At 59.7% G+C, this 57,432-nt stretch carries 55 protein-coding genes and 2 tRNA genes (2 of these 57 running past the window's edge); 25 read left to right on the forward strand and 32 right to left on the reverse strand.

Going from position 1 to position 57,432, the window contains the following annotated elements:
- Positions 1-269: the 3' portion of a RidA family protein gene (locus EIEH_RS09685; RefSeq protein ID WP_015870955.1), read on the forward strand. The gene continues 76 nt to the left of window position 1, outside the view; 269 of the gene's 345 nt are visible here — the last part of the coding sequence; its start codon lies beyond the left edge, outside the window; it ends in the stop codon at positions 267-269.
- Positions 270-303: 34 nt separating this feature from the next.
- Here EIEH_RS09685 and mdtI read toward each other — a convergent pair whose 3' ends face one another.
- The 6 genes from mdtI to zwf all read right to left on the reverse strand — a co-directional run bounded on the left by mdtI (position 304) and on the right by zwf (position 6,439).
- Positions 304-633, reverse strand: a complete 330-nt coding sequence (gene mdtI, locus EIEH_RS09690) for a multidrug/spermidine efflux SMR transporter subunit MdtI (RefSeq protein WP_015870954.1) — start codon at positions 631-633, stop codon at positions 304-306.
- Positions 620-1,003, reverse strand: coding sequence for a multidrug/spermidine efflux SMR transporter subunit MdtJ (gene mdtJ, locus EIEH_RS09695; RefSeq protein WP_015870953.1), 384 nt, complete (start codon positions 1,001-1,003; stop codon positions 620-622). The genes mdtI and mdtJ overlap by 14 nt, the downstream gene beginning before the upstream one ends.
- A gap of 609 nt (positions 1,004-1,612) precedes the next feature.
- Positions 1,613-2,254 carry a bifunctional 4-hydroxy-2-oxoglutarate aldolase/2-dehydro-3-deoxy-phosphogluconate aldolase gene (locus EIEH_RS09700; protein ID WP_015870951.1) on the reverse strand — a complete coding sequence of 214 codons (642 nt, stop codon included), beginning with the start codon at positions 2,252-2,254 and terminating at the stop codon, positions 1,613-1,615.
- Between the two features lie 134 nt (positions 2,255-2,388).
- Entirely contained in the window at positions 2,389-4,209 is a 1,821-nt protein-coding gene (edd, locus tag EIEH_RS09705; RefSeq protein WP_015870950.1) for a phosphogluconate dehydratase, read from the reverse strand.
- Positions 4,210-4,216: 7 nt separating this feature from the next.
- Positions 4,217-4,912 carry a 6-phosphogluconolactonase gene (gene pgl, locus EIEH_RS09710; RefSeq protein WP_015870949.1) on the reverse strand — a complete coding sequence of 232 codons (696 nt, stop codon included), beginning with the start codon at positions 4,910-4,912 and terminating at the stop codon, positions 4,217-4,219.
- A gap of 54 nt (positions 4,913-4,966) precedes the next feature.
- On the reverse strand, positions 4,967-6,439 hold the full coding sequence (gene zwf / locus EIEH_RS09715) for a glucose-6-phosphate dehydrogenase (protein ID WP_015870948.1): 1,473 nt from the start codon (positions 6,437-6,439) through the stop codon (positions 4,967-4,969).
- A gap of 354 nt (positions 6,440-6,793) precedes the next feature.
- Between zwf and EIEH_RS09720 the strand changes: the two genes are divergently transcribed.
- Together EIEH_RS09720 and pyk are read left to right on the forward strand one after the other, a co-directional pair.
- Positions 6,794-7,663: a MurR/RpiR family transcriptional regulator gene (locus EIEH_RS09720; RefSeq protein WP_015870947.1), complete on the forward strand. Its 870-nt coding sequence runs from the start codon at positions 6,794-6,796 to the stop codon at positions 7,661-7,663.
- A gap of 187 nt (positions 7,664-7,850) precedes the next feature.
- Positions 7,851-9,293: a pyruvate kinase gene (pyk, locus tag EIEH_RS09725; protein ID WP_015870946.1), complete on the forward strand. Its 1,443-nt coding sequence runs from the start codon at positions 7,851-7,853 to the stop codon at positions 9,291-9,293.
- Positions 9,294-9,585: 292 nt separating this feature from the next.
- On the opposite strand, the gene lpxM is transcribed toward pyk, so the two are convergent.
- The 3 genes from lpxM to znuA all read right to left on the reverse strand — a co-directional run bounded on the left by lpxM (position 9,586) and on the right by znuA (position 13,085).
- Positions 9,586-10,548 (reverse strand): lauroyl-Kdo(2)-lipid IV(A) myristoyltransferase, encoded by a 963-nt coding sequence (gene lpxM, locus EIEH_RS09730; RefSeq protein WP_015870945.1) that lies wholly within the window; start codon positions 10,546-10,548, stop codon positions 9,586-9,588.
- A 193-nt stretch (positions 10,549-10,741) separates the two neighbouring features.
- A complete protein-coding gene (gene mepM / locus EIEH_RS09735) occupies positions 10,742-12,061 on the reverse strand; it encodes a murein DD-endopeptidase MepM (protein ID WP_015870944.1) in 1,320 nt (439 codons plus the stop codon).
- Positions 12,062-12,080: 19 nt separating this feature from the next.
- Entirely contained in the window at positions 12,081-13,085 is a 1,005-nt protein-coding gene (znuA, locus tag EIEH_RS09740; RefSeq protein ID WP_015870943.1) for a zinc ABC transporter substrate-binding protein ZnuA, read from the reverse strand.
- 75 nt (positions 13,086-13,160) lie between these two features.
- On the opposite strand from znuA, the gene znuC reads away from it, so the two are divergent.
- On the forward strand, positions 13,161-13,937 hold the full coding sequence (gene znuC, locus EIEH_RS09745; protein ID WP_015870942.1) for a zinc ABC transporter ATP-binding protein ZnuC: 777 nt from the start codon (positions 13,161-13,163) through the stop codon (positions 13,935-13,937).
- Positions 13,930-14,715, forward strand: coding sequence for a zinc ABC transporter permease subunit ZnuB (gene znuB / locus EIEH_RS09750; RefSeq protein WP_015870941.1), 786 nt, complete (start codon positions 13,930-13,932; stop codon positions 14,713-14,715). The genes znuC and znuB overlap by 8 nt, the downstream gene beginning before the upstream one ends.
- A gap of 68 nt (positions 14,716-14,783) precedes the next feature.
- Here the strand turns inward: znuB and ruvB are convergent, their stop codons facing one another.
- From ruvB to EIEH_RS17695, 7 genes are all read right to left on the reverse strand, one after another.
- Positions 14,784-15,788, reverse strand: coding sequence for a Holliday junction branch migration DNA helicase RuvB (ruvB, locus tag EIEH_RS09755; protein ID WP_015870940.1), 1,005 nt, complete (start codon positions 15,786-15,788; stop codon positions 14,784-14,786).
- 19 nt (positions 15,789-15,807) lie between these two features.
- Positions 15,808-16,416, reverse strand: coding sequence for a Holliday junction branch migration protein RuvA (gene ruvA, locus EIEH_RS09760; RefSeq protein ID WP_035609392.1), 609 nt, complete (start codon positions 16,414-16,416; stop codon positions 15,808-15,810).
- A gap of 135 nt (positions 16,417-16,551) precedes the next feature.
- Positions 16,552-17,073 carry a crossover junction endodeoxyribonuclease RuvC gene (gene ruvC / locus EIEH_RS09765; protein ID WP_015870938.1) on the reverse strand — a complete coding sequence of 174 codons (522 nt, stop codon included), beginning with the start codon at positions 17,071-17,073 and terminating at the stop codon, positions 16,552-16,554.
- Entirely contained in the window at positions 17,070-17,816 is a 747-nt protein-coding gene (locus EIEH_RS09770) for a YebC/PmpR family DNA-binding transcriptional regulator (protein WP_015461351.1), read from the reverse strand. Before EIEH_RS09770 ends, ruvC begins: the two co-directional genes overlap by 4 nt.
- A 99-nt stretch (positions 17,817-17,915) precedes the next feature.
- Positions 17,916-18,350 (reverse strand): dihydroneopterin triphosphate diphosphatase, encoded by a 435-nt coding sequence (gene nudB, locus EIEH_RS09775; RefSeq protein ID WP_015870937.1) that lies wholly within the window; start codon positions 18,348-18,350, stop codon positions 17,916-17,918.
- On the reverse strand, positions 18,350-20,125 hold the full coding sequence (gene aspS / locus EIEH_RS09780) for an aspartate--tRNA ligase (protein ID WP_015870936.1): 1,776 nt from the start codon (positions 20,123-20,125) through the stop codon (positions 18,350-18,352). Before aspS ends, nudB begins: the two co-directional genes overlap by 1 nt.
- Positions 20,126-20,150: 25 nt before the next feature.
- A complete protein-coding gene (locus EIEH_RS17695) occupies positions 20,151-20,417 on the reverse strand; it encodes an FmdB family zinc ribbon protein (protein WP_015870935.1) in 267 nt (88 codons plus the stop codon).
- 170 nt (positions 20,418-20,587) lie between these two features.
- On the opposite strand from EIEH_RS17695, the gene EIEH_RS09785 reads away from it, so the two are divergent.
- Both EIEH_RS09785 and EIEH_RS09790 read left to right on the forward strand, forming a co-directional pair.
- Positions 20,588-21,409, forward strand: a complete 822-nt coding sequence (locus EIEH_RS09785) for a DUF72 domain-containing protein (protein ID WP_015870934.1) — start codon at positions 20,588-20,590, stop codon at positions 21,407-21,409.
- Positions 21,410-21,540: 131 nt separating this feature from the next.
- Positions 21,541-21,939, forward strand: a complete 399-nt coding sequence (locus EIEH_RS09790; protein ID WP_015870933.1) for an MAPEG family protein — start codon at positions 21,541-21,543, stop codon at positions 21,937-21,939.
- A gap of 42 nt (positions 21,940-21,981) precedes the next feature.
- On the opposite strand, the gene EIEH_RS09795 is transcribed toward EIEH_RS09790, so the two are convergent.
- On the reverse strand, positions 21,982-23,349 hold the full coding sequence (locus tag EIEH_RS09795) for an amino acid permease (protein ID WP_015870932.1): 1,368 nt from the start codon (positions 23,347-23,349) through the stop codon (positions 21,982-21,984).
- A gap of 277 nt (positions 23,350-23,626) precedes the next feature.
- On the opposite strand from EIEH_RS09795, the gene cmoA reads away from it, so the two are divergent.
- Together cmoA and cmoB are read left to right on the forward strand one after the other, a co-directional pair.
- A complete protein-coding gene (gene cmoA, locus EIEH_RS09800) occupies positions 23,627-24,397 on the forward strand; it encodes a carboxy-S-adenosyl-L-methionine synthase CmoA (RefSeq protein WP_035609380.1) in 771 nt (256 codons plus the stop codon).
- Entirely contained in the window at positions 24,394-25,365 is a 972-nt protein-coding gene (cmoB, locus tag EIEH_RS09805) for a tRNA 5-methoxyuridine(34)/uridine 5-oxyacetic acid(34) synthase CmoB (protein ID WP_015870930.1), read from the forward strand. The genes cmoA and cmoB overlap by 4 nt, the downstream gene beginning before the upstream one ends.
- Before the next feature lie 106 nt (positions 25,366-25,471).
- Here cmoB and cutC read toward each other — a convergent pair whose 3' ends face one another.
- On the reverse strand, positions 25,472-26,227 hold the full coding sequence (gene cutC / locus EIEH_RS09810) for a copper homeostasis protein CutC (RefSeq protein WP_015870929.1): 756 nt from the start codon (positions 26,225-26,227) through the stop codon (positions 25,472-25,474).
- A 217-nt stretch (positions 26,228-26,444) separates the two neighbouring features.
- Between cutC and EIEH_RS09815 the strand changes: the two genes are divergently transcribed.
- Complete coding sequence (locus tag EIEH_RS09815) at positions 26,445-27,587, forward strand: MalY/PatB family protein (RefSeq protein ID WP_015870928.1); 1,143 nt, start codon at positions 26,445-26,447, stop codon at positions 27,585-27,587.
- Positions 27,588-27,601: 14 nt separating this feature from the next.
- On the opposite strand, the gene EIEH_RS09820 is transcribed toward EIEH_RS09815, so the two are convergent.
- Positions 27,602-28,165, reverse strand: coding sequence for a VOC family protein (locus EIEH_RS09820; RefSeq protein WP_015870927.1), 564 nt, complete (start codon positions 28,163-28,165; stop codon positions 27,602-27,604).
- 278 nt (positions 28,166-28,443) lie between these two features.
- On the opposite strand from EIEH_RS09820, the gene argS reads away from it, so the two are divergent.
- Positions 28,444-30,177, forward strand: a complete 1,734-nt coding sequence (gene argS, locus EIEH_RS09825) for an arginine--tRNA ligase (protein WP_015870926.1) — start codon at positions 28,444-28,446, stop codon at positions 30,175-30,177.
- Positions 30,178-30,304: 127 nt separating this feature from the next.
- On the opposite strand, the gene murJ is transcribed toward argS, so the two are convergent.
- From murJ to rimJ, 3 genes are all read right to left on the reverse strand, one after another.
- Positions 30,305-31,843 carry a murein biosynthesis integral membrane protein MurJ gene (murJ, locus tag EIEH_RS09830; RefSeq protein WP_015870925.1) on the reverse strand — a complete coding sequence of 513 codons (1,539 nt, stop codon included), beginning with the start codon at positions 31,841-31,843 and terminating at the stop codon, positions 30,305-30,307.
- 158 nt (positions 31,844-32,001) lie between these two features.
- Positions 32,002-32,649, reverse strand: coding sequence for a YceH family protein (locus EIEH_RS09835; protein ID WP_035609395.1), 648 nt, complete (start codon positions 32,647-32,649; stop codon positions 32,002-32,004).
- 41 nt (positions 32,650-32,690) lie between these two features.
- Positions 32,691-33,275 (reverse strand): ribosomal protein S5-alanine N-acetyltransferase, encoded by a 585-nt coding sequence (rimJ, locus tag EIEH_RS09840; protein ID WP_015870923.1) that lies wholly within the window; start codon positions 33,273-33,275, stop codon positions 32,691-32,693.
- Between the two features lie 317 nt (positions 33,276-33,592).
- On the opposite strand from rimJ, the gene mdtH reads away from it, so the two are divergent.
- Complete coding sequence (gene mdtH / locus EIEH_RS09845) at positions 33,593-34,801, forward strand: multidrug efflux MFS transporter MdtH (RefSeq protein WP_015870922.1); 1,209 nt, start codon at positions 33,593-33,595, stop codon at positions 34,799-34,801.
- A 172-nt stretch (positions 34,802-34,973) separates the two neighbouring features.
- Complete coding sequence (locus EIEH_RS09850) at positions 34,974-35,537, forward strand: lipoprotein (protein WP_015870921.1); 564 nt, start codon at positions 34,974-34,976, stop codon at positions 35,535-35,537.
- A 98-nt stretch (positions 35,538-35,635) separates the two neighbouring features.
- On the opposite strand, the gene EIEH_RS09855 is transcribed toward EIEH_RS09850, so the two are convergent.
- A complete protein-coding gene (locus tag EIEH_RS09855) occupies positions 35,636-36,220 on the reverse strand; it encodes a TorD/DmsD family molecular chaperone (RefSeq protein WP_015870920.1) in 585 nt (194 codons plus the stop codon).
- Positions 36,221-36,268: 48 nt separating this feature from the next.
- Entirely contained in the window at positions 36,269-37,006 is a 738-nt protein-coding gene (locus tag EIEH_RS09860) for a phosphatase (RefSeq protein ID WP_015870919.1), read from the reverse strand.
- A 510-nt stretch (positions 37,007-37,516) separates the two neighbouring features.
- Here EIEH_RS09860 and EIEH_RS09865 point away from each other — a divergent pair.
- Positions 37,517-38,830, forward strand: a complete 1,314-nt coding sequence (locus EIEH_RS09865; protein WP_226092399.1) for a GGDEF domain-containing protein — start codon at positions 37,517-37,519, stop codon at positions 38,828-38,830.
- Here the strand turns inward: EIEH_RS09865 and ghrA are convergent.
- Positions 38,824-39,765 (reverse strand): glyoxylate/hydroxypyruvate reductase GhrA, encoded by a 942-nt coding sequence (gene ghrA / locus EIEH_RS09870; protein ID WP_015870917.1) that lies wholly within the window; start codon positions 39,763-39,765, stop codon positions 38,824-38,826. The two genes, EIEH_RS09865 and ghrA, sit on opposite strands and share 7 nt — an antisense overlap.
- Before the next feature lie 124 nt (positions 39,766-39,889).
- Complete coding sequence (locus EIEH_RS09875; RefSeq protein WP_015870916.1) at positions 39,890-41,365, reverse strand: peptide MFS transporter; 1,476 nt, start codon at positions 41,363-41,365, stop codon at positions 39,890-39,892.
- 344 nt (positions 41,366-41,709) lie between these two features.
- Between EIEH_RS09875 and EIEH_RS09880 the strand changes: the two genes are divergently transcribed.
- From EIEH_RS09880 to dauA, 5 genes are all read left to right on the forward strand, one after another.
- Positions 41,710-42,879, forward strand: coding sequence for an ABC transporter substrate-binding protein (locus EIEH_RS09880; protein ID WP_081490038.1), 1,170 nt, complete (start codon positions 41,710-41,712; stop codon positions 42,877-42,879).
- A 173-nt stretch (positions 42,880-43,052) separates the two neighbouring features.
- Positions 43,053-43,142: transfer RNA gene (locus EIEH_RS09885), tRNA-Ser, on the forward strand.
- Positions 43,143-43,560: 418 nt separating this feature from the next.
- A tRNA-Ser gene (locus EIEH_RS09890) sits at positions 43,561-43,650 on the forward strand.
- 139 nt (positions 43,651-43,789) lie between these two features.
- Complete coding sequence (locus EIEH_RS09895; protein WP_015870914.1) at positions 43,790-44,263, forward strand: heme-degrading domain-containing protein; 474 nt, start codon at positions 43,790-43,792, stop codon at positions 44,261-44,263.
- A 252-nt stretch (positions 44,264-44,515) separates the two neighbouring features.
- The gene (gene dauA / locus EIEH_RS09900; RefSeq protein WP_015870913.1) at positions 44,516-46,216 is read left to right on the forward strand and encodes a C4-dicarboxylic acid transporter DauA; all 1,701 of its coding nucleotides are present in this window, start codon (positions 44,516-44,518) and stop codon (positions 46,214-46,216) included.
- 286 nt (positions 46,217-46,502) lie between these two features.
- On the opposite strand, the gene kdsA is transcribed toward dauA, so the two are convergent.
- From kdsA to hemA, 5 genes are all read right to left on the reverse strand, one after another.
- Positions 46,503-47,357, reverse strand: coding sequence for a 3-deoxy-8-phosphooctulonate synthase (kdsA, locus tag EIEH_RS09905; RefSeq protein ID WP_015870911.1), 855 nt, complete (start codon positions 47,355-47,357; stop codon positions 46,503-46,505).
- Between the two features lie 156 nt (positions 47,358-47,513).
- Entirely contained in the window at positions 47,514-48,323 is an 810-nt protein-coding gene (locus EIEH_RS09910; RefSeq protein ID WP_015870910.1) for a transglutaminase family protein, read from the reverse strand.
- A 70-nt stretch (positions 48,324-48,393) separates the two neighbouring features.
- Positions 48,394-49,233, reverse strand: coding sequence for a peptide chain release factor N(5)-glutamine methyltransferase (prmC, locus tag EIEH_RS09915; RefSeq protein ID WP_015870909.1), 840 nt, complete (start codon positions 49,231-49,233; stop codon positions 48,394-48,396).
- On the reverse strand, positions 49,233-50,315 hold the full coding sequence (prfA, locus tag EIEH_RS09920; protein WP_015870908.1) for a peptide chain release factor 1: 1,083 nt from the start codon (positions 50,313-50,315) through the stop codon (positions 49,233-49,235). Before prfA ends, prmC begins: the two co-directional genes overlap by 1 nt.
- 40 nt (positions 50,316-50,355) lie before the next feature.
- Positions 50,356-51,618, reverse strand: coding sequence for a glutamyl-tRNA reductase (gene hemA, locus EIEH_RS09925; protein WP_015870907.1), 1,263 nt, complete (start codon positions 51,616-51,618; stop codon positions 50,356-50,358).
- Between the two features lie 212 nt (positions 51,619-51,830).
- Here hemA and lolB point away from each other — a divergent pair, with 212 nt between their 5' ends.
- From lolB to EIEH_RS09945, 4 genes are all read left to right on the forward strand, one after another.
- Entirely contained in the window at positions 51,831-52,457 is a 627-nt protein-coding gene (lolB, locus tag EIEH_RS09930) for a lipoprotein insertase outer membrane protein LolB (RefSeq protein WP_015870906.1), read from the forward strand.
- Positions 52,454-53,332: a 4-(cytidine 5'-diphospho)-2-C-methyl-D-erythritol kinase gene (ispE, locus tag EIEH_RS09935; RefSeq protein ID WP_015870905.1), complete on the forward strand. Its 879-nt coding sequence runs from the start codon at positions 52,454-52,456 to the stop codon at positions 53,330-53,332. Before lolB ends, ispE begins: the two co-directional genes overlap by 4 nt.
- A 188-nt stretch (positions 53,333-53,520) precedes the next feature.
- Positions 53,521-54,468 (forward strand): ribose-phosphate diphosphokinase, encoded by a 948-nt coding sequence (gene prs / locus EIEH_RS09940; RefSeq protein WP_005293094.1) that lies wholly within the window; start codon positions 53,521-53,523, stop codon positions 54,466-54,468.
- A 209-nt stretch (positions 54,469-54,677) separates the two neighbouring features.
- Positions 54,678-55,814, forward strand: a complete 1,137-nt coding sequence (locus tag EIEH_RS09945; RefSeq protein ID WP_015870904.1) for a DUF1214 domain-containing protein — start codon at positions 54,678-54,680, stop codon at positions 55,812-55,814.
- A 49-nt stretch (positions 55,815-55,863) separates the two neighbouring features.
- On the opposite strand, the gene ychH is transcribed toward EIEH_RS09945, so the two are convergent.
- Positions 55,864-56,142: a stress-induced protein YchH gene (ychH, locus tag EIEH_RS09950; protein ID WP_015870903.1), complete on the reverse strand. Its 279-nt coding sequence runs from the start codon at positions 56,140-56,142 to the stop codon at positions 55,864-55,866.
- Positions 56,143-56,489: 347 nt separating this feature from the next.
- Here ychH and pth point away from each other — a divergent pair, with 347 nt between their 5' ends.
- Together pth and ychF are read left to right on the forward strand one after the other, a co-directional pair.
- Positions 56,490-57,080, forward strand: a complete 591-nt coding sequence (gene pth, locus EIEH_RS09955; RefSeq protein ID WP_015870901.1) for an aminoacyl-tRNA hydrolase — start codon at positions 56,490-56,492, stop codon at positions 57,078-57,080.
- Positions 57,081-57,227: 147 nt separating this feature from the next.
- Positions 57,228-57,432, forward strand: the start of a protein-coding gene (gene ychF, locus EIEH_RS09960; protein WP_012848252.1) for a redox-regulated ATPase YchF. The gene runs 887 nt beyond the window's last position; only the first 205 of its 1,092 coding nucleotides appear in the window; it begins with the start codon at positions 57,228-57,230; its stop codon lies off the right edge, out of view.

Below are 57,432 nucleotides of genomic sequence, written 5' to 3' on the forward strand. Positions count from 1 at the left end.
GTGTGCCGGAAAACCTGGATGCCGACGCAACGGCGCAGACTGCCAACGCGCTGGCTGCCATCGACATGTTGCTCAGCCAGCTGGGCAGCGATAAGACCCGGATTCTTGATGCCACCATTTTCCTGGCAGACAGTGCGGACTTTGCAGCCATGAACGCCGCCTGGGACGCCTGGGTCGCCCCCGGTAAAGCGCCGGTGCGCTGTACCGTGCAGGCCAAGCTGATGCACCCGCAGTATCGGGTAGAGATCAAAATCGTCGCCGCCCGCTGAACAAACGGCCCGCAAGTGGGCCGTTCTCCAAAATTCAGGCCAGCTTAATCACCGCCATACCGGCCAGCAGCAGCAGCAGCCCGCACCACCCCTTGCAGTTTAGCCGCTGACCAAACAGCACCCAGCCCGCCGCGATAGTCGCCATAATGCCAAAACCACCCCACAGGGCGTAGGCGACGGACAGTTCAATCCCCTTTACCGCCTGACTCAGCGCCCCAAAGGCGGCCAGTACGGCCAGCAACGACAGTACGCCCGGCAGTGGGTGGCGAAAACCGTCAGACCATTTGAGCAGAATATTGGCCGCGATCTCCAGCGCCACAGCCAGTGCCAGCCAAACGCCGTATACCCATTCAAGCGACGACATGTTTCCTCCCCGTCGGCCCCGTCACCGGGCTGGAGGGCGAGCGCCTCTTTTTCACCGTACCGGACTTCAGCAAGATGATCCCCCCTACCAGCAGCCCTAGGCCGCTCAGCTTGAGCACAGATATTGGCTCGTCAAACCACAGCACGCTGAACAGCGTAATAAACAAGATGCCAATCCCCTCCCACAGGGCATAGGCCACCCCCAGCGCGACCCGCTTAACCGCAAAGGACAATAGGATATAAGAAAGGGTCACCATCAGCAGCATGACGACATTGCCGCTCATCGTCCCGCTGACGCTGGCCCATTTCATCGAAAGGGTGCCAATAATTTCAGCCACGATGGCACATGCCAGGAAAATCCAGTAAATCATATTCTTTCTCCAATGATTTAATTTTATTTATTGGTGCATTGTTTGATTCCACTGATCTTACCGCCGGGTTTACAAAACGTTAGATATAAGAATCCATCGCAAACAATCGGCGCCGCTCGCGTAGAGTGGAAATAGTAAGATGATACCGCCAGCACGGGCGTACTAAGCGCAACCGTGGGGAGATACCTGGAGAAAAAGGCGCTATAACTCACTGCACCAGTGATACTCACTGGCAATCGTGGAGGAAATGAATAACAGATATGCAGAGGTTTTAATCATTAAACGATTATACTTTTTCATAGTGGTTTACCCTATTCCCCCGTACCTGAATCTGGGTGTACGGTTTGTGCAGTGTCCTCCGGTAATTAATTGATATATTAGTTGTAGCACAGGCTATTTTTTATAGCAAACCACCTTTTACTACGTTCTTTAAATAAAATCACTGAAAATAAATAAGTTATCATCCATAAAAGAACAAGGCCGTCCTAAAAGGACGGCCTTGTTCTCCTGCCGGGTCAACGCATTAGGCGCACGCCCCGTGAACGGATGCCACGCCAATGGCTGCATAGCACCGCCCGCGCGATGAGTAACCATGCAGCGCGCAAAAAGTTACGCCTGAGCGCCGGCAACCGCCTCTTTCGCCAACGCGGTGATCCGCGCATAGTCCCCGCACTCCAGGGCGTCCGCCGGGATAAGCCAGGATCCACCGATGCACAGCACGCTCTTCAGCGCCAGGTAGCTGCGGTAGTTACCCGGTGAAATACCGCCGGTCGGGCAGAAGCGGATCTGGGAGAACGGCCCGGCGATGGCCTGCAGCGCTTTCACACCGCCGTTGGCCTCCGCGGGGAAGAATTTAAACTCTTTCAGACCGTAGTCCATCCCCTGCATCAGCTCAGAAACGGTGCTGATACCCGGGATCAGCGGAATACTGCCGGCCACGGCGGCCTGCAGCAAGCCATCGGTCAGCCCCGGGCTGATGGCGAACTGGGCGCCGGCCTCGGTCACCTGGCGCAGCTGCTCCGCATTGGTCACGGTACCGGCGCCGACGATGGCGTCCGGTACTTCCTGGGCAATCAGGCGGATCGCCTCCAGCGCACAGTCTGTACGCAGGGTCACTTCCAGTACCCGCACCCCACCGGCAACCAGCGCCTTGGCCAAAGGTATGGCCTGCTCCAGCGTGTTGATAACGATAACAGGTACGACCGGGCCTGTTTTCAGAATGGATTCCGCACTCACTTTCCAATTGTTCATTGTCGCTTCTCTCCAGATGCCTTACGGCGGATTAATAAGTGACCCCGAGCACCGGCATTCCCTGCCGGTCTGACGCCTGGGCCTGCGCCCGGGATCGGTCACAGCTATTGAGGCGGTATACGTCGCCTCGCCTATCAGGAACGGTAAAACGGGATGCAACTGGCGCCCTCTTCGGCACCGGACAACTGTTCACGCAACGCGTTGAACAGCTCACGGCCACAACCGTCGTGCAGCGCGGAGAGGTCCGGCTGGAATGCATCGCGCGCCGCCAGTTCCGCCTGATCCACCAGCAGGGTCAGCTCGCCGCTGCGCCCATCAACCCGGATCATGTCGCCGTTGCATACCTTGGCCAGCAGGCCACCGGCGCAGGCCTCCGGCGTCACGTGAATCGCCGACGGCACTTTACCCGAGGCGCCGGAGAGACGACCATCCGTCACCAGCGCCACCTTCAGCCCGCGATCCATCAGCACACCCAGCGGCGGCATCAGCTTGTGCAGCTCCGGCATCCCGATGGCCCGCGGTCCCTGATAGCGCACCACCACCACGCAGTCACGATCCAGCGCGCCCGCTTCAAAGGCCGGCAGCACGTCATGCTGGCTGTTAAACACCACTGCCGGTGCTTCAATAATCTGGTTCTCCTCCGGTACCGCCGAGGTCTTCATCACCGCGCGCCCCAGGTTACCGGACAGCACTTTGGTGCCGCCGTGAGGGGCAAATGGCGCCTCAATGCTGGCGATCACTGCCGTATCGTAGGAACGCCCGGTGCCTTCGCGGTACACCAGCTGCCCGTTCTCCAGGAACGGCTCCTGGGTGTAACGGTGCAGGCCGTGACCCGCCACGGTGTCGACATCGTCATGCAGCAGCCCGCCCTTCAGCAGTTCTCGCACCAGCAGCGCCACGCCGCCGGCCGCCTGGAAGTGGTTGATATCCGCCGGACCGTTGGGGTAAATACGGCACAGCAGCGGAACCGCCTCTGAGAGCTCGGAGAAGTCATCCCAGTTGATCAGGATGCCCGCGGCACGCGCCATCGCCACCAGGTGCATGGTGAGATTGGTCGAGCCGCCGGTCGCCAGCAGGGCGACAATGCCGTTAACCACGACCTTTTCATCCACCATCCGCCCGACCGGCAGATAGCTGCCACTGCTCTCGGTCATCCGCGTCACCTGACGTGCCGCCGCGTCAGTCAGCGCATGACGCAGCGCACAGTCCGGCTGAACGAAAGAGGCGCCCGGCAGGTGCATCCCCATCACCTCCATCACCATCTGGTTGGAGTTGGCCGTGCCATAGAATGTACAGGTGCCCGGCGCATGGTAGGAGGCAGCCTCTGACTCCAGCAGGGCGTCACGCCCGACCTTGCCCTCCGCAAACAGCTGACGGATGCGTACCTTCTCCTTGTTCGGCAGACCGCTGGCCATCGGCCCGGCCGGCACGAACAGGGTCGGCAGATGGCCAAAGGACATCGCTGCCATGAACAGCCCCGGCACGATCTTGTCACAGACGCCCAGGTACAGCGCGCCGTCGAACATGTTATGCGACAGCCCGACCGCGGCGGACATGGCTATCACTTCGCGACTCATCAGCGACAGCTCCATGCCATCCTGACCCTGAGTCACCCCGTCACACATCGCCGGCACGCCACCGGCTACCTGACCGACTGCCCCCACCTGATGCAGCGCCTGCTTAATCTGTTCCGGATAGCTTTCATAGGGCTGGTGGGCGGAAAGCATATCGTTATACGAGGTGATGATCGCGATATCACTTTTGGTCATGCTCTTCAGCGATGCCTTATCCTGCTGAGTACAGGAGGCGAAGCCGTGCGCCAGGTTGCCACACGCCAGCTGGGCGCGCTGCACACGTGTGCTGCGCGCCCGCTCAATCTTAGCCAGATACGCCACACGAGTGGCGCGGGAGCGTTCAATAATGCGTTGGGTAACACGTTCTACGATTGGATTCATTACAGCCTCATGCCGTCCAGTAGACGTCGACCGGCGTCATGCTCTGCTGGAGCACGGCGCGGATCGGCATCTCATTCACCTCCGCTCCGCCGGCGGCCTGCTCATATACCCTGCGTTTGGCGTTGCCCACCAGGTGCAGGTAAATATGACGGCTGTCCAGCAGGGCCGGGAGTGTGAGGGTGATGCGATCGAGCGGCGCCGTGAGCGGGGTCATCCCCATACACACGCGTCCGGAGTCCATCGCGAGAGCCGGGAACAGATTCTCTGCCCCGGGGAAAAGTGATGCGGTATGGCCGTCGTCCCCCATACCCAGGATCAGCGCGTCAAAGGGACGCGCCATTACCGCCAGCGCCGCCTCTGCGGCTTGCGCACCATCAAAGGGGGTCGCCGCGTCATTCTTCAGGCCAATAAAACGCGCCGCCGCCGCCGGCCCCTGTAACAGGTTCGCCCGTACCAGCTGCTCGTTGCTGGCGTCATCGTCTGTCCCGACCCAGCGTTCGTCCGCCAGGGTCACCCAGACCCGTGACCACTCGAGCGCTTGCTCACGCAGCACCGCAAACAGACCCAGCGGGGTGCGTCCACCGGAGACCACCAGGCTGGCCTGCCCGCAGGCGGCGATCCCCTGACGCAGGCGCTCGGCGACAGCCTCTGCCAGGTGGATGTTCAGCGCGTCCGCGCTGCCAAATTCGATAAGGTGTGCCATTTATATCTGCTCCTCTCGCGTTGCGCGGGGCGGCCTGCACCCCGCACAGTCCACTCAGAATTCGTTCCAGCAACGGCCGTCGCGGGTGATCAGCGCCACCGAAGATACCGGCCCCCAGGTACCCGCCTGATAAGGCTTCGGCGCGTCGTTGTCGTCGGCCCAGGCCGTCATGATGGAGTCGACCCACTTCCAGGCCTCTTCCACTTCATCGCGGCGGACAAACAGCGCCTGAATACCGCGCATTGCCTCCAGCAGCAGGCGTTCATAGGCGTCTGCCAGATGCTCCTGATGGAAGGTATCGGAGAAGCTCAGATCCAGCTTAGTGGTCTGCAGACGGTGTTTATGCTCCAGCCCCGGCACCTTATTCAGAATATCGATCTGTACCCCTTCATCCGGCTGCAGGCGAATGGTCAACTTATTCTGCGGCAGCGCCTGATAGGAGTCGCTGAACAGGTTCAGCGGTGGATTTTTGAAATAGATGACCACTTCAGAGCACTTGCTCGGCAGGCGCTTACCGGTACGCAGATAAAACGGCACCCCTGCCCAGCGCCAGTTGTCAATATCGACGCGAATGGCAATAAAGGTTTCCGTATTGCTGCACTTGTTCGCCCCCTCTTCTTCCAGGTATCCCGGCACCTTCTGTCCCTGCACGAAGCCGGCGGTGTACTGGCCGCGCACCGTTGTCTCACGTACGTTGCTGTGGTTGATGCGGCGTAGGGATCGCAGCACCTTGACCTTCTCATCGCGGATACGGTCGGTGGAGAGGTCCGCTGGCGGATCCATGGCGATCATGGTCAGGATCTGCAGCAGATGGTTCTGTACCATGTCGCGCATCTGTCCTGCCTGATCAAAATAGCCCCAGCGCCCTTCGATGCCGACCTCTTCCGCCACGGTGATCTGCACGTGGTCGATCATGCTGTTGTCCCAGTTATTGGCAAACAGCGCGTTGGCAAAACGCAGCGCCAGCAGGTTCAGCACCGTCTCCTTACCCAGATAATGGTCGATGCGGTATACCTGATTTTCATCAAAATAGCGCGCTACCTGATCGTTAATCGCCTGCGATGAGGCCAGATCGGTCCCCAGCGGCTTCTCCATGACGATACGGCTGGGCTGGAGGTTCATCCCCGCATGTCCCAGCCCCTGGCAAATCGCGCCAAAGGTACTCGGCGGCATGGCAAAATAGTTAATGGTCACCCGCTGCTGGGGCTCCACCCTCTCCGCCAGACGCTGAAAATGCTCGGTATCGTTGACGTCCAGGTTGCAAAAGTCGAGGCGGGCACTCAGACGCTGCCACAGTGCATCGTCAAGCGGCTCCTTCAAAAAGGTATCCAGCGCCTCACGCACCACCTTACGGTAGGCCGCGGCATCCCACTCGGCGCGGCCGACGCCGATAATGCGCGTCTCGGGGTGAATATGGCCAGCTTTTTCCAGTTGATACAGGGAAGGCAGCAGCTTGCGCCGGGCCAGATCGCCCTTGGCGCCAAAAATAATCAGGTCGCAAGCCTGTGCCGTTGACGTTACCGCCATATCTCTCTCCTCGTGCAGGTTACTTGTAATTTTTTTACAGAATCATTCTGATGATCCTGATTGTAGCGAGAAAAACGACTTTTCCGTTGCGCTTTCCATACACAGTTTGTGCGTAAAAGCGTAGTGCCAGCCTGCCATCGCACCATGCGACCGTCTCTTCTTGTAATTTTCTATCAAATTTGTATAAAAATTACCATGCCGAAAGTTAGACACAGCTCATACATTACAAAAAAAGCCGACAATAGACCGTTCGATGGGCTGCAAAGCCGTTATCTGTCGTTGTATATTTTCAACAAACGTTCATAGATTTCTCCTCTTTATGAAATCGTCCAACCCCATAAGTGGCCCTCTCCTATGAATACGCTGGAAAAAATCCAGGCGAATCTGGATCAACTGAGTAAATCAGAACGCAAAGTCGCCGAGGTGATCCTCGCAGTGCCGCAGACCGCCATCCACTCCAGTATCGCCACCCTGGCCAAGATGGCCGATGTCAGTGAGCCTACGGTAAACCGTTTCTGCCGTCGGCTGGAAACGAAAGGGTTTCCGGATTTTAAACTGCATCTGGCACAGAGCCTTGCCAACGGAACCCCTTACGTTAACCGCAACGTTGAAGAGAACGACAGTGTCGACGCCTATACCAGCAAGATCTTCGAGTCGGCAATGGCTGGCCTGGAGATGGCCAAAAACCACCTGGATATGGTCACCATCAACCGCGCGGTCGACCTGCTGACCCAGGCAAAGAAAATTTCTTTCTTCGGCCTTGGCGCCTCCGCCGCCGTGGCCCATGATGCCATGAACAAATTTTTCCGCTTCAACATCCCGGTGGTCTACTTTGACGACATCGTCATGCAGCGCATGAGCTGCATGAACTCCAACGAGGGTGATGTGGTGGTTCTGATCTCCCACACCGGGCGTACCAAAAGTCTGGTAGAAATGGCGCACCTGGCACGGGAGAACGATGCGACGGTGATCGCCATCACCTCGCGCGACACACCGCTGGCCCTGGAAGCCTCTCTGGCTCTGCTGCTGGATGTGCCGGAGGATACCGATGTCTATATGCCCATGGTCTCACGTCTGGCGCAGCTGACCCTGGTGGATGCACTGGCAACCGGCTTTACCCTGCGCCGCGGAGCGAAATTCCGGGATAACTTGAAGCGGGTCAAGGAAGCCTTGAAGGAATCGCGCTTTGATAAAAGCATCGCCCTGCCCGCACACTTTGAGTAAGGGAAGCAGCCACCCCGCCAACAGACTGAATAATACACGCCGGGCGCCTGCAGTTTAGCCAACCGGCGTCCCCCGCCGGCGACGCTGCCAGTGGGGCTATCCGGGTAATCGCGGCGGCATTGAGCCGGTGCATTTGCCCACCGTTGTATTGGCAATACCAATGCGTTACATGTCAATGGAGTTATGCATGTCCAGACGGCTCAGAAGAACCAAAATTGTTACCACGCTTGGCCCGGCTACCGATCGCGACAATAATCTGGAAAAGATTATCTCTGCCGGTGCCAACGTGATGCGCCTTAACTTTTCACACGGCACGCCGGAAGATCACCAGCAACGCGCCAACAAAGTCCGTGAAATTGCCGCCAAACTCGGTCGTCATGTCGCCATTCTCGGGGACCTGCAGGGTCCTAAAATCCGGGTATCCACCTTTAAGGAAGGTAAAGTTTTCCTCAACGTTGGGGACAAGTTCCTGCTGGATGCCACTCTGAACAAGGGCGAAGGCGATAAAGAAAAGGTCGGCATCGACTATAAGCGGCTGCCGGAAGATGTGGTGCCGGGCGATATCCTGCTGCTCGACGATGGCCGTGTACAGCTGAAAGTGCTCTCCGTACAGGAAGATAAGGTATTCACCGAGGTCACTGTGGGCGGGCCGCTGTCCAACAACAAAGGGATCAACAAGCTGGGCGGTGGGCTCTCTGCCGATGCCCTGACGGAAAAGGACAAGGCCGATATCCTGACTGCCGCCAGGATTGGCGTCGACTATCTGGCTGTCTCCTTCCCACGCTGCGGAGAGGATCTCAACTATGCCCGCCGTCTGGCGCGCGATGCCGACAGCGAAGCCAAGATCGTGGCCAAAGTCGAGCGCGCCGAGGCGGTCGCCAGCGACGAAGCGATGGATGATGTGATCCTGGCCGCCGATGTTGTGATGGTCGCTCGTGGCGATCTGGGGGTTGAAATTGGCGATCCGGAGCTGGTGGGGATCCAGAAAAAACTGATCCGGCGCGCCCGCAAGCTGAACCGTGTCGTGATCACCGCGACCCAGATGATGGAGTCCATGATCACCAACCCAATGCCGACCCGCGCGGAGGTCATGGACGTAGCCAACGCCGTACTGGACGGTACCGATGCCGTCATGCTGTCTGCCGAAACCGCCGCGGGCCAATACCCGGCCGAAACCGTAGCCGCCATGGCGCGCGTCTGCCTGGGCGCAGAGAAGATCCCCAGCATCAATATCTCCAAGCACCGTATTGATGACCAGTTCGACAATACGGAAGAGGCCGTCGCCATGTCCGCCATGTACGCGGCCAACCACCTCAAGGGGGTAACAGCCATCATCGCGATGACGGAGTCCGGGCGCACTGCGTTGATGATGTCCCGTATCAGCTCCGGTCTGCCGATCTTCGCCATGTCCCGTCATGAGCGCACCCTGAACCTGACCGCACTGTACCGCGGTGTCACACCGGTGCACTTTGACAGCCACACCGACGGCGTTGCCGCGGCTCAGGCTGCGGCCAATCTGCTACGGGATAAAGGGTTCCTGCTCTCCGGTGATCTGGTGATCGTCACACAGGGTGATCAGATGGATACCATCGGCAGCACCAACACCTGCCGCACCCTGCGCGTAGAGTAATCAGGTCTGCCATACGCAGCGGGGGCGCCTGGCGCCCCCGTTTTTCATTATGCCTTCGCCACGGCATACAGCATCAACACAATGAACAGCACTGTACCTGATGATCCCGACAACGCTGCCCCCCGCCAAGCAGAGCCCCAGCCCACAGTTGTGCGTACCGCGGGGTCACATCACCGTCGCGGCAACCAGCGCGAAGAACAAGCTGGCCGGCCCCATACACGCAGAGCAGCGCAAGAACGCCAAGGCCCATTCTATTCTCTTAAATCACTGGCCTGCGCTCAGCCGCACCGCATCATAAATCCTGGCGGCAATAGGGCTCTATCTCTCCCGGCCTGCGCGTTTTCAACAGCTTCAGGATCCAGGTGTACTGCTCCGGGTGTTCCCCCATCAGCAGTTCCACTTCCTGATTCATCCTCCGGGCAATGTAATCGTCATCCTGTCCTGCAATATCGTCCATCGATGGACGAAGATAGATGTCCAGCCGCCCTTTATCCCCATCATACACCGGAAACAGCGGAATAATACGCGCCCGACACAGCTTCATCAGTCGCCCGATGGCAGGTAGCGTGGCCTTATAGGTGGCGAAAAAATCCACAAACTCACTATGCTCTGCGCCGTGATCCTGATCGGGCAGATAATACCCCCAGTAGCCTTTACGTACCGAACTGATAAACGGTTTGATGCCATCGTTACGTGCATGCAGGCGGCCACCAAAACGGCGTCGCGCACGGTTCCACAGATAGTCAACCAGCGGGTTCTTCTGATTATGAAACATGGCGGCCATCGGCTGTCCACCGGCGGCCAACAGCATGGCGGGAATATCGACGGCCCAGCCATGAGGCACCAAAAAAATCACGTTATCCCCCTGTTCACGCGCCTGCTCAATGATCTCCCCGCCGTGCCAATGGGTATGACGCAGCAAGCGCTGCGGGCCGCGTAGGGTCAGTTCGGCCATCAGAAACATGGACTGCCCCGCGCGGGCGAACATCGTATCAATGATCGCCTCACGCCGACGCGCCGCCATCTGCGGGAAGCAGAGCATCAGGTTAATTTGTGCGCGGCGACGGGCGCCACTGGCCAGACGCCCGGCCAGACGCCCGACGGCGCCGATCATCCAATCGCGCAGGCGCAGCGGCAGGAATGCCATCGCCGCCATCAGCGCTATCCCCAACCAGACGCCCCAGTAACGGGGCGAGAGGAACGCGGCACGAAAGTGCGGAATGAACTCAGGAGTTGATTTGGTCTCTTGTTGCATCAGTGGGCTCTTGTGTGATCCCCACTCGGATTACGAATGGGATGGCTGGAAATTGTAGCCATTTGGCAGACAAAAAAAAACTGCCCCTGCCCCGGATGGGACGACAGGTGAAATCCAGGACGATGGCGAGCTGTACATATAAAAAGCCCGCCGAGGCGGGCTTAGGATAATGGGCTATCCTGCGTTGGAGTTTTCAGTCCAGCTGCAGCTGGGGCACGACATCACGCACCTGGGCGAAGAACGCGCTACGCTCTTTGCCGGTCAAGGCATCGGAGCGCGGCAAATTCACCGTCAGTGGGTTTACCGCCTGGTTATTTACCCAAAACTCATAGTGCAGATGCGGACCCGTCGAGCGACCGGTGTTGCCGGAGAGCGCAACGCGATCGCCGCGCTTCACTTTCTGACCAGGCTTAACCAGGATAGTCTTCAGGTGCATAAAGCGGGTCGTATACTGACGACCATGGCGGATCACCACATAGTTTCCTGCGGCGCCGCTGCGCTTGGCAATCACTACCTCGCCGTCTCCGACCGCCAGCACCGGCGTCCCGACCGGCATGGCAAAATCGACCCCTTTATGGGGCGCAACGCGGCCAGTCACCGGGTTCAGTCGGTGCGGATTAAAGTTGGAACTGATGCGGAAATGTTTGCTGGTCGGGTAGCGCATGAAGCCTTTGGCCAGCCCGGCACCCTGGCGGTCATAATACTTACCGTCTCCGGCACGGATGGCGTAATAATCTTTATCGCCGCTGCGTAGGCGCACTCCCAAGACCTGACTCTGTGCGCTCTTACCATCCAGCATCTCACGCGACAGCAACACCGAAAAACGATCGCCCTTCTGCAGCTTGCGGAAGTCCATCTGCCACTGCAGCGCCTTGATAACCGTATTAATCTCAGTACGGTTGAGCCCCGCAGCCTGAGCGCTGGCCACAAAACTGCCGTTGAGGGTGCCGGTGATCACCCGGTTTTTCCACTCACCCTGTTGGTTTTCTACCGTCTCTTTATACCCGCTGCGGCCCAGCTCATAGACCCGGCTCTCGCGGCGCGAGACCTCCCAAGTCAGCTTTTGCAGCGTACCGGCATCGTTAACCTGCCAGGTCAGGGTCTGGCCAACGTTCAGGTTACGCAAGACAGGATACTGCTTGGCCAGCGCCGATACATTGGACATATCAACGCCGTACTGGGTCAGGATACTGCCCAGGGTATCGCCACTGGAAACCACGTAGTCGTGACTGCTGGCATCATCGCTGCTGTCGTCGATCTCATCCTTGGGCACCTCGTCTTCCGGCGCAGGCTGATCGAGAGGCTCACTGGCCTCAGGTGCCAGCGCACTGAGCTGCTGCGTCTCCCGCAGTATGCTTTTCGGGGTGTCACTCTCCACCGCGCGAGGGTGGTAGACAAAAGGCTGCCAGATGGCGACAGCCAAGGTGACAACGCTCAGGGACCCCAGCATAACCCGGTGGGGGCGGGGCAAATTACTGTATGCCTGAGCGATAGAACGTGCTATCTGCTGCACTCGGATTTTCCTCTTAATCTCACTTCAGGCAGCTTGAATACTGCTGCGCCAGCGTGGTCAAAAAGACCATATAGCTGTCCGCACTCAGTGGGATCGCGCTTCCCAGGGGATCTAGCGTACCCTGCCGGACAGGGGTCCCCTGCGCAATCGCCGAGATAACGGCTGGCCTGAACTGTGGCTCAGCAAAAACGCAGACCGCCTTTTGCTCAACCAGCTGTGTTCGAATTTGGTGTAAGCGCCGTGCGCCAGGCTGTATCTCGGGATTGACCGTGAAATGCCCCAATGGAGTCAGGCCAAAGGCTTTCTCGAAGTAACCATAGGCATCATGAAAGACAAAATACCCTTTATCCTGCACAGGCTGCAGCATGATACCAACTTTCTTTTCCGTCTGCTCGAGTTGTTGCTCGAATTTACGTAGGTTGACATCCAGTTTGTCTTTATTTTGTGGGCTTTGTTGCACTAATCGGTCATGAATCGCAATCGCCACCTGTTTTGCAATCGCCGGAGAGAGCCAGATATGCATATTGTATTGACCATGATCGTGATCACTATCGCCCGCGAAACCAGCGCTGACGCCCTCTGTAACAATATGTGCCCCGGAAAAATCAGAATTTTCCGCATGACTCTCACTCTGTGCGGCAGGATGACCGTGTTCATCATCATCATCACCCACAATGAGTTGACTACGTACGCCAGGAAGGGTGACAAGAGTGAGATTTTTATTACTTTCTAGCTGTTGAGTCGGCTTTTCAAGAAAGCTCTCCATTTTAGGCCCTATCCATACCACCAGGTTGGCATCGTGCAATCGTTTGATATCCGAGGGACGCAGCGCATAATCATGGGGAGAGGCGCCGTCAGGCAGCAGAACATGCGTCAGCATTACCCCGTCGGCAATCGCCGCCGCGATGAAACCTAACGGCCTAACCGAGGTCACGACGTCAGCCTGTGCACTGCCCGCCAGCGCACACAGCGACAGCGCGGAAGCAATAAGCGTGCGCTTAATTATATTTTTTTGCGGTATCATGACAAAAATCTCCGGGTAACGTTTTATGGAACGTTATATTATAACATTTAACTTATAGTGCAATATGCCGTAACCATGTCACAGCAAGATAATCTACCGTTGGTCACCCTACAGCACGTCGCCGTGCGCTTTGGGAGCCGCGATGTACTGGATAACGTCTCCCTCACACTGCGGCGCGGGCGTATCCTGACCCTACTGGGCCCCAACGGCGCCGGTAAATCTACTCTGGTACGCGTCGTGCTTGGACTGGTCCCACCGACGCGCGGCGAACGCGCCACCCGATCGGGGCTAACGATCGGCTATGTTCCCCAAAAACTGCATCTGGATGCCACCCTGCCGCTGACGGTTGAGCGCTTCATGCGCCTGCGCCCCGGCGTAAAGCGCCAGGACGTGCTGCCGGCACTGCAACGGGTTCAGGCCGGACACCTGCTCAAACAGCCGATGCAGAAGCTCTCGGGCGGCGAAAATCAGCGTGTGCTGCTGGCAAGGGCCCTGCTCAACACCCCGGATCTGCTGGTGCTGGATGAGCCGACCGCCGGGGTGGACGTTAACGGTCAGCTGGCACTGTATGATCTGATCGACCGCCTGCGCCATGAGCTTAACTGCGCGGTGCTGATCGTTTCGCACGACCTGCATCTGGTGATGGCAAAAACTGATGACGTACTGTGCCTGAACCAGCATATCTGCTGCTCCGGCACCCCTGAGACAGTCGCCCGCCATCCGCAGTTTATCGCCATGTTCGGCGCTCACGGAGCCCAGCAGCTGGCAGTCTATCGTCACCACCACAACCACCGCCACGATCTGTGCGGTAAAATCATTCTCAAGACACGCAGCGGAGAGGCCGATGATTGAACTGTTGTTGCCCGGCTGGCTGGCAGGCGCACTGTTGGCGCTGGCGGCAGGTCCCTTGGGATCGTTCGTGGTATGGCGGCGCATGTCCTACTTTGGCGATACCCTCGCCCACGCCTCGCTGCTCGGCGTCGCTTTCGGCCTATTACTGGAGGTAAACCCGTTCTATACGGTGATCGCCGTCACACTGCTGCTGGCCTGCATGCTGGTCTGGCTGGAGCGCCGTCCCCAGCTGGGCATTGATACCCTGCTCGGCATCATGGCGCACAGTGCCCTTTCGCTGGGGCTGGTCGTGGTGGCGCTGATGTCCAACGTCCGCGTCGATCTGATGGCCTACCTGTTCGGCGATCTGCTGGCGGTGACCTACCGGGATGTCATGACCATCGCCGTTGGCGTCGTGCTGGTGCTGGCGCTGCTGCTGTGGCAGTGGCGTGCCCTGCTGTCGATGACCATCAGCCCGGAGCTCGCCCACGTTGACGGTATCGCCCTGGGGCGGGTGAAGCTGCTGCTGATGCTGACCACCGCCCTGACCATCGGCCTGGCAATGAAGTTTGTCGGTGCGCTGATCATCACCTCGCTGCTGATCATTCCGGCGGCGACCGCCCGCCGCTTTGCCCGTACCCCAGAGCAAATGGCCGCAGGCGCCGTGCTGGTCGGCCTGTTGGCCATCAGTGGCGGCCTGGCATTTTCCGCCTGGTATGATACCCCGGCAGGACCCTCGGTCGTGCTGGGCGCCGCCCTGCTGTTTATCCTCAGTCTGGGACGGCGCCAAAGCACCTAGACCGCCGTACCGCGCATAAAAAAACCCCGTAGCCGACGTCGCGGCAACGGGTTTTTTTACAGCGGCTCCTACTCTGCGCGATCGATGCCGAAGTGTTGGTAGGCATGGACAGTCGCGATACGCCCACGCGGCGTACGCTGAATGAACCCCTGCTGGATCAGATACGGCTCCAGCACATCCTCAATGGTCTCGCGCTCCTCGCCAATCGCCGCCGCCAGGTTATCCAGCCCGACCGGCCCCCCCATAAACTTATCGATCACCGCCAACAGCAGCTTGCGATCCATATAGTCAAAGCCTGCGGCATCCACATCCAGCATATTCAGTGCCTGCGCAGCCACCTCACCGTCAATTCGCCCGTCGGCGCACACCTCGGCAAAATCGCGCACCCGGCGCAGCAGACGGTTGGCAATACGCGGCGTACCGCGCGAGCGACGTGCCACCTCCAGCGCGCCTTCATCCGTCAGCGCCAGCCCCAGGCAGTGGGCGCTACGCCCGACGATATGCTGTAGATCGGCCACCTGATAAAACTCCAGCCGCTGCACGATGCCAAAGCGGTCACGCAGCGGTGAGGTCAGCGATCCGGCGCGGGTGGTCGCACCGACCAGCGTAAAAGGCGGCAGGTCGATCTTGATCGAGCGCGCCGCCGGCCCCTCGCCGATCATAATATCCAGCTGATAGTCTTCCATTGCCGGGTAGAGCACCTCTTCCACCACCGGCGACAAGCGATGGATCTCATCGATGAACAGCACATCGTGCGGCTCCAGATTGGTCAGCATGGCCGCCAGATCGCCCGCCTTCTCCAACACGGGCCCCGAGGTGGTGCGCAGATTGACCCCCATCTCATTGGCGACGATGTTGGCCAGCGTGGTTTTCCCCAGCCCCGGCGGCCCGAAGATCAGCAGGTGATCCAGCGCATCACCGCGCAGCTTGGCCGCCTTAATAAAAATCTCCATCTGCCCGCGCACCTGCGGCTGGCCAACGTAGTCGGCCAGTGTCTTCGGCCGAATGGCGCGATCGAGGAACTCCTCCTCACTCTGGGCATCGGCGGCAATCAGACGATCGGCTTCTATCATCCCGTGCTCTCCTGGGTTATTACAGCGCAGCGCGCAGCGCGTCGCGGATCAGGGTTTCACTGTCAGCACCGGCCACCGCCACCCGGTTCACCAAGCGACTGGCCTCCTGCGGCTTGTAGCCCAGCGCGATCAGCGCGGCAACCGCCTCGCCCTCAGCATCCGCCTGAGCCTGAGGCTGGGCACTCGGCAGCTGCGCATCCGCCGGGGTGAACAGATCGCCGCTCAGCCCCTTGAAGCGGTCCTTCATCTCGACCACCAGCCGCTCAGCCGTTTTCTTGCCCACGCCCGGCAGCTTGACCAGCGCCGCAACCTCTTCACGCTCAACCGCCGTGACAAACTGCTGGGCCGACATCCCGGACAGGATCGCCAGCGCCAGCTTAGGCCCAACGCCGTTGACTTTGATCAGTTCACGAAACAGCGCACGCTCCTGCTTATTGTTGAAGCCATACAGCAGCTGGGCATCCTCGCGCACCACAAAGTGGGTAAAGATCACCGCTTCACTGCCGACCTGTGGCAACTCATAAAAGCAGGTCATCGGCATCTGCACCTCATACCCGACACCGTGGGCTTCCAGCACCACCTGCGGCGGCTGTTTTTCCAGAATAGTACCTCTGAGGCGACCAATCACGCGCACACCCTCTCTGTCTCCGTCAAATAATGCCTCCGCTTATACCATAAAAAAGGCTGGATGAATATCCAGCCTGTAATAAAGCGTCGGGCATCTCCCGCCCTCTCCGCACAGCGCACATTTCGCACGCCGCGGTCAGCGCAAGCGTCCCCGTGCCAGATTCAGCCTGCCGCTGCTGATGCGCAGCGCGTTCTGGCTGACGTGGCAGTGGGTGATCGCCACGGCCAACGCATCGGCGGCGTCCGCCTGTGGGTTCGCCGGCAGCTTCAGCAGCGAGCGCACCATATGCTGCACCTGGGCCTTTTCCGCCCCGCCGTTGCCCACCACCGTCTGCTTGATCTGGCGCGCCGCGTATTCAAACACCGGCAGATCACGGTTCACCGCCGCCACGATGGCGGCGCCGCGCGCCTGTCCCAGCTTCAGCGCCGAATCGGCGTTCTTGGCCATAAAAACCTGTTCAATGGCGAAGCAGTCGGGGTTGAACTGGGTGATGATTTCACTGACGCCGGCGTACACCAGCTTAAGACGGGTAGGCAGATCGTCGACGGCAGTGCGGATGCAGCCGCTGCCGATATATTCGAGCTGCCTCCCCTGCTGGCGGATCACGCCATAGCCGGTGATCCGCGAGCCGGGGTCAATCCCGAGGATGATACTCATTCCAGAGTAGCCGCAACCTCATCGGAGATTTCACCATTGTGATACACTTCCTGCACATCATCGCAGTCTTCCAGCATATCGATCAGACGCAGCAGCTTCGGCGCGGTATCCGCATCCATGTCAGCCTGGGTCGACGGGATCATGGAGACCTCTGCCGACTCGGCGACCAGACCGGCGGCATCCAGCGCATCCTTCACCTGGCCGAAGGTTTCCCACGGGGTGTACACATCGATGGCGCCGTCGTCATAGGTCACCACATCATCGGCACCGGCCTCCAGCGCCGCATCCATCACCGCATCTTCATCCAGACCCGGCGCATAGGAGATCACCCCTTTCTTGGTGAACAGATAAGCTACAGAGCCATCGGTACCCAGATTGCCGCCGCACTTGGTAAAGGCATGACGCACTTCAGATACGGTACGGTTACGGTTGTCGCTCAGACACTCCACCATCACGGCGGTGCCACCCGGGCCGTAGCCTTCATAGATGATGGTCTCCATGTTGCCGTCGTCATCGCCGCCCACGCCGCGCGCGATGGCGCGGTTCAGGGTGTCGCGGGTCATGTTGTTGGACAGCGCCTTATCAACGGCCGCGCGCAGACGCGGGTTTGCGTCCGGATCGCCGCCACCCAGCTTGGCGGCAGTCACCAGCTCGCGAATAATCTTGGTAAAGATTTTACCGCGCTTGGCATCCTGCGCAGCCTTACGATGTTTGGTGTTGGCCCACTTACTATGACCTGCCATATAAATCTCCGCTAAAGGCGCAAAGGCCCTAAAATAGTCAATATGCACGCCTGTAAATCAATGCGAACGGCCAGTATGACCGCCCGTACAGGCACGTAATCAAGGGACGAACTGTTCGATCGCCTGTCGGTTACTCCAGGATTTGGTCAGCCCGGCCGCCCCTGCGGCGTCCAGCCAACGGTAGGCCAGATGTTCGCTGAGCGGGATCGCCCGCTCAGCAGGGATGGCCAAACAGAACCAATGCTCTAGGTTACGCGTCACGCCGGGCGCATAGCGGTGGCGCAGGTGCGCAAACAGTTCAAACTCCACGCAGCGCTGGCAGTCCGTCAGCGTCAAATGCTCCTTGACGATGTCGATACCCACTTCTTCCTTTACTTCACGCTGCGCAGCCTGCGACGGCGACTCTCCCGATTCCAGACTGCCGGTTACCGACTGCCAGAAATCGGGGTCATCGCGCCGCTGCAACATCAGCACCCGTCCCCCCTGGCGGGCATAGATCACCACCAGGATGGATTCCGGACGCTTATAGGCCATTACGCGTCGCTGCCCTGTTTGGCACAGACGGCGATAGAGAGCTCCTGCAGCGCCGCCGGGTTGGCGCGGCTCGGGGCGTCGGTCAGCGGACAGGCCGCCGCCGTGGTTTTCGGGAATGCGATCACGTCGCGGATATTCTCCGTACCGGTCAGCAGCATCACCAGGCGATCCAGGCCAAACGCCAGACCGGCGTGCGGCGGGGTGCCAAACTTCAGCGCATCCAGCAGGAAGCCGAACTTCTCGCGCTGCTCCTGCTCGTTGATCCCCAGAATATCGAAGACCGCAGACTGCATGGCACCACTGTGAATACGGACGGAGCCACCGCCCACCTCATAGCCATTCATCACCATATCGTAGGCGTTGGCGATGGCGCCGACCGGATTGGCCTTCAGCGCCTCCGGGCTGATATCGCGCGGCGAGGTGAACGGGTGGTGCATCGCGGCCAGGCCGCCTTCGCCGTCCTCTTCGAACATCGGGAAATCGACCACCCACAGCGGCGCCCAGCGTGACTCGTCGGTCAGCTGCAGATCGCGCCCGACCTTCAGACGCAGCGCACCCATGGCATCGGTGGCTACCTTGGCGCTGTCGGCGCCGAAGAAGATGATGTCGCCGCTCTGCGCGCCGCTGCGCGCCAGAATGCCTTCCAGCACCTCGGCGTTGAGGAACTTAGCGATCGGGCTCTGCACGCCATCCATCCCGGCGGCACGATCGTTGACCTTCATCCAGGCGAGCCCTTTGGCGCCATAGATGCCGACAAACTGACCGTACTCATCGATATTCTTACGGGTCAGGGTCGCACCGCCCGGCACGCGCAGCGCGATCACCCGCCCTCTGGCATCGTTGGCCGGACCGGAGAAGACCTTAAAGTCGACGCTCTTAACCAGATCGGCCACATCGACCAGCTCCAGCGGGTTACGCAGATCCGGCTTATCCGAGCCGAAACGGCGCATCGCCTCTGCAAAGGTCATCACCGGGAAGTCGCCCAGATCCACCCCTTTGATCTCCATCCACAGCGCACGGGCCAGCGCTTCCATGATCTCACGCACCTGCCCGGCGCTCATGAAAGAGGTCTCCACATCGATCTGGGTGAACTCCGGCTGACGGTCTGCGCGCAGATCTTCGTCGCGGAAGCACTTCACTATCTGGTAGTAGCGGTCAAAGCCGGACATCATCAGCAGCTGTTTAAACAGCTGGGGCGACTGCGGCAACGCATAAAACTTGCCTTTATGCACCCGGCTCGGCACCAGGTAGTCACGCGCCCCTTCCGGCGTCGCCTTGGTCAGCATCGGGGTTTCGATATCCAGGAAGCCGTGGTTATCCATGAAACGACGCACGAATGCGGTGATCTTGGCGCGGGTCTTCAGACGCGCAGCCATCTCCGGACGACGCAGATCCAGGTAGCGGTACTTGAGGCGATTCTCTTCACTGTTAGTCTGGTTAAAGTCCAGCGGCAGCGGCTCGGCGCGGTTGATGAGGGTCAGGCCATGGCCAAAGACTTCGATCTCCCCGGTCGGCATCTCGCTGTTACGCTGACTCTCCGGGCGCGCACGCACGGTACCGGTTACCTGCACGCAAAACTCGTTACGCAGCTCAGAGGCCTGACGGAAGGCATCCTGATGATCCGGATCGAAGAACACCTGAACCACCCCTTCGCGGTCGCGCAGATCGATAAAGATCAGACCGCCCAAATCACGGCGGCGGTGTACCCAACCACACAGGGTCACTTCCTGGCCCACATGGGACAGATTCAACTGCCCGCAATAATTAGTACGCATAACGATATCCTTTGGCTTTCTTAATTTATTTTGCCGACGCCGCGCCCGGACAACCGGCCGGACACGGGCTGCCTGCGCAGCGCTCTGTTGAAGACGGTGTTTTGTCGGTACGTGGCTTAAAGTCGGTCGCGTACCAGCCGGTCCCCTTTAGCTGGAAACCGGCGGCTGAAATCTGTTTCTTCAGGGCAGGATGACCACACGCCGGGCAATCAACCAGCGGTGCATCGGACATTTTTTGCAATTTATCCAGATGATGATTGCAGTCGCTACAAACGTATTCGTAGATCGGCATAGCTCGGGCGGATTTACATGTTTGATGAAAAAAGGGGGCTATTATACTGGAAATTCCCCGCTGCGATAAGAGCGCGCGCGCACTTTGCACTGTTTCTCGCCATCTGACACCCTCTGCCTAAGTTGTTATGTTTATGTTATATTTAACCGACCATCACCACGGAGTAAACCATGTTCTACCTGGGACTGCCGCAGTGGCAACACGCGGCGTGGGCAAAGATAGGCCTGCATGACCTGGCCGACTATAGCCGCCACTTTAACTGCGTTGAAGGCAACACCACGTTTTACGCCCTGCCTACGCCGGCGCTGGTACGCCGCTGGCGCGATATGACCCACGACGGGTTCCGGTTCTGCTTTAAGTTTCCGTCCGCCATCAGCCATCAGGCGGCGCTCCTGCACTGCGATCAACAGATTGGCGCTTTTTACCGCGCGCTGCAACCACTGGATCAGCGTCTGGGACAACTTTGGCTACAGCTACCGGCCGCCTGTGGCCCCGAGCATCTCCCGCGTCTATGGTCATTTCTCGACACGCTGCCGTGCGGCTATCGCTACGGCGTCGAGGTGCGCCACACGGCTTTTTTTGCCAAAGGCGACGCCGAGCGCGAGCTTAACCGTGGCTTACAGCAGCGCGCGGTCAATCGCGTGCTCCTCGACAGCCGACCGGTACACCACGCCCGGCCCCACAGCCACGCCGTACGCGAGGCCCAGCGCAAAAAGCCATGTCTGCCGACGCACGTGCTGATAACCGCCGACATGCCGATGGTGCGGTTTATCGGTGGGGACAGCCCCGACGCTAATCTGCGCTGGCTGCAGCCATGGCTGCCGCGCCTGCAGGCCTGGAGCCGGGATGTCACCCCTTACCTGTTTATCCATACGCCGGACTGCCGCGATGCGCCGCAGCAGGCGCAGTTCCTGTGGAACGTCCTGTCCCGGTCCGCCATCGACGGGTTACCGCCGCGCCCGGACTGGCCGCTGCAGACAGCACTGTTTTGACCCCATATCGCGCAAGCGTTGGGACAATCGTCTGAAAAAATGACAATACTCAACAGATTACGCAGGACATTCCGCCATCCTACGGCTATCATTTACAGGCCAATATGATTCAGACAATGGAGCTAAAAAGAATGATCAGCGCGCTCTATGTCGTGCTCGGCGCACTGCTGTTAGTGATGTTTTCCTGGCAGGTGGTTCGTCTGCGCATGCTTTACCGTGTCAGTTATGGCGACGGTGGTTTTTATGAGCTGCAGACCGCCATCCGTATTCACGGCAACGCCGTGGAGTACATCCCCATCGCCGCCATACTGCTGGTGATGATGGAGATGAACGGCGCGCGGGTGTGGATGCTCCACCTGTGCGGCGTACTGCTGATCCTCGGGCGCCTGATGCACGCCTGGGGCCTGCGTCAGCATGAAATGCAGTGGCGCCGCTCCGGTATGAGCGCCACCTACCTGTCGCTGCTGCTGATGGTGGTGGCCAATCTCTACTATCTGCCCTGGGGACAGTTGCTACAGACCGGTTATTAAACCACAAGGCGGCCCGCTGTGTGCGGGTCGCCTTGCGTGACACTACGCCGATTTTCCGCGGCGCATCCGCGCCAGGCAGAATCCGCCCCACAGCACGCCCAGCCACAGCGGCAGCAGCAGCACCGATATCCGGATCCCCGGCGTCAGCACCATAATCACCAAGATCAGGCCAAGAAACGCCAGGCACAGGTAGTTACCATAGGGATACCACAGCGCGCGGAACCGTGCCGTCACGCCCAGACGATTCTGCACCGCCCTGAACTTCAGATGCGCCATGCAGATCATCACCCAGTTGATCACCAGCGTAGAGACCACCAGCGCCATCAGTAGCCCGAACGCCTTACCCGGCATCAGATAGTTAATCAGGATCACCAGAGAGGTCGTGAGCCCCGAAAGGCCGATTGACCACACCGGGATCCCGCGGCGATTGACCCGGGTCAGGCGGCGCGGCGCATTACCCTGCAGCGACAGCCCGTACAGCATACGGCTATTGGAGTAGACACAGCTGTTATATACCGACAGCGCGGCGGTCAGGATCACCACATTCAATACCGCCGCTACCGTGTTGCTGTTCAAGTGATGGAAGATCATCACAAACGGACTGCTGCTGGCGCCGATCTGCGACCAGGGGTACAGGGCCAGCAGTACCAGCAGGGAGCCGATATAAAAGATCAGGATACGGTAGACCACCTGATTGGTTGCCTTGGGAATGCTCTTTTCCGGCTCGCTGGCCTCCGCGGCGGTGATCCCGATCAGCTCAAGGCCGCCGAAGGAGAACATGATCACCGCCATCGCCATGATCAGTCCCCCCCAGCCATGCGGTAAAAAGCCGCCGTGCACCCACAGATTCGCCAGCCCCGCCTGGGGCCCGGCGTCACCGGACAGCAGCAGCCAGCTGCCGAACACGATCATCCCGAGGATCGCCGCCACCTTGATCAGGGCGAACCAGAACTCGGTTTCACCGTACAGACGCACGTTCACCATATTCAGCGCGTTGATCAGGACAAAGAACAGGCTGGCCCACATCCAGGTCGGCACATCCGGCCACCAATACTGCATATAGATACCGGCCGCGGTCAGCTCGGCCATGCCGACCAGCACGAACATGACCCAATAGTTCCAGCCGGAGACAAAACCGGCAAACGGTCCCCAATATTTATGGGCAAAGTGGGCAAACGAACCGGCAACCGGCTCCTGCACCACCATCTCCCCCAGCTGGCGCATGATCAGAAACGCGATTGCGCCGCCGATGGCATAGCCCAGTAAAACCGCCGGTCCGGCCAGCTGAATGGCCGGACCGATCCCCAGAAACAGACCGGTGCCCACCGCGCCGCCCAGGGCGATCAGCTGGATATGCCGGTTTTTTAATCCTCTCTCAAGAGTCGTACTGATGTGCTGCGAATCGCCCATTTTTTCCTCTGTGCGATAGCGTCATGGCAACTGAATTAACTGCGGTCTCCGTGGCGCATCGTATTATTTTGTTTACAACGCGCATGGGTTTGTATCACCCGGCACTATTGCAATCAAGGCAAACCTCATGCAGTCAGACGCGACAGCGTGCAGAGTATACCGCGCTTGGTGCGACGCTGGCGGAGTGCGAGTGCGCACTGGACGAAATAGCACATAGCCGCCATAGGGCATTCTCTGCTAAAATATGCGCCCCTTATTGAAACTCCCTACATCCGCTATGTCTGACTGCGATAAAAATCCCGCGCTGGGCGCCGGGCGCGATATGCTGTTTTCCGCCCCAATAGCCAAGCTGGGCGACTGGACCTTCGATGAGCGCGTGGCCGAAGTGTTTCCCGACATGATCCAGCGCTCGGTCCCCGGCTACTCCAATATCATCGCCATGATCGGCATGCTGGCGCAGCGCTTCGTACAGCCGGGAACCCGGGTATACGATCTGGGCTGCTCCCTGGGCGCGGCGACGCTCTCCATGCGCCGTAACATCCAGGCCACAGGGTGCGAAATCATCGCCATCGACAACTCCCCGGCGATGGTCAGCCGCTGCCGTCGTCATATCGACGCCTTCCGCAACCCGACCCCGGTGCAGGTGCTTGAGGCCGACATCCGTGAGGTCGACATTAGCAACGCCTCGCTGGTGGTGCTCAACTTCACGCTGCAGTTCCTGGCCCCGGACGATCGTCAGCTCCTGCTGGATCGCATCTATCGCGGTCTGCTGCCCGGCGGCGCACTCGTCCTGTCAGAAAAATTCAACTTCGCCGACGCCACCGTCGGCGAGCTGTTGTTCGATATGCATCACGACTTCAAGCGCGCCAACGGCTACAGTGAGCTGGAGATCAGCCAGAAGCGCAGCATGCTGGAAAACGTCATGCTGACAGACAGCGTAGAAACCCATAAGCAGCGCCTGCGCCAGGCGGGTTTCTGCCACGCCGAGACCTGGTTTCAGTGCTTTAACTTCGGCTCGCTGCTGGCCATCAAGGAGGCTCAGCCATGATCGACTTTGGTAATTTCTATGCCCAAATAGCCCACGGCCCGCTGAGCAAATGGCTGGAGGTGCTGCCGGCACAGCTGGCAGCCTGGCAGCGCGACTCACTGCACGGCTACTTTCGTGACTGGAATAATGCGGTAGAACGGCTGCCGGCCCTGACGCCGCACCGTCTGGATCTGCTGCACGGGGTTTGCGCCGGGGCGGAGACCCCGCTGAGCGAGGGGCAGCGCATCGGCATTGAAAAAATGCTGCGCACACTGATGCCCTGGCGTAAAGGCCCCTTCGAGCTGTATGGCATTCAGATCGATACCGAATGGCGTTCAGACTGGAAATGGCAGCGCATTCTTCCGCACCTGTCGCCGCTGGCCGGGCGCACCATTCTCGACGTCGGCTGCGGCAGCGGTTACCACCTGTGGCGTATGGTTGGCGCAGGGGCACACCTGGCAGTCGGCATCGATCCGATGCAGCTGTTTCTGTGCCAGTTCGAGGCGGTGCGTAAGCTGCTCGGCGGCGATAGCCGCGCCCATCTGCTGCCGCTGGGGATCGAGCAGCTACCGGCGCTGGCGGCCTTTGATACGGTATTCTCGATGGGCGTCCTCTATCACCGCCGCTCACCGCTGGATCATCTGTACCAGCTGAAGAACCAGCTGGTCAGCGGCGGTGAACTGCTGCTGGAGACCTTGGTTATTGAAGGCGATGAACAGCAGGCGCTGATCCCCGGCGAGCGCTACGCGCAGATGCGTAACGTCTACTTTATCCCCTCTGCCGCCATGCTGATCCGCTGGCTGGAGAAGTGCGGCTTCTGCGACGTCCGTCTGGTGGATCAGTGCCCCACCAGCGTAGAGGAGCAGCGGCGTACCGACTGGATGACCAGCGAATCCCTGGCCGACTTCCTGGATCCGGCGGATGTGCGAAAAACCCTCGAAGGCTATCCGGCGCCGCTGCGCGCAGCCTTCATCGCCCGCAAGCCCTGAGCTCCTGCGCCATAAAAAAGAGCCCCAACCGGCAAGGTGTGGGGCCGAACTTTTTAGCAAACCCTCCGCTACAAAGCCGTACTTACGTCTACTGGAGACCGGTTCCTCAGATGCTGCAGCCGACGGTTTCCATCATCTGCAGCGCCGATTTCATCGCCTCAACCATACCGCCGTCCACGCAGTAGTGGCTAAACTCATCGTTCTCCGCATGGCTCATGCTGACGCCCGCCTTGCGGTAGCGCATCGTTGACGGCACACAGTGGCCGGCAGAGGTATGCACCTCCTGCAGACCAATCCCACTGAATTTATGCAGATTGGAGAGGCGCACCCCGGCCCCGGCCATGATCAGCGGTCCGCGGCTGGCCTGCTGCAGCTGACGCAGCAGCGGCAACCCGGCCTCCGCCGTCTGCTGCTGCCCTGAGGTCAGAATGCGCGCAATACCGAGATCGGTCAGCTGGGAAAGCGCCTGCAGCGGGTTGGCGCACATGTCGAAGGCGCGGTGAAAGGTCACCGCCATCGGACCGGCCAACGCCATCAGCTCACCCATGCGGCGCAGATCAATGTGTCCCTCTTCATCCAGTAAGCCGATCACCGCGCCGGGAAACCCCAGATCGCGCACCAGCGCCAGATCGCACTTCATCAGCGCAAACTCGCTGTCGCTGTAGCAAAAATCGCCGCTGCGCGGACGGATAATCGGGTGTACAGGCACGCTCACCCGCTCCCGACACCCCACCAGCGTGCCATAGCTGGGGGTGATCCCACCATCCTGCTGGCTGGCACACAGCTCAATGCGGTCTGCCCCCGCCGCCTGCGCTATCTCGGCGCAGGCCAGGGAGTAGCAGCATACCTCTAACGTCAGCATATAAACCTCCGAATCAACAGCCAAAACGGTGCGGATGTGAAAAATACTCATATCAACAGCCCAAATATTGAGAATCTCCCCTCACCTCGCCTACTCTGTAGGCGACGCGGACGCGATACGCACCGCAGAGTACCACGCGGGCTGACAGCAGGCCGCGCGCCGACAGTAACCGGTTTCAGCCTCAGGGACGTAGTTAGCCTACTAAAGGATAATCGCGATGACATTCAATTTCGATGAAGTGATCGACCGCCGTCACAGTGACAGCGAGAAATGGGGTAAATATGCGGAGCAGGACACAATTCCGCTCTGGGTGGCCGACAGCGACTTTCGCTCTCCCCCGGCGGTGATCGACGCGCTGCAGGCCCGGGTCGCCCACGGCGTCTTTGGCTATGGCATGGCGCCCCGGGCGCTGAGCGAGCTGTTCGTCACCCGCATGGCGCAGCGCTATCGCTGGGCGATACAACCTGACTGGCTGGTCTTTTTGCCCGGGCTGGTCAGCGGCCTCAACCTGACGGTACGCGCCCTGACGACACCGGAGCAGGGTACGCTCGCCCCCTCTCCGATCTATCCCCCCTTTATGAAGTCCGCCCACCTGGCCGGGCGAGCCCAGATCCCGATGCCGATGACGCTGCGCAATGGCCGCTGGCTCCTCGCACCGGACGGGGCCGAGGCGGCCATCAGCGGCAAGGAGCGTCTGCTGATGCTGTGTAACCCGCAGAATCCGGGCGGCACGGTATACCGGCGCGAGGAGCTGGAGGCCCAGCTGGCCTTTGCCCAGCGCCACGATCTGCTGATCTGCTCCGATGAGATCCACTGCGATCTGCTGCTGGAGCCAGGCCTACAGCACATTCCGATAGCCGCCTTAAGCGACGATGCAGCCCAGCGCAGCGTAACCCTGATGGCGCCGTCAAAAACGTTTAATATCGCCGGGCTCGGCGCCTCAATCGCCATTATTCCCAATGCCGGGCTGCGCCGCCGCTTTATCGATGCCCGCACCGGCATCGTGCCGCAGGTGGATATTCTGGCCTTTACCGCCGCCGAGGCCGCCTATCGTCACGGCCAGCCGTGGCTGGATGCACAGCTGGAGTATCTGCGCACCAACCGTGACAGGGTAACCGAGCGCATCAATGCCATGCCAGGGTTGCACACCACGCGCGTTGAAGGCACCTACCTGGCCTGGATCGATGCCAGTGGGCTGCCCGTCGAAAACCCACAGGCGTTTTTTGAGCACGCCGGCGTTGGGTTATCCGACGGTGCCGACTTCGGCGCGGCAAAGTTCGTACGCCTGAACTTTGCCTGTCGCCGGGCACTGCTTGAACAGGCACTGGACCGCATGGCGCAGGCTATCGCCCGGCTATGACAGCGATACCGCCCCTAGCCACGCTCGCTGGCGACGATCTCACGCAGGGAATAGGGGTGGAATTTCAGGGTAGTAAGCCGATCGCCAACCGCCAGTGTCGGGTTCGGCAGCCGCTCTCCCTCACCACGGGGATGGCTGAAGGTCAGACGGATCCCCGGTGCCAGCAGAGCCTCATCCGGCAGCAGCGCCAGCGCCCGCTGGTGCAGCGTATCCGGTGGCCCCGCCAGCACCAGCTCAACGTGCTGCCACCCCTGATGCGGGTAGCATTTTTCCCCGGGATAGGGGAGCTCTACGCAGTCGATAAGCCAGGGACCTACCCGCAGCGGCTGCGCCAGATCAAACAGGCAGATCGGGCGTCCATTGATGGTATTCTCCGTCAGAAGCGTCCCGCAGCGCAAAAAGCCCCGCCGCCAGCGGTCAGCGGTCTCTGTCTGGTGGCAGCGCAGCGAAATATGATCCGCCGTAAAATGCGCCAGATCCAGCGACAACGCCGATGCCAGCTGCGCCAGCGCCTGCTCAAAGCGCACCAGATCCGCAGCCAGCTCACGCAGCTCATCAATATCGGCCAAACCGTTCATGTCCTTCTCCTCTTATCCCCAGTAGAGCGTTCCACCGCCGCACACGGCCAGCGAAGCCCCTTCGCGGCAGGTACTCTACCCTGCCCGGCACATAACATCCATCCGCCGCACCGGCCATCGAGGCTGCCGGTGCGGCGAATGCTGACGGCGGAGCCGATTTCCCCTATAATAACCGGCTGTTTTCCGCCGGGTGAAATGCCCCGGCGGTCATGATTCGGTTTTCACATTCACGACGCCGGCGCCGCGTGCGTCCGGTGCGAATAGCTTAAGGTAATCCCGTGAATATTCAGGAAATTATTTCAGATAAAGTCACTCAGGCGCTGGTTGCTGCCGGTGCGCCAGCCGGCAGCGAGGCCTTGGTCCGTCCCTCCGCGAAAGTCCAGTTTGGCGACTATCAGGCCAATGGCATTATGTCCGCGGCGAAAAAAATGGGCCTGCCTCCGCGACAGCTCGCCGAACAGGTCGTGGCCAATCTGGCACTGGATGGGATCGCCAGCAAGGTAGAGATTGCCGGCCCGGGCTTCATCAATATTTTCCTCGATGCCGCCTGGCTGGCCGCACAGGCCGACGCCGCGCTAGCCGATCCGCGCCTGGGCGTGGCCCGTGTCGAGCCGCAGACTATCGTCGTTGACTACTCCGCGCCGAACGTCGCCAAAGAGATGCACGTCGGTCATCTGCGCTCCACCATCATCGGCGACGCCGCCGTACGCACCCTGGAGTTCCTCGGCCACAACGTCATCCGCGCCAACCATGTCGGCGACTGGGGCACCCAGTTCGGTATGTTGATCGCCTATCTGGAAAAGGTGCAGGGCAGCAGCGAAACCGGCGACATGGCGCTGGCCGATCTGGAGGCCTTCTACCGCGAAGCCAAAAAGCACTACGATGAAGATGCGGCCTTTGCCGAACGCGCGCGCGGCTATGTGGTTAAACTGCAGGGCGGCGATGAATACTGCCGCGAAATGTGGCGCAAGCTGGTGGACATCACCATGCGTCAGAACCAGCGCAACTATGACCGTCTCAACGTGACCCTGACCGACGATGACGTCATGGGTGAGAGTCTGTACAACCCGATGCTGCCGGGGATCGTCGCCGATCTGAAGGCCAAGGGACTGGCCACCGAAAGCGAAGGTGCCACCGTCGTCTTTCTGAACGAGTTCAGGAACAAAGAGGGCGAGCCGATGGGGGTGATCGTCCAGAAGAAGGACGGCGGCTACCTGTACACCACCACCGATATCGCCTGCGCCAAGTACCGTTATGAGACCCTTGGCGCCAACCGTATCCTGTACTACATCGACTCCCGCCAGCATCAGCACCTGATGCAGGCCTGGACCATCGTGCGTAAGGCCGGTTATGTGCCGGACTCCGTCAGCCTGGAGCACCACATGTTCGGCATGATGCTGGGTAAAGACGGCAAGCCGTTCAAGACCCGTGCCGGTGGCACCATCAAGCTGGCCGATCTGCTGGATGAGGCCATCGAACGCGCCGCCAAGCTGATCGCCGCCAAGAACCCGGAGCTGAGCGGCGACGAACTGAAGGCGCTGGTGGAAGTGGTCGGTATCGGTGCGGTCAAGTATGCGGATCTCTCCAAAAACCGCACTACCGACTATATCTTTGACTGGGACAACATGCTGGCCTTTGAGGGCAACACCGCCCCTTACATGCAGTATGCCTATACCCGCGTCGCCTCCATCTTCAAGCGTGCCGGCATTGATGAAAATACCCTGCAGGGTGCCATTACGCTGACAGAAGAGCGTGAAAAGGCGCTGGCTACCCGCCTGATGCAGTTTGAGGAGACCATCCTGAGCGTCGCGCGTGAGGGGACTCCACACGTCATGTGCGCCTACCTGTACGAAGTCGCAGGCCTGTTCTCCAGCTTCTATGAGGCCTGCCCGATCCTCAACGCCGAGGAGGAGAGCGTGCGCGCCAGCCGTCTGAAGCTGGCCGCCCTGACAGCACGTACGCTGAAAACCGGCCTGGATACCCTGGGGATCAAGACGGTCGAGCGTATGTAACGCCACTGCCGAACCACAACGCTCGCCACCGCCGACGGCGGTGGCTGACGATTGATAGCAAAAAGCCACCTGCCCCGCAGGTGGCTTTTTTATGACCGCGATCGCGGGGCAGCAGCTGCCCCCGCGTTTACAGCACCGCGCTGCGGGTAAAGTCGCGCAGGCGGAACCCCAACAGGGCCAGCACCGCAAAGTAGCTGACCGCGCCGGCCACCACCAGCCCCGCCAGACGCAGCAGCCGATAAGGCATATTTCCGGTGTCCCACGCCGGCATCAGCCACATCATGCCAATCAGCACTGCCGTCATCACCAGCACCGCCAGCACCAGCTTACTCAGGAATTCCAGCCACCCCTTTTGCGGGGTGAACAGGCGCTGACGCCGCAGCTGCCAGTACAGCAGGCCGGCATTCAGGCAGGCAGCCAGGCCGATGGAGAGCGACAGCCCGGCATGCTTTAGGGGACCGATAAAGATCAGGTTCATCACCTGGGTCAGGATCAGCGTGATGATGGCGATCTTCACCGGTGTCTTGATATCCTGACGGGAGTAAAAGCCCGGCGCCAGAATCTTCACCATGATAATCCCGAGCAGACCGATAGAGTAGGCCACCAGTGCCCGCTGGGTCATCGCCGCATCGAAGGCGCTGAATTTACCATACTGGAACAGCGCCACCGTCAGCGGCTTCGCGATCACTCCCAGCGCCACGGCGCAGGGCAGCGCCAACATAAAGCAGAGGCGCAGCCCCCAGTCCAGCAGACGGTTATAGTCGTCCAAGCGGCCAGATGAGAAGCTTTTGGCCAGCGACGGCAGCAGGATAGTCCCCAGTGCAACACCCAATACCCCCGACGGCAGCTCCATCAGACGGTCGGCATAGTACATCCAGGAAACGGAGCCAGAGACCAGGAAGGAGGCAAAAATCGTATTGATAATCAGCGAGATCTGACTGACAGAAACCCCGACAATCGCCGGCCCCATCAGCTTGAGCACCCGCCATACCCCGCGATCGTGCAAATTGAGACGCGGCAGCACCAGCATACCTATCTTCTTCAGGTGCGGCAGCTGGTAACCCAGTTGCAGCACGCCGCCCATCAGTACGGCCCAGGCCAGCGCCAGGATCGGCGGATGGCAGTACGGCGCCACAAACAGCGCAAAGCCGATCATGCTGACGTTCAGCAGCGTTGGCGCAAAGGCCGGTACCGAAAAACGGTTCCAGGTATTCAGCACCGCGCCAGCCATCGAGGCCAAGGAGATCAGCAAGATATAGGGAAAGGTAATGCGCAGCAGTGCGCTGGTCAGCGCAAACTTGTCCGGCGTATCGGCGAAGCCGGGCGCAGTGGCATAGATAACCCAGGGGGCCGCCAGCATGCCGAGCAGCGTCACCAGCGCCAGGATCAGGGTCAGTAGACCGCTGACGTAGGCGATAAAAGTCTGCGTCGCCTGCTCGCCCTGCTGGTTTTTATACTCCGCCAGGATCGGCACAAAGGCCTGGGAAAAGGCGCCCTCAGCAAAGATCCGCCGTAGCAGGTTGGGCAGCTTAAAGGCCACAAAAAAGGCATCGGTCGCCATTCCGGCGCCAAAGATCCTGGCGACCAGCGCGTCACGGGCAAACCCCAGCACACGCGAAAAGAGGGTCATTGAGCTGACCGCAGCCAGTGATTTAAGTAAATTCATCAGTTCATCGTCAGGGTTGCGGCCCCGCCGCTGACGGCGGGGGAAACAGGCCAACTAGTCTACTTATCCCATGATGAATAGCCAGCGCAGGATGTAATAAAAGGCGGGTTCTCCGCCCGTCGGACGATTAATGCAGCACGGCGCGGCCGGAAGCGCGGCTACGACGGTTGAGCATCGCCCAGCAGGTGGGCCAACTGCAGCCTCAGCGCGGCGACATCGGCCTCCAGAGCGGCCACCCGCTCACCGAGCCCCTCCGGCGCGGCGGACGACACCGGCGGTAATGCATCCGCCGCCACGTCGCCGCAGAACAGATGCGCGTAGCGGCTCTCCCGTCGCCCCGCCTCACGCGCCAGGCGCTGCACAAACGGCTCATCCTCACGCTCCGCCAGGCGATTGAGCGCCTGCTCCACCCCGGTAACATCGGCAAAAGCATACAGACGGTTACAACGGGTGCGTAGCTCACCCGGCGTCTGTGGACCACGCAACAACAGGCTGCACATCAGCGCAACCTCCGCCGCACTGAAGCGCAAATCGCCAAATTCAGAGTTGCAGAAGCGATGTTCGTACTTCATCACCCGGCTACCCGGTGCATTCACGCTGCGGATCTGGTGCTTACGGATCAGCAGATCCAGCGCGTTTTGTACCTCGCTCTCGCTCAGTTCCAGTACCGGTTCACGGTTGGTTTTCTGGTTACAGGCGGTGGTCAGTGCGTTGAGCGACAGCGGATACTGCTCTGGCGTCGTGATCTGCTTTTCCAAAAAGCAGCCGATAACGCGTGCTTCCAGCGGGGAAAGAATATGTTTAATCATGTGGAAGTATCTCCAGGACATTCATCCATTCTGCGGTGTCAGCGCCCAGCGGTCCACTCGGGATCCGTCAGGGCAGTCAAGACATGATCCTGCCATTTCCCATTAATTAACAGGTAGTTTTTGGCATATCCCTCTTTTTCGAATCCCAGGTGCTGCAGCAGGGCACCGCTGCGCCGGTTATGCGGCATATAGTTGGCCATGATGCGGTGCATATGCTGCTGACGCTGCATATAGCGGATCGCCGCCTGAAGCCCTTCATACATCACTCCTTGCCCCTGCCACCGGGCCGCCACCGAATAGCCCAGAAAGCAGGCGTGAAACGCACCGCGCAGCACATTGCTGAAGTTCGCAACCCCGCGGATCTCTTGCTCATCGTGGCCCAACAGGATGAAATAAAACGCACCACCCTGCTTTTGCAGCTCACGGATCATCGACAGTCTGGCTTGCCAGCCAGACGGGTAGCAGTGGCTCTCATCGCGGATCGGCTCCCAAGGGCGCAGAAAGTCGCGGTTTTCCGCATAGTAATCGGCCAGCTGATACGCATCGCGTTCGTTGACCAGCCGCACGATCAACCGATCCGTGGTCAGGCGAACCCTGGGGCCCGCATTGCCATAGCCAAACATGAATCCCTCCGTGTGCATTGCAGTCATCGAATGGTACCGGCCCCTTAGTGGTCCCCGGCGCTGTATCGATGACTATAACCTCTCTGTCCATGGCCGGTAAGCCATTGACTGACGTTATAATATACAAACGCACGCCATGCTCAGTAATTTCTCCCGGATCTGCTGGTCACTTAACGCTATGTTCCGCTACTTGTCATCCAGACAATACAATTTACTGTTTATTCGTCAAATCTATCATTTACCTGTCATTGCTTTCGTAAAACGGCGAAAATGATCACACTCTATACTATCGCTTCACTCGCGCTCAATGGTGGAACATGTCGCTGGTATTACAGGCCAGGCGATCGGGAAAATACTTTCTACTGATCGATAATCTACTGGTCGTGCTGGGCTTCTTTGTCGTTTTTCCCCTCATCTCCATCCGCTTTGTCGACCAGTTGGGCTGGGCCGCCCTGATCGTCGGCATCGCCCTCGGCCTGCGCCAGCTGCTGCAGCAGGGGCTGGGGATCTTTGGCGGGGCGATCGCCGATCGCGTCGGTGCCAAGCCGATGATCATCAGCGGTATGCTGCTGCGCGCCGCCGGATTCGCCACGATGGCCGTCGCCAGTGAACCGTGGATCCTCTGGGCCTCCTGCACCCTTTCCGCCCTGGGTGGCACGCTGTTCGATCCCCCGCGAACCGCGCTGGTGATCAAGCTCACCCGCCCCCATGAGCGCGGCCGCTTCTACTCCCTGCTGATGATGCAGGACAGCGCCGGCGCGGTGATCGGCGCCCTGATCGGCAGCTGGCTGCTGGCCTATGACTTCCACTACGTGTGCTGGGCCGGCGCCGCCCTCTTTGTGCTGGCCGCCGCCTGGAACGCCTGGCTGCTGCCGGCCTACCGTATTTCGACCATCCGGGCGCCGGTGCGTGAAGGCATGCTGCGCGTGGTGCGCGATCGGCGTTTTTTGACCTATGTGCTCACCCTCACCGGTTACTATATGTTGGCGGTTCAGGTCATGCTGATGCTGCCGATCATGGTCAACGACATCGCCGGCGGGCCGGGCGCGGTGAAATGGATGTACGCCATTGAGGCGGCACTGTCGCTGACCTTGCTCTATCCCATCGCCCGCTGGAGCGAAAAGCGTTTCCGTCTGGAACAGCGCCTGATGTTCGGCCTGCTGCTGATGACCCTCAGCCTGTTTCCCCTGGGGCTGAGCACCACGCTACAGTCGCTGTTCGCGCTGATCTGCTGCTTCTATCTCGGCTCAATCATCGCCGAGCCGGCACGCGAAACCCTCAGCGCCTCGCTGGCCGATGCCCGGGCGCGCGGCAGCTACATGGGCTTTAGCCGCCTCGGGCTGGCGCTGGGGGGAGCCCTCGGCTACACCGGCGGCGGTTGGATGTATGATATGGGGCGCAGCATGAACATGCCTGAGCTCCCCTGGGCACTTCTGGGGATCATCGGTATGCTGACGCTGGCCCTGCTCTACTGGCAGTTTTCACTGCAGGTGCCCTGCGCCACGCACCAGCCCCGCTCAAGCTAACGCGGCAGCGGAATTCGGTCTTATCCGATCCCCGCCGCAGTCCCAACTATTTATGCTGTAACACTCGTACTGCGTGGCGCTTCATCCCGTTACAGTGGTTTTTCCCCGCGGTTATCTGTGTCACAATCAACGTTTTATGTATCGGGTTGTTCCCGTCGCCGAGGCTTTATTCATGAGAAAACTATGGTTTACCGCTGCAGTTCTGGCCGCCGGTCTGGTGCTGACTGCTTGCAATAAGCTGACCAGCTACAGCATCAGCGAGCAGCAGATCAACACCTACCTGGATAAGCACAGCCAATTTGAAAAACAGATCGGAGTCCCCGGCCTGGTCGATGCCCGCATCACGCTGAATCAGCTCAGCAGCCAGATTGGCCGCAGTGAGCCCAATACCATTACGCTGAGCGGCCACGCCAACGTCGCCATCAGCTCCATTCTGGGCCCCCAACAAAGCGAACTGCAGCTGACGCTGCGCGCCAAGCCGGTATACCAGCGCGATGAAGGCGCCATCTATCTGCGCGATTTAACCCTGGTGGACTATAAGGTGCAGCCGGAAAAAATGGAGACGCTGATGAAAGCGCTGGTACCTTACCTGAACCAGTCCCTGCGCAGCTATTTTGATCAACAGCCGGCCTATGTTCTCAACCCGGAGAAGAGTAAGACCGAGGCTATTGCCCGTAAGCTGGCCAAAGGGCTGGAGGTGAAGCCCGGTGAGCTGGTGATCCCGCTGACCGACTGATCTCAGGTCATGCAGCGCATCCCCTGCAGTAAAACGGCGCCATATGGCGCCGTTTTTTGTCTCTGCCCCCGGTACTGCGGGGGATATCGATTACCCCGTCAGGCAACCCCCTCCTCCTCATCGCCTGCGGTACCCTCTTCGTCCTCTGCCAGATCGTCGCGCAGCGCCTGCAGCGCCTCACGGGTCAGCTCCGCCAGCGTACGGTAAAACGGCGTGCGGGCATGGGCCTCGACCTTGCCCAGGAACTGGGCAGCCCACGGCATCAAATACACATCGAACAGGCTGGCCTGGGCCAACACCTCATCACGCTCTCCCTGGTCCTCCAGCCAAGAGGCCGCCAGCAGCAGCTGGCCAAAGCTGTCCGCTGCTCCGGCCCCCAGCGGCATGCCGCGCTGCAGCAAAAAGTCGCGCACCTGCTGCTCCCCGGCATCCGCCACATAGGCGCTGCGCCCAGTTGCCACGGCACCCTCGGCGGCAAACAGCCCCAGGTAATCCTGCGCCAGCGCGCCGCGATCGCCTGCGCCCGCCTGTAAGCGTGTCAGCAAGGCATCCTGCTCCAGTGGCCAGTACTGCTGCAGCTGATTATTCTGTAGCAGGGTAAACAGCGGATCCAGCAGGGGATCCTGAGGCTGACGGGCAAACAGAGAGCCCAGCAGGCGACACACAATGGAAAAATCGTTCATATCCGTTCCTGATCAATAGCGTAAAAGTGACATTGTCATCACTACGCATCACCAATCGGCAAATTCAGGGATCACCGGTCTGCCCCGCCGTTGCAAAAAGTCCAGCACCCGCCGCGGTGAGGCGTTCAGCACCCGCTCCGGCGGGAAGTTTACCTCATTCAGCACCCGGATACAGTGGTTAAAATTCCCCATATCAAACGCGATATGGGCATCCGATCCCAGGGAGAGCCAGCCGCCGGCGTCGCGCACCGCCGCGGCGATCGTCCGGCAGTTATCGGCGCTGCCCGCACGCGAGTGGCTAAACGAGGAGTTATTCAGCTCCAGCGCCACGCCATGCTCGGCGGCAGCGCGGGCCACCGCGGGAATATCCAGCGGATACTTGGGATTGCCGGGGTGCGAAATAATATCCGCCTCGCCGCGGGCGATCGTCGCCAGCAGCGCCTCGGTATGAAACGCGCGATCGACCGGCGCCAGCACCGGCTCATGAAAGCCGGCAATGACCACGTCCATCTCAGCCAGCATGCGCCCATGACAGTCGATATCCCCCTGTCGGCTCTTGATGTTCGCCTCAATCCCGCGCAGTATGCCGACGCCGTTTACCGTCCGCGGCCAGACGCGCATATTCATAAAGTGCCAGGGATGCGGGGCATCAGCCATCTCCGGTCCATGATCGGTAATCGCAAACAGACGCAGGCCGCGTGCCACCGCCTGAGCGATATAGTCATGCAGCGTGCTGTAGGCATGGGTACTGGCCACGGTGTGCATATGCAAATCGACAGAATACATAAACCTCTCACCTCTCATTGAGTCTGCATCGGATCGCCTCGGCAGCACACCCCCGCCTGCACTCCATTACGGGTCATGGCATCGACGCCCTGTACTGTGGTGGGACACGGCAATACTGTAACAAAGATCCCTCGCTGCTTCAGCCGCTGTGCAGGATGTACCGGCTCTATCGGATTCTCCCTGATCGATCGTCGCACCTGGACAGGGCAGACGTTAGCATGCCATCCATTACATTAATTACTATATAACGCCATACCAAACCGCTTATTGAAAAAATTGTCACTGTATGATTTTTGCTTTACCATGCGCCTCTCGCAATAGTCCTATTGGTTGGATCCCGTTACCGCTGGTAGCGGCTCGCCAACGCTAGCGCAAGATCACTGTCTTTATCAGGAGCGTGGAATGGTTCTGGAAAGGACTTTACGCAGAGCCGTAGCCGGTCTGTTTGTTATTTTATTTATCAGTTCCGGCGCTTTGGTTATTTATAGCAGCGCCCGTGAATGGCAGAATATGCGTCTGGTAACATCTGCCATTGTCAATGGCATTTCAAAAAACCAGTTGGACAATGATAACCGCAATATCCAACGACGCAGTAGAATTATTGAATATGCCTCTAAGAAAGGCAGCCCAATCCCCGACCTGTTTTCCGTCGCCCGCGATCTACACTGGGGCAACAGTGTTTATCTGCTGGATGGCGAACACCTGCGGCTGTTGGATAAAAACGCCCATGACTGGCTCTCTGATGACAAAAAGCAGCGGCTGATCGCGCAGATGCGCGAACACCAGCAGCGTCAATGGTATGGTCATCTGGATCGGGGCGAGACTGTGTTACCCTATTTGAAATATACCGCCGGTGACGGAAAGGTCATGCTATTCCTTGTGGATATTTATGGTCTGAGAAAGGTATTAGATCAGCACAGCGCCACCACCCCGATTTATCTGTATCTGTTTGACGACGACAATAAACTCATCACCCGTTCTACCAATGCACCGCAGCTGCTGCCAGACAGCATCCGTGGTGAAAATCTGTGGCATAACAGGCCATTGGAAATAAAGGTCACCCAGCAGAACGAAGTGCTTAACGGAAAAAAGGCAACACTGGTCGGCTATATTCCGGTCACCTATCTGTTAAAGCTGATTGGCTTTAACCTACTCTATTTTATTCTATCATTTGGCTGCGCCATTTTTTTCCTGCGCTATTTTTATAAAAAAATCAAGCGTGAAATAGAACGCGAGCGAGAGGAGTTTCTTTCCGGTAAAACGCCATCACGCCGAAACGGTCTCTTTTTTAATGACGCTGTCAAGCGGCGCGTCGAGCTGGACAAAAAGGCGCTGCTGCGCGATCCACTGACCAAGCTGTATAACCGGCGCAAGTATGATTATGACATCGCCCAGCGTCTCTATCAGCAGCAGCCATTTTACCTGCTGCTGCTGGATCTGGATGCCTTTGGCCAGGTAAACGATGATCTGGGACAGGATGAGGGCGATCGCCTGCTGGCACAGCTGGCGGCGGCCTTCGCCCGCCGTCAGGAGGGCTGGCGCTTTTACCGCATCGGCGGCGATGAATTTGCCGCCCTGCTCGATAAGAAATGCGTACCGGACATCAGCGCGCTGGCGCAATGCTGCAACGCGCTACTGAGCGAGGCCGAACGCTACGGCGCACGGCTTAGCATCGGCGCCAGCGACAGCGACGAGGCCAGCGAACTGCTGGTTCTACAGACCCTGGCGGACAATCGGCTGTATATCAGCAAGCACCGGGGCAAACACTGCGTTACCCTGCCGCCCCGACGGGCGGAGGGCGCGCCGCCCCCGCCTCATCAGTAGCCACGCGCGACGTCAACCCCCCCTTCTGGGCGCCGCCCGGCCTCGATCGCATGGATATTATCGGCAATATAGTCCATCGCCACCTGCGGCAGGGTGATCGCCGCGATATGCGGCGTCATGGTCACCCGCGGATGCTGCCAGAACGGATGATCCGCTGCCAGTGGCTCCTGATCGAATACGTCCAGCGTTGCCGCCGCCACCTGACCATTATCCAGCGCCGCCAGCAGCGCATCTTGATCCAGATGTACCCCGCGGGCCAGATTGATGATATAGGCGCCGGCCTTCATCCGGGCAAACAGGGACTGATTCAGTATGCCCACGGTCTGTGGCGTGTTCGGCAGTAGGTTAATCAGCAGCTGCAACCCCTGCAAAAAGGCAGGCAGCTGCCCACTGCCATAAAAGCTTTGCACCTGCGGATAATCCTTCACCGTGCGACTCCAGCAGCGCACCGGCATGCCAAAGGAAGCCAGGCGACGCGCCACCCTTCCCCCCAGAACACCGGCGCCGAGCACCCCCACGCTAAACGTACCAGCCTCATGAGGTGTCAGATAACGCCAGATCCCCTGACGCTGCTGCAACGCATACTCATCAAAGCGGCGGAAATAGCGCATCACCGTCGCGACGGCGTACTCCTCCATCTGCTGGGCCATTCCGGTGTCCTCCAGACGCACCAGCGGCACGCCCGCCGGCAACATCCCGGGATGCGCGCGCGCCTGCGACAGAATGGCATCCACGCCCGCGCCAAGGGCAAATATGGCACGCAGCCCCTGACGCTGAGCCAGCATCTCATAGGGGGGCTGCCAGACCAGCGCATAGTCGGCGGACCGGTTATCGCCCGGCTGCCACTGGCGGATATCGGCCTGCGGCAGACGCTGGCGCATACCGTCAAGCCAGGTCTGGGCATTAAAAAAAGGGTGGTAGTAGATGATCTCCATGTCGGCCTCCTGATCGTGTTGACGACGCTCTCCACCGTTTGCCTCGCGGATAAAAAAACGGCGAATACCCTTTTGTCAGGATCTCCGCCGTCTGTCAACGTCAAGCGCCACTATTGCCTATCGCTCAGGTGGCTGACCTCTTGCTATAGGCAATCAGCCGGCGCAGCAGCGGCACCAGCAGCACCAGGATCACCCCGGTAGCGATAGAGCCCCAGCCCAGTTCATTAAACACCGCGCTGTAGCCCGGGTTGGTTTCCAGCGGCGTATTGCCGCTGTTTTGCGGCATCAGCCCGGAGACATAGCCCGCCAGCACGGAGGCGACCCCGGTCACCATCATCCAGCATCCCATCATCATCCCCTGCAGACGGGCGGGAGCCAGCTTACCTATCATGGCGTAGCCGATCGGCGAGATCAGCAGCTCTCCCAGGCTTTGCAGCAGATAGCTGATGGCGATCCATTTAAATGCGACCAGCCCGTTGGCACCGGCCAGCGAAATTCCCAACGGCAACACCAGCATCCCCAGCCCCATACAAAACAGCGAGGCGGCAAACTGAGAGGGGATATCGATACGCAGACCGAGCTCACGCAGGTACTTAAACAACCAGGCCATCAACGGACCGCCAATGACGATCACCAGCGTATTGATATTCTGGAGCCACTGGGGCGCGATCCGCCAGCCGTAGACGTTCAGATCGATGTTATGTTCAGAGAACAGCATCAGCCCCATCGGCGCCAGCTGATACAGCGACCAGAATACCAGCGACCCCAGCGCCAGGATCAGGTAGGCCACCATGCGGCGACGCTCATCCGCCTGACGGTGACGCGCCGTCATTACACACAGCAGCGCGAAAACCAGGATCCCCAGCAGGATCACAAAGTTGCTGCTGAAATCAGCGTGAGTCAGCAGTATTCGCAGCACCGGCACCAGCAGCACCAGGATCAGCAGCCCCACCAGCATCCGCCGATAGAAGGCGCGGCCGCGTATCTGACGCAGTGGTGTATTGATGTCGGCCAGAATACGCCAGCGGGACAGGGTCACTACGATCGCCACCGCATTACCCAGCGTGGCAAACAGGAACAGTGCCCGATAATTCTCCGTCAGCTGGAAATACCCCGCCACGGAAAAGCCGATGAAAAAGCCCAGATTCATCCCGGCATAGTTCCATAAAAACGCACTTTCCCGTCGGTTATCGTCCGGCGCAAAACGCTGGGTCAACATCATATTGATACAGGTCACATTCAGCCCGCTGCCGGTCAGAAACATAGCCAGTCCCCAATACAGGCCGCTCACCCCCATCTCAGCGATCAGATAACAGCCGATCACCTGCAACACCATCCCCAGCACAAACAGGTTACGGTTACTGAGACAGCGCCCGCCCAAATAGCCGCCGAACAGATGCAGGCCATAGTTAAAGGCGCCAAAGATCCCCATCATGGCGTTAGCCTGCGTCTCGCTGAATCCAAGACGTTTCGTGGCATACAGCACCAGGGTGGAATAGAGCACGGCAAAGCCGAGCGTGGCAAACGTTTGAATAAAAAACAGCGCACCGGTTCCCGATGGGACGGCGCCTTGGTGAGAGGGAGGGGTTGAAGCGCTCACCGCTTTTCTCCTTGAACGAAAGGGCTGGTTACGACTCATCCTGAGAACTTCCCGGTGTTGTGCCGGTCGGCCTTTGTTGTTGTTCCATACCGTTTGTGTAGGCCGCACTCACATTTAGCGGGATAAACAACCAAAATACCAGCATTAATCTTAATTAATTACCAGATTAGCTATTATTTAAGCAATTTATAAGCGTAACTATTCACTTTTGCCCATACTTTATGCTGTTTGATTCGGTATAGGCATTGTCCCTATGATCGCCGTCCCTTTGTTCCTCCACGCTAGGCGCCGTATCCCCCAGCGATTACAATGGTACCTTCAACACTCCTTCGATAAGGCGACCCATGCGACTCCCTACTTTGCTCCGCGGCGCCGCGGCGCTGTGCCTGGCGTTCACCCTCAACACCCATGCCGCGGATACGCCCTGGGGCACTCATCTGCAGCGTGCACGCGGTGAAACCGTCTACTTCAACGCCTGGGGCGGCAGTCCACAGGTCAATGACTACCTGGGCTGGGCAGCCCGACAGGTTAAGCAACGCTACGACATCAATCTGGTGCAGGTTAAGGTGAGCGACATCGCCGAAACTGTCGGCCGTATTCGGGCAGAGAAAGCTGCGGGAAACCTTGGGCGCGGCAGTGTGGATCTGCTCTGGATCAACGGGAAAAACTTTACTGCGATGAAGCGCGCGGGCCTGCTGTATGGCCCCTTCGCCGAACAGTTGCCCAACTGGCGCTGGGTAAACCTGTCGCTGCCGGTGCGCAGCGACTTCACCGTCGCCACCGAGGGCTATGAGGCGCCCTGGGGCGTCGGCCAGCTGGTGCTGCTCCACGATGCCGCCGCGCTGCCGGCGCCTCCGGCCGATCCCCAGGCCCTGCTGGCGTATGCCCGTCAGCATCCTGGCCGGGTGACCTACCCGCGACCGCCGCAGTTTCACGGCAGCAGCTTTCTAAAAAGCATCCTGATGCAGCTCAATCCGGCGCTGCCGCTGAGCCAGCCCGTGGATCCACAGACCTTTGCCCGTGACAGCGCTCCGCTGTGGGGCTGGCTGGATCAGATCCATCCTTATCTATGGCGCCAGGGGCGCGTATTCCCGGTCAGCGACACCCAGCAGCTACAGCTGTTCAATGATGGCGCCCTCGATCTGGCCATCAGCTTCAACCCCGGCATGGCGCCCGCAGCGATTGCCGCCGGCGAGGTACCACCCGATACCCAGGCGTACGCCTTTAAGGGCGGCGCCCTGAGCAACGTGCACTTTCTGGCGATCCCGTTCAATGCCCCGGCCAAAGACGCCGCGCTGGTGGTCATTAACTTCCTGATGTCGCCCGAGGCACAGGCGCGCAAGGCCGACAGCCAAATCTGGGGCGATCCGACCATTGTAGACGTTACCCACCTGCCGCCTGAGCAGCGTCGCGCCTTTGGCAAGATGCCAACGCTGTTTGATGCGCTGGCCGAACCGCACCCCTCATGGCAGGAGGCACTGGAGGCCGGGTGGCAAAAACGCTACGGGCACTGACGCCCCGGCGGCGTAGATGCTGTAAATTACGCCGCCGAATGCGGCGTAATTCACCAGTTTGTTGAATGTTTAGCTAAACAGTTGGTTTTACGAAAAAATAGTATTGACGCCGCGGCGGCTTTTCCCTACATTAGCGCCCATCGCAACGCCACACGCTGTTGCGGAGACAATTTGGTGAGGTGTCCGAGTGGTTGAAGGAGCACGCCTGGAAAGTGTGTATACGTGAAAACGTATCAAGGGTTCGAATCCCTTCCTCACCGCCAGATTCTGAAAAGCCCGGCCTATGGCCGGGCTTTTTGCATTTCCACGCCCGTGCCAAAAACCAGCACCCGCCTCCTTGACGATCGCGGCGCGCTGGCATCGCTCTCCCCACCGCCACACTGCCGACATAAGTTCCTCTCTCCCCCGCACCATCAGCATACCCTGCCACACCGCCAATCTGGCGCCGGAATACCGTTGCCTACGGCACTGAAGACGGCCGAGACGCGATCCGTATCTTCGATCCCGGGCCAAGATGGGGGAGCCATACGCCACGCCAGGGGCGCAAAATGCCGATAAAACCCGCAAACTGTACATACAACCGTCACCCACGCGCGACATAAAAAAATATGCTTGACCCTAGGTGGCTCTATCCCTATAGTAGCGCCCCGTTGCAGCGCACAACGCCGCAGCGGGAAATTTGGTGAGGTGTCCGAGTGGTTGAAGGAGCACGCCTGGAAAGTGTGTATACGTGAAAACGTATCAAGGGTTCGAATCCCTTCCTCACCGCCAGATTCTGAAAAGCCCGGCCTATGGCCGGGCTTTTCGCATTTCCGTATCCGGATTTATCACAAAATCCGATCCCCGTCGCGCTCCCCTCCTGATCGATCGCCGATAGTTATGTCATGACACCGCAAGAGAAGGAACGCCTATGAGCAGTGAAGAAGCGCTGGCGCGACTGGCCGCCGAGGAGCAGCAGCTCCAGTTTACCCTATTCAATCCCGATACCGCCTGGCAGCTAGGCTGCGCGCTGCGTCAGGAGGCCGGGCGACGCGGCCTGCACGTCACCATCGATATCCAGTTCGCCGGGCAGACCCTCTTTCACTGCGCCATGCCCGGCACCTCGCCGGACAATGCCGAATGGATCCGCCGTAAGCGCAACGTCGTACTGCGCTTCCAGCGCAGCTCCTATGCGATGGGAATGCGCCTGACCCTGCGGAATACCACGCTGGAGGCCTTTTACGGCCTGGATCCGGCAGACTATGCCTCCCAGGGCGGCAGCTTCCCCCTACGTATCGTCAACTGCGGCTGCGTCGGCGCCATCAGCGTATCCGGCGCGCCCCAGCTGGACGACCATCTGTTGGTCAGTGAGGTTATTGCCCGCTTTCTTGGCATTAACCAATAAAAATCTGCCTAATGGGTAAAAGTCTTTTACTTCTCCAACGGCGGGGGATCGGGCAACCCAGCTCCCGCCTGCTCTGCGCTGTAAGACCTCAGAATAAAAACCTATTTTTTAGCACCTACCTAGTTTGCTCATCTGATTTGATATATATCTATATTTCCGCTTAGCTAAAGGCGTATCGTATTGTTCCTCTTCGCGACGGACCGCCTATGGCCCGCCTTTCTTTGATTTTTCTATAGTTGGTTTAATCGCATAATGAAAACCCATAAAATTGGCGGCGTTATGCCGTTCAGCGCGCTGATTGAATCCTGCTGGCGCGATCCTTACTCGCTCCAGCGTTTCACCAAGGATCTCATCGCCGGCATCACCGTTGGCATCATCGCCATTCCGCTGGCCATGGCGCTGGCCATCGGCAGCGGCGTACCACCGCAGTACGGCCTGTATACCTCGGCCGTGGCCGGTATCGTGATCGCGCTGACCGGGGGATCGCGCTACAGCGTTTCAGGCCCCACCGCCGCCTTTGTCGTCATCCTGTATCCTGTCTCACAGCAGTTCGGCCTCTCCGGGCTGCTGGTGGCCACGCTGATGTCGGGGATCTTCCTGCTGCTGATGGGGATGGCGCGCTTTGGCCGCCTGATTGAATACATTCCGCTCTCCGTTACCCTTGGCTTCACCTCCGGGATCGCGATCACCATCGGCACCATGCAGATCAAGGATTTCTTCGGCCTGCATCTGGAGCACGTGCCGGAAAGCTACCTGCTTAAGGTGGCGGCGCTGGCGCAGGCCATGCCGACCATCAACTGGGCGGACACCCTGATCGGCGCCACCACGCTGGCGGTCTTGATCTTCTGGCCCAGGCTGGGTCTACGCCTGCCCGGGCATCTGCCGGCGCTGCTGGCCGGCAGCGCGGTGATGGGGATCTGTTCACTGTTCGGCCATGACGTGGCCACCATCGGCTCCCGCTTTAGCTATGTGCTGGCCGATGGCAGCCACGGTCAGGGCATCCCGCCGATCCTGCCGCAGTTTGTCCTGCCGTGGAACATCCCCTCCCCGGGGGGAGAGGCGATCCGCCTGAGCTGGCACAGCCTGTCGGCCCTGATGCCCGCGGCGTTCTCCATGGCGATGCTGGGGGCGATCGAGTCTCTGCTGTGCGCAGTGGTGCTGGATGGCATGACCGGTAAAAAGCACCACTCCAACGGCGAGCTGATAGGCCAGGGCCTGGGTAACATTGCCGCCCCCTTTTTCGGCGGGATTACCGCAACCGCAGCGATTGCACGCTCGGCGGCCAACGTCCGCGCCGGCGCTACCTCGCCCGTCTCCGCGGTGATCCACTCCCTGCTGGTGATCCTGGCGCTGCTGGTCCTTGCCCCCTGGCTCTCCTATCTGCCGCTGGCGGCCATGGCCTCCCTGCTGCTGATAGTGGCCTGGAACATGAGCGAGGCCCACAAAGTCGTCTACCTGCTGCGCCGGGCTCCCAAGGATGACATCATCGTCATGCTGCTGTGCATGTCGCTGACGGTGCTGTTTGATATGGTGATCGCCATCACCGTTGGTATCGTGCTGGCCTCACTGCTATTTATGCGCCGCATTGCGCGGATGACCCGCATCAGCGAGGTGAGCCATGACGATACGCGCGGGGTGCTGGTGCTGCGCGTCAGCGGTCCGCTGTTCTTCGCCGCCGCCGAGCGTATCTTTAACGAGATCCTGGCGATGGGGGATAAATACCAGACCGTTGTCATGCAGTGGGACGCCGTGCCGGTGCTGGACGCCGGTGGCCTGAACGCCTTCCTGCGCTTCGTCGACACGCTGCCACAGGGCAAACGCCTGATGGTTACCGATATGCCGTTCCAGCCGCTGAAGACCCTGATGCGCGCACGCGTGGTGCCGCTCGAAGGGCGTATGGCGTTCTTTGCCACCCTGCCGGATGCCCTGCGCACGCTGGAGGAGGAGCGCTAACGCTGCCCGCTCCTGTCATGGCGCCCAAACGGGCGCCATTTTTCCCCGTTTCCCCGCCCAAGCCCCGCGCTGATCGCGCTCGCACACGGAGAGAGAGCGCCATGAAAAGCGCTCTGATAGCCCTTGCCACCCTGTGTGCGCCTTCTATACCGCTCCGTTTCCTGATGCCGGATGCCTGCCGGGACGCCGATGGGCGCGTACAGGGGATATTCTGCCAGCGCGGATAAAAAAAACGGGAGAGCCTGGGCTCCCCCGATATATATAGGTGGGCCGTACGGCCCACGCCTTAGTTGGCGGTATCCAGCGGCGGGAAGTTCTTCACCAGATCGTCGATGGCCTTCATCTGGACCAGGAACGGCTCCAGCTTCTCCAGCGGCAGCGCGGAGGGGCCGTCACACATGGCGTGGACCGGATCCGGGTGCGCTTCAATAAACAGTCCGGCCAGGCCGATGGCCATCCCGGAACGCGCCAGCTCCGTCACCTGGGCACGACGGCCACCGGAGGCGGCGCCAAACGGATCGCGGCACTGCAGGGAGTGGGTCACGTCAAAAATCACCGGTGCCCCGTGGCTGACACTCTTCATCACCCCAAAGCCCAGCATGTCGACCACCAGATTGTCATAGCCAAAGTTGCTGCCGCGATCGCACAGGATCACCCGATCGTTGCCCCCCTCCCGGAACTTGTCCACGATATTGCCCATCTGGCCCGGGCTTAAAAACTGCGGCTTCTTAACGTTGATCACTGCGCCGGTTTTCGCCATCGCCTCAACCAGATCGGTCTGGCGCGCCAGGAAGGCGGGCAGCTGAATGATATCCACCACGTCAGCCACCGGCTGCGCCTGCTCCGGCGTATGGACATCGGTGATGATCTTCACCCCGAAGGTTCGCTTCAGCTCCTGGAAAATCTTCATCCCCTCTTCCAGGCCCGGACCGCGGTACGAGTGGATAGAGGAGCGGTTGGCCTTGTCGAAGGAGGCCTTAAAGACATAGGGGATACCCAGCTTTTGGGTCACGGTAACGTAGTGCTCACAGATGCGCATCGCCAGATCGCGCGACTCCAGCACGTTCATCCCACCAAACAGAACAAACGGCAGATCGTTTGCGACCTGAATATCACCAATGCTGACAACTTTCTGTTTCATGCTTGCGCCTTAAATTTTGAAAAAAAACCTGCTGACCGAACAGCGAACGCGCAGAGTATGCCATACTCCACCGTCTGTCGCCGCTCCTGCGCAGTCAAAAGAAAACCCGGGCCATGATGCAGCGCGGCGCCGTTGTCCCGAAGGGGGCTGCCGTCGCTAATGCAGCACCACCTCAAACTGCTCGATGGCGTGGATCTGAAGCCGAATCACATCAGCCACCGGATCCTCCGGGCACTGCTCGATGAAGTAGCTCAGATCGGACAGCGCGATATGCGGACACTCCAGACGGACATAGAGCAGCCCGCGATCGCGGATCTCATAGGGATCTTCCGGCTCAAAGCACAGCAGCGCCTCGCAGGCGTTGAGCGCCAGCTCAACCTGCTGCTCCTCCATCAGCGCCGCCTTCAGCGTCGTCAGCAGACGGCGCACCACCTGGCTGTTTTCCGCCGCCTCAATATCTCCACTGCTCATGTGGGCCTGCATGCCCTGATGCCCTTTAAGCCATACCGCCAGCAGGGTACTCTCCAACGTCTCGCCGTTCAGGGGATTGAACAGCCGGTAGCCACCCTGTGGCCAGTCGGCGCGCAGCAGCAGCTGCGTCGGGAACACCACCGCCTGCAGCGGCAGCGCAAGCGCCTGGGCAATATGCTGCAGAATAATCCCCAGCGAGGCCGGCGTTCCCTGACGTCGCGCCAGAACGGTGTCCAGCCACAGCGCATCGGAAAGCCGGTAGACACCGCTGACCCCGCCGAATCCCCACTCGTCAAAAAACAACGCCAGCAGACGCTGCAGGCGCGCCTGCTCGCCGCATACCCCCTGCAGCGCCGTTTGCGCCTGCGCGGCCAAACCATCCAGCTCGGCGCGCAGGCGCGCCGGGTCCAGTTCCGGGCGGACGGCATGCTGCATCTGCAGCACGCCGTCGCTCAGCAACGCCTCATCAAAGGCAAAATCGGCTATTACACTCATACCCATTCCATCATCAGCGGCAGCCCGTTGATCGTCTGTTTCATCATCATATCCGGCCTATCCCGCCGCCTCAGCACGACGGACAGTACTGTCCTAAGGTCACCCGTTCGTTATTGCCGTAGTCCCGCACGCTCTCCACGCGACAAAAGCCATACTCTGTCAACAGGGCGCGCACGGCAGCCCCCTGCTGCCAGCCGTGCTCCAGCAACAACCATCCCCCCAGCGCCAGATAGTCCGGCGCCTGACGGGCAATCGCCCGCAGATCGGCCAGTCCCTGCTCGGCAGCCACCAGCGCACTGGCGGGCTCAAAGCGCACGTCGCCCTGGCTCAGGTGGCCATCGGCTGCATCGATATAGGGCGGGTTAGAAACGATCAGGGTAAAACGCCGCCCGGCCAGCGGCGTAAACCAGCTGCCCTGCAGGATCTCGACCCGCGACAGGCCCAGACGGGCGGCGTTATGCTGCGCCAGCGCCACGGCATCGGGGTTGAACTCCACCGCACTCACCTGGCAGTCGGGGCGCTCACTGGCCAGCGCCAGAGCGATGGCACCGGTGCCGGTGCCCAGATCGACAATCTGCACCGGTGTCGCAGGCAGACGCAGCAGCGCCTGTTCGACCAGACATTCGGTATCCGGACGCGGGATCAGCGTCGCCGGAGAAACCGCCAGCGGCAGCGACCAAAACTCACGTTCGCCGATCAGATAAGCCACCGGCTCTCCCTGCACGCGCCGCGCCAGCAGAGAGGTCAGCTGCGCCAGCTGTGCCGCCGTCAACAGCGTCTCGCCAAAGGCCAGCAGAAAGCTGCGCCCCCTGCCGGTCACATGCTCCAGCAGGATCTCCGCATCGCGCCGTGGGCTGTCGCCCGGCGTCAGGCGCGCGCAGGCCTGACGCAACCATTGATCGTAGCGCATCACTCCTGCTCGGCGAGCGCGCTGAGCTGATCGGCCTGGTGCTCCTGCACGATGGGCTCAATCAGGTTGTCCAGCTTCCCCTCCATCACCTCATCCAGACGATACAGGGTCAGGTTAATGCGGTGGTCGGTCACCCGTCCCTGCGGGAAGTTATAGGTGCGGACGCGATCAGAGCGATCGCCGCTGCCCAGCAGGTTACGGCGGGTCGATGCCTCCTCCTGCTGGCGCTTGGCGATTTCGGCGGCGCGAATACGGGCGCCCAGCACCGACATGGCCTTGGCCTTGTTCTTATGCTGTGAACGCTCATCCTGACACTCCACCACGATCCCGGTCGGCAGGTGGGTAATGCGAATGGCGGAGTCGGTGGTGTTCACGTGCTGGCCGCCCGCACCGGATGAGCGATAGGTATCGATACGCAGATCTGCCGGATTGATCTGCGGCAGCTCGGCCTCCGGCACCGCCGGCATCACCGCCACCGTGCAGGCAGAGGTGTGAATACGCCCCTGGGACTCCGTCGCCGGCACGCGCTGCACGCGGTGGCCGCCGGACTCAAACTTAAGACGCCCATAGGCGCCGTCACCGCTCACCCGGGCGATCACCTCTTTGTAGCCGCCGTGTTCGCCCTCGCTGGCGCTCATGATCTCGATACGCCAGCGACGTGCCTCAGCGTAGCGGCTGTACATCCGGAAAAGATCGCCGGCAAACAGCGCGGCCTCATCGCCGCCGGTACCGGCGCGCACCTCAAGGAAACAGTCGCGCTCATCGTCAGGATCTTTGGGCAGCAGCAGGATCTGCAACTGCTGCTCCAGCTCGGCCAGGCGCCCGCGCGCCTCTTTGAGCTCCTCCTGCGCCATATCCCGCATTTCCGGATCGTCCAGCAGCATCTCCGCCGTGGTCAGATCGTCCTGCACCTGGCGCCAGGCCAGAAAACAGTGCGATACGTCGGTCAGCTGCGCGTACTCACGCGACAGCGCGCGAAAACGGTCCTGATCGGCAATGACGCCGGCATCACCGAGCAGTGCCTGAACTTCTTCATGGCGCTCCTGTAATGCTTCTAGTTTGGCAACGATAGAGGGCTTCATGCGTGGCTATTTACCTGTAAATATATAAGAAAGGAGAGAACTAATTATGATCCAGCCCAAGGCTGTCGCGCAGCATCTGCAGACGCTGTGCATCGCCGCTGCCAGCGGCCTGCTGAAGGGATTTGGTCGGTGCATGGATCAGGCGGTTGGTCAGGCGATGCGCCAGGCGGCGGATCACTGCCTCTGCCTCAACGCCCTGCGCCAGCGCCGCCAGCGCTTCGGATTCGGCCTCGGCCCGCCGCTGCTCCGCCTGAGCCCGGTATTCACGGATGGTATCGACGGCCCCCTGCGCGCGCAACCAGGCCATAAAGTTGGCACACTCCTGCTGCACGATGTGCTCGGCCTGCACCGCCGCCTCCTGCCGCTGGGCCATATTGCCCTGAATAATGGCATGCAGATCATCCACGCTGTACAGATAGGCGTTGGCCAGATCGCCGACCTCCGGCTCAATGTCGCGCGGAACGGCGATATCGACCAACAGCATCGGCCTGTTGCGGCGCGCCTTCAGCGCGCGCTCGACCATTCCTTTACCGATGATCGGCAGCGGGCTGGCCGTCGAGCTGATAACGATATCGGCGTCCGCCAGGCGGGCATCGATATCCGCCAGCGGGATCACCTCAGCCCCGACCTCATCGGCCAGCGACTGGGCACGCTCACGGGTACGGTTGGCGATCATCATATGCTGTACCTGGTGCTGATGCAGATGGCGGGCCACCAGCTCAATGGTCTCACCCGCCCCGACCAGCAGCACGTTAAGCCGGGCCAGCGACTCAAAGATCTGGCGCGCCAGCGTACAGGCGGCAAACGCCACCGACACCGCGCTGGTGCCGATTTCGGTTTCCGTACGTACCCGCTTGGCCACCGAGAAAGTCTTTTGAAACAGACGCTCCAGGTCAGCAGACAGCGCCTGCTCACGTTGAGATTCCGAAAAGGCTTTCTTCACCTGGCCCAGTATTTGCGGCTCGCCCAGCACCAGCGAGTCCAGGCCGCTGGCCACCCGCATCAGATGGCTGACCGCCTCGTTATCCTGATGCCAATAGAGACTGTCGCTCACCTCCTCTGGCGTCAGCTGATGGTAGCTACACAGCCAGTCGACGATCTGCTGACGCAGATCGGCCCGCTGCTCCACGCTCAGATACAGCTCGGTGCGGTTACAGGTCGACAGCACTACCCCGGCCTGCACCGACGGCTGTCGCAGCAGGCTTTCAATGGCCCGATCCAGCGTATCGGGCGAAAACGTTACCCGTTCCCGCAGGGAGACCGGCGCCGTTTTATGATTGATTCCAAGTGCAAGAAGACTCATGAAAAACCGTCAAGTAGTCGCGACTTCATTAGGGTTATCGGTTATCGCTGCATTCTACTTGATGCACCGAAGCAATAAAAGCCACCGCACCGCCGGAGCGCGTGCGCCGACAGACATTTTTTTATCCTTTTCCCCCGGATAGGCCGCCGCGCCCATTGACGCTCCCCGACAAGCAGGCTAGCGTTAGCCCCAGAGTATACTCACCATGGATTATGAGGATGAAAAAGGTAAATATCCTGCGTTTACTGCCAGTTAGCTGTCTGTTGCTCGCTGCCTGCAGCACGCTGCCCGATAAAAATAGCGGCGGCAGCGTCAGCTCACCGCAGTGGCAAGCCCACCAGCAGCAGGTAGAAAATATCACGGTTTATCAGACTCGTGGGGCATTTGCCTATCTTTCCGATAAGCAAAAGGTGTATGCGCGTTTCTTCTGGCAGCAGACGGCCGCCGGACACTATCGCCTGCTGCTGACCAATCCCCTCGGCAGCACCGAGCTGGAGCTGAACGTTCAACCGGGGGTCGCGCAGATCACCGATAGCCAGGGACGCCGCTACGTTAGCGACAACGCCACCGTCATGCTCGAAAAGCTCACCGGTATGCAAATCCCGCTGGATAACCTGCGTCAGTGGATGCTGGGGCTGCCCGGCCAGGCACAGAGTATCCAGCTGGACAGTGCGTACCGCCTGCGCCAGGCGACCTACCGCCACGCGGGCCAGACCTGGCAGGTGGACTACCTGAAGTATGACAGCGCCAGCGTCCCGGCCCTGCCGGCCCAGCTGGAGCTGACCCAGGGCGGCCAGCGGATCAAGCTGAAGATGGACAGCTGGACGCTACGGCCATGATCGACGCGCTGACCCACTGGCCGGCACCGGCCAAGCTGAATCTGTTTCTTTACATCACCGGGCGGCGGGCCGACGGCTACCATCTGCTGCAGACCCTGTTCCAGTTTGTGGACTACGGCGACACGCTCACCATTCAGGCCCGCGGTGACGACCAGCTGCGTCTGCTGACACCGGTGGCAGGAGTGGCGGATGAGGATAACCTGATCATCCGCGCGGCGCGGGCGCTGCGGGCGGCGCTACCGCCCGCCTTTGCCGGATGCGGCGCCGACATCGCACTGCAAAAGATTCTGCCGATGGGGGGCGGGCTCGGCGGCGGCTCATCGGATGCGGCCACCACCCTGGTCGCGCTGAATACCCTGTGGCAGGCCGGATTAAGCGATGCGCGCCTGGCCGAGATTGGATTGACCCTGGGCGCAGACGTACCTGTTTTTGTTAATGGCGTTGCCGCCTTTGCGCAGGGTGTTGGAGAATTGTTACAGACAGCACATCCTGAAGAAAAATGGTACTTTGTTGCACATCCAGGTATCAGCATTCCTACGCCAGTGATCTTCGCCGATCCTGCACTGAAAAGAGACTCTCCAATCAGAACTTTGACTGAACTGTTGGCAACACCATACAGTAATGATTGCGAGCCAATAGCAAGAAAACGTTTTCGTGAGGTTGAACAGGCGCTTTCGTGGCTGTTAGAATACGCGCCGTCGCGTCTGACAGGGACCGGCGCCTGTGTGTTTGCGGAATTCGACACCGAGCAGGCGGCCCGTCAGGTGCTCAGCATTGCCCCCGAGTGGATGCAGGGATTCGTGGCGCGTGGCATCAATAGGTCGCCGCTGCACCATGCCCGCTCCGAGCTGCTGGCCTCTATAGCACGTAACTGATTAACGTTTAAAGCATTATACTGTGTTTGACAATAGCTTTACGTGCTACGCGGCCATTTGTTCGCCGAACGAATGCAGAGTCTGCCGTGACTCAAACAATACCCGTAGGGTAATGCGGCGCGTCAGCCCACTCCCAGTTAGCGCGCCGTACTATCAACTTCTCTGGACGCAAGCCTGAGGTTCTTCTCGTGCCTGATATGAAGCTTTTTGCTGGTAACGCTACCCCGGAACTAGCACAACGTATTGCCAACCGTTTGTACACCAGCCTCGGCGACGCCGCTGTAGGCCGTTTTAGTGACGGCGAAGTGAGCGTGCAAATTAACGAAAATGTACGCGGTGGTGATATTTTCATCATCCAGTCCACCTGTGCCCCGACCAACGATAACCTGATGGAGCTGGTTGTCATGGTTGACGCACTGCGCCGCGCCTCTGCCGGTCGCATCACAGCGGTAATCCCTTACTTCGGCTATGCGCGTCAGGATCGCCGCGTGCGCTCCGCCCGTGTGCCGATCACGGCAAAAGTCGTCGCGGACTTCCTCTCCAGCGTAGGGGTTGACCGCGTACTGACCGTGGACCTGCATGCAGAACAGATCCAGGGCTTCTTCGACGTACCGGTAGATAACGTATTCGGCAGCCCGATCCTGCTGGAAGACATGCTGCAGCAGAAGCTGGAAAACCCGATCGTGGTCTCTCCGGACATCGGCGGCGTCGTACGTGCCCGCGCCATCGCCAAACTGCTCAACGATACCGACATGGCCATCATCGATAAGCGTCGTCCGCGCGCCAACGTCTCCCAGGTGATGCACATCATCGGTGACGTCGCCGATCGCGACTGCGTCCTGGTCGACGACATGATCGATACCGGCGGCACCCTGTGCAAAGCGGCCGAAGCGCTGAAAGAGCGTGGCGCCAAGCGCGTATTCGCCTATGCGACCCATCCGATCTTCTCCGGCAACGCCATTGACAACATCAAGAATTCCGTCATCGATGAGTTTGTGGTGTGTGACACCATTCCGCTGGCGCCGGAGATCAAGGCGCTGGACAAGGTGCGCAGCCTGACGCTGTCCGGTATGTTGGCCGAAGCCATCCGCCGCATCAGCAACGAAGAGTCCATCTCTGCGATGTTTGAACACTGATAGCTTGCGCCAGATAAAAACGGCGGATTTATCCGCCGTTTTTCGTTTCTGTCGCGCGGTGGACTGGGTAGAGTCCACCGTCACCCGCCCCCGAGATACCTTCGCCAACGTTAAACCATTCCTATACGCCACACCGACATCCCGGTCGCTGCTTTGCACCCTGTGATAGGCTTTCAGCGCCGACTCCACAGCCTGCAACGGATGCCATCATGCACAGCGTATTACGCGCCACCCTGTTTACCCTGTCAGCCACGGTGCTTTGCGCCCCCCTGTCTGCCACCTCACTGCCCCAGGCAGAGATGGCCCAACGGGTCGACCACTTTAACCAGCGGATGCAGCTCGGTCAGCCATATGCCGCCGCTACCCAGCAGTTCCTGCACAGCGCCGCCTCGCTTTCCTCTGCGATCTTTCTGCGCCAGGCAGCAGAGGCGACCCCTTACTTTGTCGACTGGATGAGCGGAACCCGTAAGGTCGCCGGTGACAACCCCTGGACCACCTACAACTCCGCCCTGTTTGACAGCCGCAGCGACTACGTCATCAGTGGCAACGTCGGCGCGGCTGACTATGTGGGATTTCAGGTCTATGCGATGCGCGATGGCCGTAACATCGCCCGGACACAGCAGAACCGATCGACCCAGGATATGCAGATCGACCCGCAGGGTAACTTTAGCCTGCGCCTGACGCCGACGGCGCCCCCGCCGGGACAGGATACGATCGTCACCACACCGGATGACTATATGGTCATCGTGCGTGAGTATTATCACAGCGGACAGCAAAAGGCCCAACGCCCTGCCCGCTATCAGATTCGCCGCCTGACGGGGCACCCCGTGCCGCCCATCGCCGATGCGGCGCAGCGCGGCGCGCAGGCAGCCAGCTTCTACCGTAGCCTGGTGCTCAGCTCTCTGGATATTTCCGCCAAGATGAGCAGGGTACGCAACAGCAGTCAGGAGGTTGAGGTCGATCGCAGTCTGTCCGATGCGCTGTACCCGACCACGGATAACCGCTATGACGGCTTTTATGTTTCGCTGCCTCACGACGACAGCGTGATCCGTATCAGCGGCACCCTGCCCCGGGATGCAACCTATATCTCCGTCGTCTTCTATACGCCTTACTATATAACCCCAGACTATAGGATGGCCAAAACCTATCTGACCGGACAAGAGATTGTTCGTCAGGCGGACGGGAGCTACCAAATTCACCTGTCGCGCCAGCCACGCGGACTGAGCAACAACCTGACCAGTGCCGGCTATGATCAGGGAATGGTGGTCATCCGCTATCTCGGCTCCCAGCAGTACCCCGAGTTTGACGTTCAGCTGTTGCCGCACGACGATGAGGAGCGCCCATAAAAACGCCGCCCTTCCGGCGGCGTCTAAACGTTAATGGCACGTCGTTGTGTTAAGAAGGACGCTCGCGCGTTTTACGGGTACAGCGTTTATCGTAGTGACGTACCCACCAATAGCGGTCGGCAACACGTTCACGACCGCCAACCCGCGCACCGACCAACCATAACAGCGCGCCGATAAAAATACTCATGACGGCGCCGTGAGAAAAGTATTGGGGTAAATCCAGTTGGGGTAACTGGGCCAGCACAGAGTAGCCCACACCACCCACCATGGTAATGAGCCCCAGCCCCATCAGAACGTTGCCAAGCAGCTCCGCGCCTTTACGTTTCATTGGTCACCTCCCCTGTATCAGCCAAATCCTCTGATGTATAACCATCGACTCATCAAAATTATTAATCCGTCCCGTTAGTAACAGTATAGCCCCTTGATATTCACCTGCTTGGTTATGGCTCACATTTTATCTTGACAAGTCATGCGGATTTTTCATTCCCGATACGATGATCCAGAGGACGCCATACGCCGCCGCAAAACATAACCGCACACGCCTCTCCGACCTCCCCGGCGGATGCCTGCAGGGTAGTGAGCGGCGACAAATTATGGTCTAATTACGGTTTGGCGCTTTGCCTACTATCTGCCGCGGCACTGCCCGCGCCTATCACATAAAGACTGAATGCACTGATGACGATTAAACTGATTGTCGGCCTGGCTAACCCTGGCGCTGAATATGCCCAGACCCGCCATAACGCCGGCGCCTGGTTCGTTGACGCCCTCGCCGAACGCCACGGCCAGTCCCTGAAAGAAGAGAGCAAATTTTTTGGCTATACCGCCCGCCTCAGCCTGGCAGGCCATGACCTGCGCCTGCTGGTGCCGACCACCTTTATGAACCTGAGCGGCAAAGCCGTCTCCGCCCTGGCCGGATTTTACCGCATCGCCCCGGATGAAATTCTGGTCGCACACGATGAACTGGATCTGCCGCCGGGCGTTGCCAAACTGAAACTCGGCGGCGGCAACGGCGGTCATAATGGCCTGAAGGACATTCAAAGCAAACTGGGCAATAACCCCAACTTTCACCGCCTGCGCATCGGCATTGGCCACCCCGGAGACAAAAGCAAGGTTGTCGGCTTTGTCCTGGGTAAACCGCTGGCCAGCGAACAGCCCCTAATCGACGATGCCATCGACGAGGCGCTGCGCTGCACCGATCTGCTGATGCAGGATGGCATGGATAAGGCGATGAATCGCCTCAACGGCTTCAGGGCCAGCGCCCGCTAGTGCGACGCAACAACGCCGCCCGCCACACGTGTTCTACGGATAAGTCGAGAAAATGACGCGTTGCGTGTATAATCGGGCGATATTTTCCTGTTTCTTTGGCGGTTATTCTATAGATCGCTAAAAATCAATGAGTTAAGGTGATTAAACATGGGTTTTAAATGCGGTATCGTCGGGCTTCCCAACGTCGGTAAATCCACGCTGTTCAATGCGCTGACCAAAGCGGGGATCGAAGCAGCCAACTTCCCGTTCTGTACCATTGAGCCGAACACCGGTGTGGTACCGATGCCGGATCCGCGTCTGGATCAGCTGGCCGAGATCGTGAAACCCCAGCGTACCCTGCCGACCACCATGG

It is taken from the genome of Edwardsiella ictaluri ATCC 33202 (assembly GCF_000264785.1).
In the GTDB taxonomy this organism is placed as follows: domain Bacteria; phylum Pseudomonadota; class Gammaproteobacteria; order Enterobacterales; family Enterobacteriaceae; genus Edwardsiella; species Edwardsiella ictaluri.

Coding starts and splice junctions, on each gene's coding strand:
- ispE (WP_015870905.1), top strand. CDS start 52,454: ATGATCGACGCGCTGACCCACTGGCCGGCACCGGCCAAGCTGAATCTG.
- EIEH_RS09785 (WP_015870934.1), top strand. CDS start 20,588: ATGTTCTACCTGGGACTGCCGCAGTGGCAACACGCGGCGTGGGCAAAG.
- aspS (WP_015870936.1), bottom strand. CDS start 20,125: ATGCGTACTAATTATTGCGGGCAGTTGAATCTGTCCCATGTGGGCCAG.
- pgl (WP_015870949.1), bottom strand. CDS start 4,912: ATGGCACACCTTATCGAATTTGGCAGCGCGGACGCGCTGAACATCCAC.
- ruvC (WP_015870938.1), bottom strand. CDS start 17,073: ATGAGTATCATCCTCGGGATTGACCCCGGCTCGCGGATCACCGGCTAT.
- EIEH_RS09860 (WP_015870919.1), bottom strand. CDS start 37,006: ATGTATTCTGTCGATTTGCATATGCACACCGTGGCCAGTACCCATGCC.
- EIEH_RS09945 (WP_015870904.1), top strand. CDS start 54,678: ATGCACAGCGTATTACGCGCCACCCTGTTTACCCTGTCAGCCACGGTG.
- EIEH_RS09880 (WP_081490038.1), top strand. CDS start 41,710: ATGCGACTCCCTACTTTGCTCCGCGGCGCCGCGGCGCTGTGCCTGGCG.
- EIEH_RS09895 (WP_015870914.1), top strand. CDS start 43,790: ATGAGCAGTGAAGAAGCGCTGGCGCGACTGGCCGCCGAGGAGCAGCAG.
- ychH (WP_015870903.1), bottom strand. CDS start 56,142: ATGAAACGTAAAGGCGCGGAGCTGCTTGGCAACGTTCTGATGGGGCTG.
- EIEH_RS09850 (WP_015870921.1), top strand. CDS start 34,974: ATGAGAAAACTATGGTTTACCGCTGCAGTTCTGGCCGCCGGTCTGGTG.
- ghrA (WP_015870917.1), bottom strand. CDS start 39,765: ATGGAGATCATCTACTACCACCCTTTTTTTAATGCCCAGACCTGGCTT.
- cmoA (WP_035609380.1), top strand. CDS start 23,627: ATGTCTGACTGCGATAAAAATCCCGCGCTGGGCGCCGGGCGCGATATG.
- nudB (WP_015870937.1), bottom strand. CDS start 18,350: ATGGCCTATAAGCGTCCGGAATCCATCCTGGTGGTGATCTATGCCCGC.
- zwf (WP_015870948.1), bottom strand. CDS start 6,439: ATGGCGGTAACGTCAACGGCACAGGCTTGCGACCTGATTATTTTTGGC.
- EIEH_RS09720 (WP_015870947.1), top strand. CDS start 6,794: ATGAATACGCTGGAAAAAATCCAGGCGAATCTGGATCAACTGAGTAAA.
- rimJ (WP_015870923.1), bottom strand. CDS start 33,275: ATGTTTGGCTATGGCAATGCGGGCCCCAGGGTTCGCCTGACCACGGAT.
- znuB (WP_015870941.1), top strand. CDS start 13,930: ATGATTGAACTGTTGTTGCCCGGCTGGCTGGCAGGCGCACTGTTGGCG.
- pyk (WP_015870946.1), top strand. CDS start 7,851: ATGTCCAGACGGCTCAGAAGAACCAAAATTGTTACCACGCTTGGCCCG.
- mdtI (WP_015870954.1), bottom strand. CDS start 633: ATGTCGTCGCTTGAATGGGTATACGGCGTTTGGCTGGCACTGGCTGTG.
- znuC (WP_015870942.1), top strand. CDS start 13,161: ATGTCACAGCAAGATAATCTACCGTTGGTCACCCTACAGCACGTCGCC.
- lolB (WP_015870906.1), top strand. CDS start 51,831: ATGAGGATGAAAAAGGTAAATATCCTGCGTTTACTGCCAGTTAGCTGT.
- EIEH_RS09815 (WP_015870928.1), top strand. CDS start 26,445: ATGACATTCAATTTCGATGAAGTGATCGACCGCCGTCACAGTGACAGC.
- hemA (WP_015870907.1), bottom strand. CDS start 51,618: ATGAGTCTTCTTGCACTTGGAATCAATCATAAAACGGCGCCGGTCTCC.
- cutC (WP_015870929.1), bottom strand. CDS start 26,227: ATGCTGACGTTAGAGGTATGCTGCTACTCCCTGGCCTGCGCCGAGATA.
- prmC (WP_015870909.1), bottom strand. CDS start 49,233: ATGCGCTACGATCAATGGTTGCGTCAGGCCTGCGCGCGCCTGACGCCG.
- lpxM (WP_015870945.1), bottom strand. CDS start 10,548: ATGCAACAAGAGACCAAATCAACTCCTGAGTTCATTCCGCACTTTCGT.
- edd (WP_015870950.1), bottom strand. CDS start 4,209: ATGAATCCAATCGTAGAACGTGTTACCCAACGCATTATTGAACGCTCC.
- dauA (WP_015870913.1), top strand. CDS start 44,516: ATGAAAACCCATAAAATTGGCGGCGTTATGCCGTTCAGCGCGCTGATT.
- murJ (WP_015870925.1), bottom strand. CDS start 31,843: ATGAATTTACTTAAATCACTGGCTGCGGTCAGCTCAATGACCCTCTTT.
- ruvB (WP_015870940.1), bottom strand. CDS start 15,788: ATGATAGAAGCCGATCGTCTGATTGCCGCCGATGCCCAGAGTGAGGAG.
- EIEH_RS09795 (WP_015870932.1), bottom strand. CDS start 23,349: ATGGGCGATTCGCAGCACATCAGTACGACTCTTGAGAGAGGATTAAAA.
- EIEH_RS09865 (WP_226092399.1), top strand. CDS start 37,517: ATGCGTCTGGTAACATCTGCCATTGTCAATGGCATTTCAAAAAACCAG.
- EIEH_RS09700 (WP_015870951.1), bottom strand. CDS start 2,254: ATGAACAATTGGAAAGTGAGTGCGGAATCCATTCTGAAAACAGGCCCG.
- mdtH (WP_015870922.1), top strand. CDS start 33,593: ATGTCGCTGGTATTACAGGCCAGGCGATCGGGAAAATACTTTCTACTG.
- EIEH_RS09855 (WP_015870920.1), bottom strand. CDS start 36,220: ATGAACGATTTTTCCATTGTGTGTCGCCTGCTGGGCTCTCTGTTTGCC.
- EIEH_RS17695 (WP_015870935.1), bottom strand. CDS start 20,417: ATGCCGATCTACGAATACGTTTGTAGCGACTGCAATCATCATCTGGAT.
- EIEH_RS09820 (WP_015870927.1), bottom strand. CDS start 28,165: ATGAACGGTTTGGCCGATATTGATGAGCTGCGTGAGCTGGCTGCGGAT.
- EIEH_RS09770 (WP_015461351.1), bottom strand. CDS start 17,816: ATGGCAGGTCATAGTAAGTGGGCCAACACCAAACATCGTAAGGCTGCG.
- prfA (WP_015870908.1), bottom strand. CDS start 50,315: ATGAAGCCCTCTATCGTTGCCAAACTAGAAGCATTACAGGAGCGCCAT.
- pth (WP_015870901.1), top strand. CDS start 56,490: ATGACGATTAAACTGATTGTCGGCCTGGCTAACCCTGGCGCTGAATAT.
- znuA (WP_015870943.1), bottom strand. CDS start 13,085: ATGATACCGCAAAAAAATATAATTAAGCGCACGCTTATTGCTTCCGCG.
- kdsA (WP_015870911.1), bottom strand. CDS start 47,357: ATGAAACAGAAAGTTGTCAGCATTGGTGATATTCAGGTCGCAAACGAT.
- EIEH_RS09790 (WP_015870933.1), top strand. CDS start 21,541: ATGATCAGCGCGCTCTATGTCGTGCTCGGCGCACTGCTGTTAGTGATG.
- mdtJ (WP_015870953.1), bottom strand. CDS start 1,003: ATGATTTACTGGATTTTCCTGGCATGTGCCATCGTGGCTGAAATTATT.
- EIEH_RS09910 (WP_015870910.1), bottom strand. CDS start 48,323: ATGAGTGTAATAGCCGATTTTGCCTTTGATGAGGCGTTGCTGAGCGAC.
- cmoB (WP_015870930.1), top strand. CDS start 24,394: ATGATCGACTTTGGTAATTTCTATGCCCAAATAGCCCACGGCCCGCTG.